This is a genomic window from Pedobacter miscanthi (assembly GCF_003315595.1).
GTDB classification, from domain to species: domain Bacteria; phylum Bacteroidota; class Bacteroidia; order Sphingobacteriales; family Sphingobacteriaceae; genus Pedobacter; species Pedobacter miscanthi.
Map to the genome: position 1 here is coordinate 114,550 of NZ_QNQU01000016.1, position 41,535 is coordinate 156,084.

Genomic DNA, 41,535 nt, shown 5'->3' on the forward strand with positions numbered 1-41,535 from the left:
TTTCTGCCGGTACAAAAGCCTGTACAATTAAGTTCCAGCTGGCATCTGCTGCTTTTTCGTAAACGAAAACATAGTTAAAGCTTTCGCGTAAATCGGCTTTATAATCAATAGTGGCTACACCATAAGTATAGGCAAAATCGCTTCCAATCGCCTTATCTACTCCTGTTGTTTTTAAGTTGATCTTGCTGATCATGCCGTTATAAAAAGCAATAATTTTTCCTTTTCCTTCAATGGCTTCATTGCCCGGGAAGAGTAAACGCGCATCATTGGTTAAAAAGCCACCAAAAGCAGCAATTCCATGGGTTTTAAGCAAGGTATTTAATGTTTTCTCGGTAGTTAAGATAATTTCCCTTCCGGCTTTAATTTCTCTTTCATTTAAAAACTTTGGCGCAACATGGTCTTTAGGTTCAACAAATGATTGGTTAACTTTTGCCAAAGGTTTGTTGCTTTCTGTTCCTAAATCGATAGCCAGTTTCCATCTGCCATTTTCTGATTTCCAGATCGAAAGGTACTGACCATATTTTTTCTCTGAAGTTCCGGTTTCGTATGGTCCGGTGGTGAAACCGAAATCGCCGCTGCGCGATACCTTTGCCAGGTTTGGTGTCCAGCTCACATCATTTTGGGCGTCTGCCTTACCAGTATAAAAAGTTTTGGCATTAACCGGGTTTGGTCTGAACACTAAAGTGTTTGCAGATGAATAATCCAGAAATGCTTCTTTATCTCCATTTTTGGCAACTGATTTAGCAAATTCCTTTTCAGCATTTACTAAAGATTTGGTTGTGCCATCACTTTTTTGGGCAAAAGCACCCAGCGCTAAAAGTGACGCTACTGCAGTTGAAAATAGTTGTTTCATTATTGATTAGGATAATATTGTTTGGCGAATATAAAATTTTCTTTGGTGTATGGTCTTAAAAATAATTAACAATTGAACATCTTACCTTTTATTTTTCCCTGTAAATGGTTTCTAAAACGGTTTGGCCTGTTGCTTTTAAGGTGTTTTTGTCAATATTCGCTAAATTATCCAATTGGGTATGCCAGTTGATGTAAAAACCACTGTTATCGTTGTAATGGATAATATCAACCGAGGGAACGCCTGCCTTATTCATCCAGAAATGATCATCAACCAGTTTACCGCTGGGAATTTTGGTAAAATACGAGGAATAACCAATTTCGTTTCCAATATCCCACACCTTGTTTGCCACATCCGGTGCAGCCTGGCGCGAAATTTCATCTTGCGTAAACTGTGCATTACCACCGCCAACCATATCAAGGTTAATACCATAAAGCGCTTTATAACCCGAAGCAATGGCTTTTTTAGCCCAATATTGCGACCCTAAGCACCAGGTGGTTTCATCAGGCGTTTCATCATTTGCCTTGCCATAGTCTTCCAGGTCCCAAAGCACAAAATCTACCCCAACATTAGGTTGCTTTTGTTGTATCTGGCGTGCCATTTCCAAAATTACTGCTACTCCGCTTGCACCATCGTTTGCAGCATCAAAAGTTTTTGTATGGTTTTTGGGGTCCGGATCCTGATCCGAAAACGGGCGGGCATCCCAATGCGCAGTAATTAAAACCCTGTTCTTTTTACCGGGATTAAATGCAGCAACAATGTTTTTTAGCTGAAAGCTTTTACCATCATAAGTCTGTGTTTTTTCGCCCTGAACACTCACTTCTGCTCCAAAGGATTTTAGTTTAGCCACTAAATAATCTGCGCATTTCTGGTGTGCTGTAGTTCCGGGTACCCGTGGACCAAAATCTACCTGTGTTTTGGTATACGCATAAGCGCTATCTGCATTAAAATCAGGCGACGAAAGTTTTGCTGCAGTTTCTTCACCATTTTGATCTGCATCTTGCTTTGTTTTATTCTGGCATGCCTCAAATCCGATTAACGCTAATAAAGGCAGTATTAAAAGTTTTTTATTCATTCTCAAATGAACGGAAAATTGTTAAAAGTAGTGTTCCTTCAAAAGATTTTTCATATTCCTAATCTTTTTTCATCCCCCTGCTTTTTTATTCCCTGCTTTCTTTCATCCCTGCTTTCTATCCTCCCTGCTTTCTTTCATCCCCCTGCCCTCTTAAAAAGGGGGACGGACTTTTCGCTCGGGATGACGCAGTAACTTTTTTTATCTGGTAAGTGGATGCTCCTTTTCCCACTATTCAATATAATGTTTAATTGTCCTGTCTACATTCTCGATATCATGCATTACTTCATCATCTGTAAACCGTAGGATATTAAAGCCCAGCATCCTCAAAACTTTTTCACGTATCTGATCTTTTTCAAACTGACCTTCCAATTGGTGGCTAAGTCCGTCAACTTCAATAACTAGCTTTAGATCTTTCGAAAAAAAATCTGCGATGTAGTCTGCTATTGGTCGTTGCCGCAGAAAGGAATAGCCAAGCATTTTTTTGTTGCGTAGTAACTCACACCACATCCTAATCTCTGCCTTGGTACCATCATTTCGATGAGCCCTGGCAAAAGTTTTCAGTTTACGGTTGTAGTGGTTGTTATCCATGGCATCTTAAACCTCTTCTTAAAAACAGAAGGTTGATTGAAGATAGCAATCAATTTGCGCTTTTGATTAATCTTTTACATTAAATCTGGTCTTTTTTCATCCCTCTTGCCCCCTTAAAAAGGGGACGAACTCTCTCACGGATTAAAATGAGGTGATTTATTTTCACGCAATCAGCTTACCCCTTCAAAGGGGGACAGACTTTTCTCTCGGGACAACTTGTCCCCATTTAAAGGGGGCAGGGGGATGATGCTGCGAGAAATCGTAAACCGCCTAAGCTTTACTCCACGTTGTTCCTTCTTTGCCGTCTTTAAGCTGGATGCCCAATTCCTGTAATCCGATGCGGATACGATCGGAAGTTGCATAATCTTTATTGGCTTTAGCTTCGGTTCTTAGGTTAATTACCATATCTAAAACGCCATTTAAATCGTTTCCTCCGGCATCTTCATCCTTCAACCCTAAAATATCGAATACGAAATCGTTGATCAGTTGTTTTAACTTTTCTAAAGCATCAGCAGAGATTTTTCCTTTACCATCATAAACAGTATTGATTATCCTCACGGCCTCAAAAAGTTCTGCAACTAAAATCGGACTGTTAAAATCATCATTCATGGCTGCAATGCATTTCTCTTTCAATGCATCGATATCAAAATCGTTCTGTTCTGAAACCGATAATTTATCCAACAAACCAATTGCCGACATTAAACGGCGGAATCCTTTTTCAGAGGCATCCAATGCATCATTAGAAAAATCCAAAGTACTGCGGTAGTGTGCCTGTAACATGAAAAACTTCACCGTCATCGGGCTATAACCTTTTTTCAATAACGGATGGGCTCCTGTAAACAACTCTAAAGGAAGAAAACCATTCCCAGCCGATTTAGACATCCGCGTGCCATTTACGGTAAGCATGTTGGTATGCATCCAGTAACGTGCAGGCTGTTTATGGCTGCAGGCCTCAGATTGTGCAATTTCGTTGGTGTGGTGCGTTGCCGCTAAGTCCATTCCACCACCATGAATATCAAATTCGGCACCCAGATATTTTGCACTCATGGCCGAACATTCGATATGCCAGCCCGGAAAACCCATGCCCCATGGCGATTGCCATTGCATTAAAGTTTCGGGTTTTGCCTTTATCCAGAGCGCAAAATCTAACCTTCCGCGTTTCTCATCCTGTCCACCCAATTCGCGGGTATTGTTCAGCATATCCTCGAGGTTGCGGTTGGTTAAAATGGTATAATTATATTCTTTACTGTATTTTTCTACGTCGAAATATACGTTACCATCCACTTCGTAACCATAACCATTGGCAATAATTACCTTAATCATTTCAATCTGTTCGATGATGTGGCCGGTAGCCGTAGGTTCGATGCTTGGTGGCTGCGTATTGAACATGCGCAATACATCATGGAAACCCAAAGTATATTTCTGTACAATTTCCATCGGCTCAAGCTGCTCCAATTTTGCACGTTTTGCAAACTTATCATCCCCCTCATCCCTATCGCCCTCTAAATGGCCTGCATCGGTAATGTTTCGCACATAACGTACCTTGTAACCGGCATATTTAAGGTACCTGAAAATTAAATCGAAGGAGATAAAAGTGCGACAGTTGCCCAAATGCACATCGCTATAAACAGTAGGACCGCAAACATACATCCCAACATTGGGTGCATTTAAGGGTTGAAAAAGTTCTTTTTTGCGTGAAAGCGTATTGTAAAGCTGTAAGCCAGTATCCATACTGCAAATGTAAGATTTAGTTAGAAAGTTAAAACGTTTAAAATTGTATTGTTAAGCTTATGATTTTTAGCTAACATTTACACGCCGGAAAGAATGGTTAACTTAAATAGTTTGATTGCTATATTGTTTTATTGTTAGATTGTTTGATTGCTATACTGTTATTCGGAAAGGCACTGTAGTGCTTATCGGTTACTGCAGTCCCTCTTTCCGCTGTAGTCGCGAATAAAAATCGGGAGCTGCCGCTCCAATAGGGTTTAGGTGGTACGGTTTGGTGCTTTTGGGTGACAAAGCCGTGCTAAACTTACGAAGTCGGCCTTAGCGCTGGCCTGTGCGAATTCGTAAGCTGGCCTCAAATAAATTTAAACTTTAACTTAGTTTTATATTAAATCGTGATTACAAATGGTCGAAATCAGAACAATATCAGAAAAAGATGCCGAAAGTGTAGCCGAGTTATCTACCCAACTTGGTTACGAAAGCAATGCAGAACAAATACTGGCCAGAATCAGGCAGATGAATAACAGTAACGAAAACTGCGCTTATGTTGCCGTACTCGAAAATAAAGTGGTGGGTTGGATCCATGGTTTTTATACACTTCGCCTTGAATCTGATGCTTTTGTCGAAATTGGCGGCCTTGTTGTCGATTCTGCTTACCGCAACCAGAAAATAGGAAAACAGTTAATAGATAGCGTAAACCTCTGGGCAAAAAAACATGGGGTAAAAAAATTAAAAGTGAGGTGTAATACCAAACGTACCGAAAGCCATCAGTTTTATGAACGAACAGGCTTTAAAGAGAATAAACGGCAGGTTGCATTTGAAAAAGACCTTTAGGCCAGCCAGCTTGCGAAGTATGCCATGCGCGATGGCCTGCGCTGACTTCGCAAGTCGCGCCCAACAGTTAACCCCCTGAGCGTAGCCGAAGGGTAAACAATTAACCAGTTAACCTTATTTATTACAACCCTCAAACATTTCGGCATTGCAACAATTCAATCCTATTCATTAACTTTGTAGCATGATTGATTTACCGGTAGTACCTGCTGTAACTGAAGTTAAACGCAAACCAGATTGGTTACGCGTAAAATTGCCCGTTGGTAAAGAATATGCACAAGTTCGTAGCCTGGTGGATACGCATAAGCTGCACACCATCTGCGAAAGCGGAAACTGCCCGAATATGGGCGAATGCTGGGGTGCAGGTACGGCAACTTTCATGATTTTAGGTAACATTTGTACCCGCAGCTGCTCTTTCTGTGCAGTAGCTACAGGCCGCCCACTAGCAGTTGATGTTGATGAGCCCAACCGCATTGCCGATTCGGTAAGGTTAATGGGTGTAAAACACTGCGTAATTACCTCAGTAGACCGCGACGATCTAAAAGATGGCGGGTCGATTATCTGGGCCGAAACTTTACAGGCTATCCGCAGGGAAAGCCCAATCACTACTTTAGAAACCTTAATCCCTGATTTTAAAGGTCAGTGGGATAATTTATACCGCGTTTTAGAAGAACGCCCTGAGGTGGTATCGCATAATATGGAAACTGTTAAGCGTTTAACCCGTCAGGTGCGTATCCAGGCGAAATACGACAGAAGTTTAGAAGCTTTAAAAAGAATTTCGGAATTTGGTTTAAGAACAAAAACAGGTATTATGCTTGGCCTTGGCGAAACCGAAGAAGATATTTTCGAAGCCATGGACGATTTAGTGGCCAATGGTGTTCACATTTTAACATTAGGCCAATACTTACAACCAACCCGCAACCACCATCCGGTTGTAGACTGGATCCACCCAGATACTTTTGCGATGTACAAAGAAGCAGGTTTGGCAAAAGGCCTAAAATATGTAGAAAGCGGTCCGTTGGTACGTTCATCATACCATGCAGAAAAACACCTTTTTCCAATTGAAGGAATAGCCTAAACCGATTATCTATTCATCGGTTTTAGAATGTTTTAGAAATCGTACTCTTTAATGGAATGCATTTCTAAAACATTTTTTTGCTTTTAGTGTTCTGAATTGTATCTTAGTAACCAATAGTGACTGCATTAAAAAAATTAACCCTAACTGAGCCGGAACTTGTTCAAGCACTGCAATCGAAAGATCCAGCGGTACTAAAAACACTGTACAGTATGTATTCGTCGGCGCTATATGGTGTTATTTCACGCATTATTACCCACACCGAACTTGCTGAAGACGTATTACAGGAAACTTTCGTTAAAATATGGCAATCGGCAGCACACTACGATAATACCAAAGGACGTTTGTTTACGTGGATGATGAATATTGCCCGCAATTTATCGATCGACAAACTCCGTTCTAAAGATTTTAAGAATTCACTCAAAAACCAAGATATAGAAAATAACGTAAGTTTCGTTGATGAACAAAACAAGGTTACGTTTAACCCGGATGTTCTTGGTGTTAAGCAACTTGTAGATAACCTTAAACCGGATTTACAAGCAGTTCTTGATTTAGTTTATTACAAGGGTTTCACGCATGTGGAAGCCGCAGAAAAGTTAGATCTGCCATTAGGTACGGTGAAAACCCGGATCCGCCTGGCTATTATTGAATTGAGAAGGAATTTTAATTGAGCGTGGAAAATTTAAAAGCATATATCGAATCTGGAGTACTTGAACTGTACGTTTTAGGTGATTTATCACCTGAAGAAGCGTTGCAGGTTGAGGAAATGGCATCTCAAAACCCAGAGGTTAGAGATGAGATAGCCGCCATTGAGGAGGCTATGGAGCAATATGCTATGCAAAATGCTGTAGAACCATCTGCAGATGTAGAAACAAGATTATTCGAAAAGTTGGGATTAAGTGAAGTTGAAGAGAATGTGAATGTTCAACCCGAACCAATTTATACTGAAGAACCAAGAATTATACGTTTGGATGGAAGTGATGCTAAAGTGAGAACTTTACGTTATGCCTTAGTTGCCTGTGTAGCTTTATTGGTAGTAAGTACGGCCGCATTGTTTATTACTTATAACAAGTTAAACGATGCACACGACCAGATTGCAAGTTTAAGCCTTGATAAGCAAAAATTTGCAGGGATTGTGAGTAAACTGGAATACGAGAACCAGGGTTTGGATAATATCGCTGCAATGGCAGAAAGTAAGGAATGGGCAACCATCCGCATGACTGGTCAGCCGTTTAGCCCAGCCTCTAAAATGAAGGTATTCTGGAACAAAAAAGATAAAAGTGTGCTGATCAACTATGTGGCGATGGATTTGCCGAAAGCTGATGCGGAGCACGAATATCAGTTGTGGGCCCTGGTAAATGGCAAACCAGTAAGTTTAGGTGTATTTGGTAAAACAGATTCAACCAATAATGAAGCACTGGTAAAAATGCAGGCAATACAGGAAGCACAAGCTTTTGCGGTAACTTTAGAACCTATGGGTGGAAGTGTTAATCCAACCATGGAGAAACTTACCGTAATGGGCGGCGTTTAAAATAGGCATTATTAACTAAACATATTAAATCCCGGCATTGATGAAATGCCGGGATTTTTTGTTTCCTTCCCGCTTAAGCGTCATTTCGACTGAAGCGCAGCGAAATGCCCGCCTGCTTCGGGCAGGGAGAAATCTATCGTTGCAGATTTCTCCACTTTTACTCGTCTTAGCGTCTCCAAATGCTATTAAGTTAGGTTTTTTAACCACAGATGCACACAGATAAACACGGATTTTATCTGTGTGCGTCCTTTTTATCTGTGGTTAAATTATATTATCTGGGGTTATTGGCTTAACTTAATAGCATTGTTAGCGTCTCGCTGAGATCCACTTTTTTTAAAAAATTCTACCACCTTGGTTCGTGTCGCCACGAACCAAAAAATAACTTAAGATTTCGCTGCGTATTTCACTTCCTCGTAAGGTTGCACCAACACCCAGCCTTCGCCAAAAAATTCTAACTGGAACGATTCGCCGCTTCCCCTGCCGATGAATGAGCCAAAGGTTAAATTGGTTTTGATATTAGGCGTTAAATTTTCCGACCATGCTACAGTCGCATTTGGATCGGTATAAACAGGCTGGTTGGCTGTAACCCTTAATAAAATCGGTTCGCCATGCGTGGTAATGGCAATGTATCCACTTCCCGATAGTTTTACCTGGAATAAACCACCGCTCATCATCCCGGCTATGCTTTTGAGCATTTTTATTTCATTTTTGATGTTTTCTTCCAGGGCTAAAACGTCGTTCCCGTTAACAAAAACCGATTCATTTTGAAGTTTGATGATTTTTACTTTCTTGCCTTCATCAGCCAGGTACAATTTACCGGTTCCGGTTGCGTGCATCAGCGATGTTCCTTCGCCAGAGATGGCTTTCTTTAACAAACCACCCAATCCTTTACTCAACAAACCTTCTCTTTTAAAATCGATGTTACCGATATAAGCTACCATTGATCCGGCTTTAGCTAAAATCTTTTGATTTTTTAAGTTAACCTCAAGCAGGGCCGGTTTTTCCAGTTCAAAAAAATCGTTTTCTGCCGGGTTTTCTGCCGATTCCTTAATAAGCTCATTCAGCGTATACTCTTTTTGTGCCATAATAATTTTTTTCCGTTTTTAAGATATCTGATAAATATTCCCTTAAACTATAAATTATTAACTAGAAACATAGTAGGATAGCTTCGCTTTTTTTCCACAACCCAATTTTAAAACTATTTGGAGATGAGGATCTTAATCTCCTTTGATATTCTTATTGCCATCTGAGATGCTGTAACTACAAAATGATCGTGCGCCAAACCATCTCCAGCTTTGCCATGGATGTAACAAGCCAGAATAGCAGCATCGGTTGCTGAATATTTCTGCGCTACAAAACCTGCAATAATCCCGGTAAGAATATCACCCATTCCACCCTGGGCCATTGCCGGATTACCGGTTGGGTTAATCAGCACTTTACCTGTTGGCAGGCAGATAAAAGTATATTGGTTTTTAAGGATAATCACGATCTTGAGCTTTTTTGCCTGTTCTTTAGCCTTTTGCACCCTATCCCACCAACTTTCATGCCCGCCAAACAAACGGTCGAATTCTTTTACATGAGGAGTGAGGATACTGTTTGGAGCCAGTTTTTCGATCAGATCAGATCTTTCTCCCAAAATATTCAGCGCATCTGCATCAACTACCAAAGGCTGACCAGTGAAGATCAAACTTTCTAATAGCTTTTCATTTTCAGGATTGGTACCTAAACCAGGTCCAATGGCAACCGCCTGGTATTTTTTGAGGTCTTCAATCCTGGTGTATTCGTCTCTTGGCAACGCCATTACTTCTGGCAAAGTGGTATTAAGTGCTGTTAAACCGCTTTGTGGAATGCAGGCAGTGGTTAAACCTGCACCGCTATGCAAACACGCCATCGACGAAAGTAAGGCAGCACCCATGGTATTGGTATTGCCGGCTATAATCAGCGCATGACCATAAGTTCCTTTATGGCTGAACAATTTCCGCGGAAGGAGGATTTTTTGAATATCGCTTTCCCCGATCAAATAAAAATCTGAATCCTGTTTCTGGATAAAGGCTTCATCAAGATCAATATCTGCTACCTCGAATTTTTCGGTTGCAGCCGTCGATTCGGGAAAGAAAAAATTAATTTTTGGCCGTTGAAAGGAGATGGTTTTATAGGCCTTAATGCCATTATAATCTTCAGGCTGCTTTCCTTCTGCAAAAAAACCTGTAGGTACATCAACTGCGTATACCTTTTTATTAAGTTTATTGATAGCGCGAACCAACTCTTCATAATTACCACTCAAAGGTTTATTTAAACCCGAGCCTAAAATGGCATCGATGATGAGATCTGCCTTTAAATTTTTCAGATCTGATGGCTGGTTGATATCCGTTTTTTTACATCGCGACTCGTTTATCCGTTGCAGGTTAATGGCAAAATCATCGCTTTGTTTATCACTGAAATTAACAATATAAACCTTCACATTATCATAACCGTTGGCTAGCAATAAGTGCGCTATAGCCAATCCATCGCCACCGTTATTGCCTTTTCCGCAAAAAATGGCTACACTTTTAGTGGTATCAAACTCATCCCTCAAAAAACATTGTACAAATGCCCTGGCTGCTTTTTCCATCAGATCGATAGAAGCAATGGGTTTGTTGGCAATGGTAAACTGATCGGCACTGCGCATTTGGGCAGAAGTAAGCAAGGTTCGCATATCACTAAGGTAAGGGTATACAGCTATAATGCAAAAGATCCGGTTTTGTTTGATTTTTAAAGCAATATTCCTGTTTCTAAAAAAAGTTAGCTTAGTGTCTTTTTATTTTTATACCTTTTCCCAATCTTTAACGTTTTGTAAAGAATTAAATTAAATCTCAAAACAATGAATCAAAAACCATCGAATGCATTTGTGGCAGCCGCCTGGATTGCATTAGGTATCGGAATGATCGGCTTTATTGTAGGCCTGTGGCGTTCTGATATGCTTCTTAACGAAAAAGGATATTATTTTACCGTATTGATGTTTGGCCTTTTTGCCGTAATCTCTTTACAAAAAGCTGTTCGCGATAAATTGGAAGGAATCCCTGTTACAGAAATTTACTATGGTCTGAGCTGGTTTTCTACCCTGTTAACCATTACTTTACTGGTAATTGGTTTATGGAATGCCACTTTATTACCTAGCGAAAAGGGATTTTATGCCTTTGCCTTTTTACTATCTCTTTTTGGTGCCATTACGGTACAGAAAAACACGAGAGATAGCCAGATTGTGAATAAAAACCGCGATTCGGAGTAGACAAAAACTATCATTAATGAATTTTAAAAAACCAATGCACTGTCATTGGTTTTTTTATTTTTAATCAAAAATCAATTTTATTAACTCCTCAAACTAAAAAATAATTACTACTTTAAACATCAGATACCGAGGCTAATAGTTTATCATTTTCGAGCAAATTTTATAAACCTATTTAAATCTTATAAATCCATACAATGGAACAAAAAGATGGCTTAAAGAAAACGCTTACCCCGTTTATGTTATGGGGCCTGGGGGTTGGTTATGTAATTTCGGGGATGTATTTTGGCTGGAACCTGGGCCTCGAAAAAGGTGGCACCCTGGGTATGGCCATCGCTACTGTTGCCATTATGGTGATGTATGTAACCTTTAGTTTCAGTTATGCCGAACTGGCCTGCGCCATACCTAAAGCCGGTGGGGTTTTCGATTATGCCAACACTGCGTTGGGTAAAAATATTGGCTTTATTGCCGGTATTGCGCAAATGGTCGAATTTATATTTGCACCACCAGCTATTGCCTTCGCGATTGGGGCTTATTTTAATGCATTTTTCCCACAGGTACCCATCCTTACCAGCGCCATTGCTGTTTATTTTATTTTTACGGCTTTAAATGTTTATGGTGTAAAGGCCGCCGCTTCGTTCGAAGTAATTGTTACCGTTTTGGCGGTTGGCGAACTGCTTTTGTTCTCTGGAATTACTCTGCCTAAATTTCGTACAGAAAGCCTGATCCACAATAATTTCCCTAATGGCTGGAGCGGTGTTTTTGCTGCAATCCCTTTCGCCATCTGGTTTTTTCTGGGTATCGAAGGCGTTGCCAATGTAGCCGAAGAAACCAAAAATCCGCAGCGCGATATAAGCAAAGGTTTTGGCTGGGGAATATTTACTTTGGTTGTTTTATGTGTACTGGTTTTTATCTCCACCATTGGTATTGGCGGTTGGGAAGCCATTGTATATAAAAATGGGAAATCGGGTGAAACTTCCGATTCTCCATTACCTCTCGCACTTTCGATGATTACCGGCGATAACCATTTAATGTACCACTTGCTTATTACCGTAGGTTTGTTCGGTTTGGTGGCATCATTTCACGGATTGGTTTTGGCGGCCGGGCGCTCAACTTATGAAATGGGACGTGTTAAAAGTATTCCGGCAATTTTGGGTAAGATTTCTCCAAAATTTCAGACACCTGCAAATGCATTAATCGGTAATATGATCATTGGGATTATCGCTCTTTTATCCGGTAAAACCTCCGAAATTATTATCATTTCTGTTTTTGGAGCACTTACCTTATACATCATCTCGATGGTAGCCGTAATGGTATTGAGGAAAAACAAGCCTGAAATGGTAAGGCCATTCAAAACTCCGGTTTATCCCCTGTTTCCCATCATTGCGTTAATTATTTCGTGTGTTTCTTTTATCGCAATGCTGATTTATAACCTTAAATTAGGTTTGATCTATTCAGGCATTGTTTTAGGCATATTTCTACTATATAAAATTTTTAAAAAGGCAGATTAATGAGTACGAGCAAAGAAATTCTTGATTACGTAAAAAATCATCCATCCGGGAAAGTAAAATTAGCTGTTGCTGATATCGACGGGATTTTAAGGGGGAAATATGTTGCTGCCGAAAAATTTGCTTCGCTGGTTGAAGGCCGTTTGGGTTTTTGTGATGTTACTTTCGGCTGGGATGCCAACGATGTGGCCTATGATAACGGAAAATACACAGGCTGGCATACCGGCTATCCGGATGCGCAGGTTAAAATCGATTTAAGTACCTTCCGGAAAATTCCCTGGGAATATGATGTCCCTTTTTTTCTCGGCGATTTTATTGATGATCAGGAAAAGGCAAATCATGTTTGTCCTAGGCAATTGTTAAAAAAACTGATCAGCGAATGCGAAAATGAGGGATTTTCTCCCCTCTTTGCACAGGAATTTGAATGGTTTAACTTTTCAGAAACACCAGAAACCGTACATGAAAAAGGCTTCACCAATCTGAAACCTTTAAGTCCGGGTATGTTTGGTTATTCTATTTTAAGGAGTACCTATCAGAACGCATTTATGGGCGATCTGTTCGAATTGCTTAACAAATTTGATATCCCGATTGAAGGTTTACATACCGAAACCGGTCCTGGTGTTTACGAAGCCGCTATTAAATATGCTCCGGCCCTGCAGGCTGCCGATCAGGCCATTCTATTTAAAACCGCTGTAAAGGAAATTGCATATAAACACGGTATCCTGGCCACTTTTATGGCTAAAATAAGCGAAAATTTACCTGGATGCAGCGGTCATGTGCACCAGAGTTTATGGGATAAAAACAACAAAATCAATCTTTTTTATGATGAAAATGAGCCCGATAAAATGAGCGGAATCATGAAAAGTTATATTGCCGGACAGTTGCATTGCCTGCCACATATTTTACCGATGATTGCTCCTACGATTAATAGTTATAAACGCCTGGTAAAAGGTGCATGGGCACCTACCACAGTAACCTGGGGCATTGATAACCGCACAACTGCATTACGGGCATTACCGGGAAGTAAAAAGGCTTCGCGTTTAGAAACACGCATAGTAGGTTCGGATACCAACCCTTACTTAGCCATATCGGCCTGTTTAGCCGCCGGAATGTATGGCATTAAAAACAAACTTAAACTGGAACAACCAGCTACCAAAGGCAACGGATATACCGATTTATCAAACGGTATACTATCGCGTAATTTATTTGAAGCCACCCAAAAAATGAAAAATTCTGATCTGGCCCATGAGCTGCTGGGCGCAGATTTCGTTGATCATTTCACCATGACCCGCGAGTGGGAGTGTAAACAATATGCAAAAGTGGTAACCGATTGGGAACTGAAAAGATATTTAGAAATTATTTAGTGGAGTCGTCATTCTGAACTTGATTCAGAATCTTTTACATGATAGATGCTGAAATAAATTCAGCATGACGCAACTTGAGAAAACAAAAGATAAAATAAGTGTTATGATATTTGATAAAATCCACCAGTTTAACTTCCCTACAACCATCCGTTTTGGAGCAGGTGCTGTAAAAGAATTACCGGCCTATTTAACTAAACACAATTTAATAGCTCCGTTAATTGTTACCGATCCTACCATTGCCCAACTTCCGTTTTTTAAACGGATTGTAGAAGATTTAAAAGCTAAGGGCATTTCAGCAGAAGTTTTTAACGACATCCATAAAAATCCGGTAAAAAGCGATGTTTACAAAGGCACCGATGTTTGGGATGCCACCCATCGCGATAGCATTGTGGGTATTGGTGGTGGCGCTGCGCTTGATGTTGCCCGTGCAATTGTGCTCCGGATCAACCATCGTGAAGATTTATTCAAATACGATGATCTGATTGGTGGCGATATTTACGTAACTAACGATGTTCCACATTTTATTACCATTCCAACAACTTCAGGTACAGGAAGTGAAGTTGGTCGCAGTGCCATCATTGCCGATGATGAAACCCATCAGAAAAAAATCCTGTTCTCGCCCAAATTAATGGCGCAGATTGTTTTTGCTGATCCAGAGTTAACGATGGATTTACCTCCCTTTATCACCGCTGCAACCGGGATGGATGCCCTCACCCACAACATGGAAGCGTACCTTGCTAAAAACTTTCATCCGATGTGCGATGGGATTGCGTTAGAAGGTATTTCGCTGATTAAAGATTCGCTCAAAAGGGCTACCAATAATCCCGATTTAGAAAGCCGCAGTAAAATGTTAATGGCTTCGATGATGGGTGCCATTGCCTTTCAGAAAGGTTTAGGTGTGGTGCACTCGCTGGCACATCCGCTTTCTTCGCTTTTAGATACCCACCATGGCCTGGCCAACGCGGTAAATATTCCTTATGGCATGCAATTTAATATTGCCGGTTTTGAAGACCGTTTTAAAAAAATTGCACGAACTTTAGAACTTAAAGATGAAAGTGGCGAAGCGGTTGTAAAATATCTGTTCGATTTAAACACCAAAGTATATATTCCGCATAAATTGAGTGATATTGGCGTTAAAAATGAACACATAGAAACGCTTGCAGATTTGGCCTTTGCGGATTTTGCACATCCAAATAATCCAAAACCGGTAAGCAGGGAAGATTTTAAACAACTGTATTTAAGTGCACTCTAAAACAAGATTAACCACAGATAAAAAGGATGCACACAGATAATATCAATTAAATCAAAAAATTGCGACTCATATCTGTGTTTATCTGTGAAAATCTGTGGCAAAAATATAAAGGACTATGTCTGATAAAATAATAATTGGGGTTACCGATTGCAGTAAATTCGACATTTACCGCAACTGGGTTTTATCCTACAATGAAAATATAGAAGTAATCCAGCTCGGATACAAGCTTAATAATTTCGATGAGATCAAAAAATGCCAGGGTATTGTTTTAACCGGTGGAGAAGATGTGCACCCGCGTTTTTACAATCAGCCCGAATATTATCCTTACTGTTACGACGATGATATTGACGAAAAACGTGATGAATTTGAATTTGACGTTTTAACCTATACCGAAGCCCACTCCATCCCGGTTTTGGGTATTTGCCGTGGCATACAGGTGGGTAATGTATTTTTTGGCGGTACACTAATCCCTGATATACCTGCGTGGGGGAAATTTGATCATTCTAAAATGCACGATAAATCAGACCGCTATCACGAAATCATTATTAATCCTTCCTCCTGGTTAAACCGGATTGTAAATACCGATAAAGGTTTGGTAAACAGCAATCACCATCAAAGCACCGATAAAACCGGAAAAGGACTGGTGGTAAGCGCAATTTCTCCTGATGGCGTTGCCGAAGCAATGGAAAGGATAGCACCCGAGGGGAAATCTTTTCTGTTATTTGTACAATGGCATCCTGAGCGTTTAAAAGATCAGTACGGGCCATTTAGCAAAAACATACACGAGGCTTTTATTAATGCGATAAAATTAAATATTAACTACAGATAGAAAGGATAAACACAGATACTAACTTATCAAAGTTAATTTATAGTGATAAGTATGCATTTTAATAATCTGTGTTCATCTGTGAAAATCTGTGGTAAAAACAAAAGAACATGCAAATCATCAACCCGGCAACAGAAGAAATTATAACCAGTTTGGAAGAGGATACCATATTTACTCTTGAAACTAAATTAGCTCTTTTAAAAACAGCGCAGCCAGCATGGGCCAATCAAACACTTAGCGAAAGAATATCTGTTATAACTAAATTCAGCAGTTTACTGGAGGCCGAAATAGAAGAACTGGCCGCAGTTTTAACCAGCGAAGTGGGCAAACCCCTGCAACAATCGCGGAATGAAGTTAACGGTGCAAGGGCACGCATTAAATGGATGCTGGCCAATGCCGAAAAATACCTGGCAGATGAGGTGATGGTTGATGAACCTGGTTTAAAAGAAGTAATCAGGTACGAGCCTCTTGGGGTAGTCTGCAATATTTCGGCATGGAATTATCCTTACCTGGTTGGTGTAAATGTTTTTATTCCTGCTTTATTAAGTGGAAACGCAGTAATGTATAAGCCGTCCGAATATGCAACCCTAACAGGTCTACAGATCGAAAAATTATTAAAGCAGGCCGGTATTCCCAACGATGTTTTTCAAATTGCTGTTGGAGCAAAAGAAACCGGAGCAGCTTTGATGGAAATGGATTTTAACGGCTATTTTTTCACCGGATCTTACATAACCGGGAAATTAATCTACGAAAAAGTAGCTGCTAAAATGGTTCCCTGCCAGTTAGAGCTGGGTGGAAAAGATCCGCTATACGTTGCCGAAGATATTGCTGATGTTGTTTCTACAGCTATTAATACTGCAGATGGTGCATTTTATAACAACGGACAGAGCTGCTGTGCGGTAGAACGGATTTACGTTCATGAAAACAATTATGAAGCTTACGTAAATGCATTTGTTGCCGAAGTGAATGGCTGGACCACCGGGTTGCCCACAACCGATGGCGTATACCTGGGGGCATTAACAAGAAAAGATCAAATTGCAGTATTGGAAAACCAGGTGAAAGATGCATTAAATAAAGGTGCCAGGTTACTTACGGGCGGTAAAGCCGTTGATGGTAAAGGTTATTATTTTGAGCCTACCGTTTTAACCAATGTAACCAATGATATGCTCGTGATGCAGGAAGAAAGTTTCGGGCCCATTATCGGCATTATGAAAGTGCAGGATGATACCGAAGCCATAAAAATGATGCAGGATACCAGTTATGGTTTAACCGCTTCGGTTTACACGTCAGATCAAACAAAGGCCGAAAAAATACTGGCCCGGCTGGACGCCGGATCGGGTTATTGGAACTGCTGCGACCGTGTTAGTGCAGCGTTACCCTGGAGCGGAAGAAAACATTCAGGCATTGGCGCAACATTATCACATCAGGGATTAAGGGCTTTCACTAAAACAAAAGGTTACCATTTAAGGGGATAAATTAATGCTTTATTTTAAAAAAATATATCTTCTCAATAACTCAGAGAAGCAGGAACTTGAGAAAAGTTTAAGAAGCAAAAGTTTAAAAAGAAGCCAGATGCTTGATTTTGTTTTCGAGACATCCAACATAGGCACAGATAAATATTTTCTAGGTAATGAGGGTAAAAAGGATTTAAAATTAACAAGGATTAAAACCTCATTCGAAAGTTTTTTGCCTAAAATCATAATAAGTTTCCCTAAAGAGACAGCTATACAGTATTATAAATTTAGGCTATCGGTGCTCTCAACTTTAATTCTGGCTTTACTTTCTTTTTTATTGCTCATCAGTTTTTTAGATGTGGTAATGAATCAGAAAAATGCTGAAGCTTTTTTAATAACCTTAGTATTATCTGTGATTTATTTTTCATTCATTTTACTAGAGCTGAAAATTACAAAGAACAGGATTTTAAAGAGTATAAATCTTGATAAACGAGTTTAAATATCAAGTCAAAAAATCTAGCTACATTATGGTTAATATGGAAGATAAACCGCTCATCGAAGGCGAAATTGCCGATTATTTATTAACAGATAACGGCATACTGATTTCGTACAGTAAAAGTATTTTACGGATTGTTGAAAATATTGCGGCCAATGTTGCCCTGGTGAAGAAAATCACCAATAACAAAAAAGTCCCATTACTCATCTACCTTAAAAACTCCCCGGTGCCAGATAAAGAAACACGAAAATTCTCGACGGAACAACTTCCCAATATTTATACCGCTATGGCCATGGTATCTAAACCCGGTTTGGCACAATTGATAATGAAAATCCTTTTTAAGTTCCAAAATCCGCCAATACCGATCAAATCATTTACGGATGATGAGAAAGCAAAAGAATGGCTGAAGCAGTTTTTATAAGTGAACCTTTATTTGTATCATTAAGTATTACTAATATTTAACGCTCCATGAAAAAAAACATGATTTACGGAATCGTGCTCTGTATGGCATTTTCGTGTAAAGATGCTGAAACACAAACCGATAACAAAGAAACACCTGCGGCACTACAAGACGACAAATCTTACAACATTATTTCGAAAAGAGGCCATGAGGATTTAATAGAAAACTTATATGCCGATGCAGTAAGTAAAGATTCTGCGTTAAAGAAATTGGATGAAATTATCAATGAAATCAGGGATGGAAAAATTGATTCGTTAAAGAAGTTTGATATTTATGAGGAAAAAAATCAAGATTACTTCTTTTCTGCCAATCACCATGTAAAAGAGATCAAAGATTCTTTATTGAGAAAAAGTTTAACCGCACTGATTGCAAAAAATCTCGAAGAATATAACAATAAGGTTTCATCGCACCGAAAACTCGTTAAAACGGTAAATGCCAAAATGGTTTCTTTAAACGATCTGGAACTGGCTTTAAAAATCTCCAGAACATTCCCATTGATAAAAAAATACCAGAAAGAAAACCTGCCAAACCAAAAGTCTATTTTAAATTTAAGACAGAAAATAGATCAAACTATTAAATTGGCAGATACGATGTATAAAAAATAGTTTTCAACTCCCGTAATACAAACATGAGCATTCCGGAAAATAATGTAAATGCCTGGTTAATAAAAAAAGGTTATTTTGACCGACAGCCAAAAAAACTATCATTTAAATCCCAATCAATTGAGTTCGGCAGTCAAAAATTAGCATTACCAACAGCAATCGATCTATTAACAGAAGAGCCACTACAATACAGGTTTGGCATTAAATGGATTAGAGGATTTGAATTTACGGTTGGGAGAAAGTATCAACTATTTATTAAAAATGGAGATGGGGAAACGATTAAAATAAGTTTTGGTTCTTATTATGGCATAAATAAAATTCCTCTTTTTAACCAATATATCGAAATATTAAACCAATTGTGGCGAAGCTATTTCGATGGTTTAGTTGATCAATATCTGGAGCTTTTTAAACAAAAAGTACCCTTTACCCTGGCAAATGCAAAATTTGACGAGTTTGGCATTAAAATTAAATCTGTAAACTTTATTAAGGAAGAAGAAAAGTCGTTGCCCTGGACTGATGTAGGCACCAGAGATTACCAAACCTATTTTGCTATCTTTTCGAAACAAGCCCCATCAATTATCAATAAAGGTTACAGCTACCTTGATGATTGGAATACCAGAGTTTTGTACAGTGTTGTTCAAACTATATTAATGAGAAGAGAAAGGCAATAAGTGGTTAATCAATGTCTAAGCGCTGTAGTTAGTCTTTTACCCAATATATTCATTATACGCTGCTCTCTGCTAATTACTCAAATTAAATCTTTTTTAATAAATTGCGGATTATACTTATCCGGTTAAATCCGCTTTAATTATTTTAATGAAAAAATTATTCCTGATCATCACCAGCTGTTTTCTTGCAGCCAACACTTTTGCTCAAAACATTGTTACGGAAACCGAAGTCGGCGATGCTGAAAGCGCGGTTGCACAAACACCGATTGCCATTATACCCGAGCCGGTATCGTTAATAAAAAAGGCCGGAACCTTTACCCTGCCCGAAAATGTAATTATACAGGCAGTTAAAAGCGCGGAGTTAAAACAATCAATTGCTTACCTTTCTGACCGGATTACGACTGCCACAGGCAAGTTTGTGAGTTCTGTAAGCAATTCAGCCCACCCTACTATTAAGCTGATCCTAAATACGCAGGAAGATGCTCAACTGGGTAAAGAAGGTTACAAACTAAACGTTAACCCCACCCAGGTTGTCATTACTGCTAACCAGCCGGCAGGTATTTTTTACGGTGTTCAATCATTACTTCAGCTTTTCCCTGCCGAAATAGAAAGCAAAGAACTGGTAAATGATGTAAAATGGAAAGCACCCTGCGTTGATGTAGTAGATTACCCAAAACTGGGCTGGAGAGGTCTGATGTTTGATGTTGCCCGCCACTTTTTCACCAAACAGGAAGTGAAACAGTTTATTGATGATATGGTGCGTTATAAATTCAACCTGTTGCACCTGCATCTTGCAGACGATGAAGGCTGGAGGATAGAAATTAAAGGTTTACCAAAATTAACCGAAATTGGCGCCTGGAGCGTTAAAAAAACAGGAACATTTGGCGATTTTATCCCTCCAACCCCTGATGAGCCCCGTACTTATGGCGGTTTTTACACTCAGGAAGATATTAAGGAACTTGTTCAGTATGCACAGGAGCGTTTTGTAAATATACTTCCCGAAATTGATGTTCCCGGACACAGTTTGGCCATTATTGCTTCATACCCCGAATTATCATGCACGCCTGATGCCGTCAATTATAAAGTACGTTCGGGTGAAAAAATTATGGACTGGAGCCGTGGTGCACCGCCAATTGCTTTGGTTGATAACACCCTTTGTCCGGCAAACGAGAAGGTTTATGGCTTTTTAGATACTGTAATTACTCAGATTGCACAGCTTTTTCCTTTCGAATACATCCACATGGGCGGAGATGAGGCTTCGCATAATTTCTGGGAGAAAAACGATCAGATAAAGGCATTAATGCAACGCGAAGGACTAAAAACCATTCCTCAGGTTCAGGCTTATTTCGAAAAACGTGTGGAGCAGATTGTAGTGGCCAAAGGCAAAAAATTTATGGGCTGGGACGAAATTTTAGACGGTGGTGTATCGCCAACCGCATCTGTAATGAGCTGGAGGGGCATGAAATATGGCATCCAGGCCGCTAACGAGAAACATAATGTAGTAATGAGCCCGACCGAATTTGCCTATCTGGATTATATGCAGGCCGATGTAATTACCGAGCCAAAGGTTTACGCCTCATTAAGGTTAAACAAAGCTTATCAGTTTAATCCTGTTCCGGCAGGTGTAAATGCACAATATGTAATCGGCGGACAAGCTAACCTTTGGACAGAGCAGATTTTTACTTTCCGTCAGGTAGAATATATGGTTTATCCCCGTGCTTTTGCCATTGCCGAATCGATCTGGAGTCCCATTGAAAAGAAAAACTGGATTAATTTCGTAGATCGTACGCAACAACACTTTAAACGTTTGGATTTAGCAGAAATCAAATATTCGCCAGCCATTTACGACCCTATTTTTACCGTAAAACGCAGTGCCGACAAACAATTGATGATAGAGCTTACCACAGAAATTGATGGCTTGGACGTTTACTACAGCTTTGATAACTCTACGCCAGACCGTTTTTACCCGAAATACACAGCCGCCTTGCAGGTACCTAAAGATGCCAGTATGTTACGTGTAATTACCTATCGTGGTAAACAACCGATTGGAAGATTAATCAGCATGCCTGTTGCAGATTTACAGAAAAGGGCAAGATAAAATGGGAAAAGAAATAGAGCGCAAGTTTTTAATCGATCAGCAAAAGTGGGATAACCTGAATAAACCGGAAGGAAAACTATTCAGGCAGGGTTACCTGTTAACCGATAAAGATAAAACCATACGGGTAAGGGCAACTGAAACCAAGGGCTTTTTAACCATAAAAGGCCTAACTGTTGGTGCCAGCCGGTTAGAATATGAATATGAAATTCCGGTTGCCGAAGCCAATGAATTATTGGATAATTTCTCGGTTTCCGAACTTTCGAAAACCCGTTATGAAATTCAGTTCCACGGCAAACTTTGGGAAGTAGATGTATTTGCAGGCGACAATGAAGGTTTAGTTATAGCAGAAATCGAACTGGAAAGCGAAGATGAAACCTTCGATCTGCCTGATTGGGTAACTAAAGAAGTAACCGAAGAAGCAAAATACTATAATGCTAACCTAACGGTTAGGCCTTTTAAAGATTGGGTTTAAATTAAAGACCTCGCATTGTTAGTCGGGATTTGTAATCCCGTCTGAAGAACTAAGGATTTTAAATCCTTTATGAGTAAAGTCAAGATTGCAAATCTCTACCAACAACCAAGATTGGGTTTAAACCGCTATAGTCCTCGTTTGTAACGAGGATTATTGAGAAGTGCATTTTTAATGCACATAGGGAAAAATTCATAGCGATAAAATCGCTTTTCTCATGCATCCTCGTTAAAAACGAGGACGATATTACTCGAATAGACCTCGCAGGTTTTCGAAACCTGCGAGGTCTAATAATATTCTATTTAGCCAACGGCGCAGCCGCATTCGGCTTGATAATCCCTTTGAGTTCTACATCAAACACCAATGGAGTAAATGGATTGATTGGTCCGCCGCCATTTTCGCCGAAACCCAATCTTGATGGTAAAATCATTTTGATCTTTCCACCAACGCCGATTAACTGTATGCCCTGAATAACTCCCTGAGGCAATTGTCCCAAAGGTAAACTACGCGGCACATATTGTACACTTTCTGAGAAAATCCCGGCTTCTTTAGCAATTTTAGCATCCGAAGTATCGAAAACGTTTAATGCACCGTTCGATTTTTTGTTTGTAAACTGGCCGGTATAATCCATTAGCACCGTATCGGTTAAAGTTGCCCTTTCCGAATTACCGGGTGCAGAAATTACATATTGCAGGCCCGATGGTGCAGTGGTTACCTTTAAACCGTTATCGGCAACATATTTCGCGATTTTAGCAGGCTCTACTGTTTTATTTTTTTCGTTCAACGCTTTGTATTCCGCTTCGAAGAAAAGTCTTTTTTTGGCTTCAAAAATAGAATCAGCGTCTTTCCCTTTGTGTAATACCTTCTCAATTTTAATGGTAAAGGAAGCAATATTCGATTTTAAGCCCTTTGGTTTCGGCTGACCGGAATATTTTTCCATTGAATCGAGGTTTAGTTTAAAAACCGCACTATCGCCTTCTCCAAGTAGTTTAAGGCCCGAAGCCAGATCGCCTTTAAACATCGATTTACTGATGGCAAAAAAAGCAGGACGTTCGTTATCGTAAGTATTTACCATTACCGAATCGGGGTTAGTGTTGGTTTCAACGGTTTGTACGCCATTTAACTTTACATAATCACCATCCTGGATTTTTGGCTTACCTTCACTTTTATAGATCTTGTAAGTCATATCACCATCACCCTTTTCGAATTTGTTGCAGGCAGATAAACCAAGTGCTGCTGCCAAGAGCATAATTATTCCTTTTTTCATTAGTATTTTTATTAAAAACAAATCAATACCCTGAAATGGGATTTTGCTTCATTTTATTAGATTGCTACAAAGATAGATGATAATAAGTTTTTATAAATCTTTGTAAAGTTTTATTTCTTTGTTCAGCGTCAAAAAAAAGGCAAAAAAAAATCCTGCTTAACTGAATAAGCAGGATTTTAAAAAATTATTTAAAAATTATTTTTTAGTTGTTGGAACCGGAACTGCTGAAACTGGAGCAGCAGGAGCTGGCTTGCCTTTAATAATATCTTTAATTTCAAGATCGAAAGCAATCGGGCTGAAAGGCATAATACCAACCTGTGGTGCACCTTGCTCGCCGTAACCTAAGTTAGAAGGGATAATTACTTTGATTTTACCACCTTTACCAATTAACTGTAAAGCTTCGGTAAATCCAGGGATTGTACCACCAACCGGCATTTTTTGTGGACCGTAAGGTTTGCCAGCTTTAAATTCGTTTTCCGCTTTAGCCAGTTTCTCATCGCTGGTATCGAAAATTTTGTATTTACCATCTTTACCTTTTTTAGTAACTCTACCGGTATAATCAATTAATACCGTATCGCCCAAAGCTGGTTTTTCTGCACTGCCCGGTTTTTCGATAATATAGTGTAAGCCGCTTGCAGTAGTTTTGGTTGCCAATTTGGTATCTTCTAAATAAGCTTTCAGTTTAGCAGGTTCTGCAGCTTTCTTTTTCTCTGAAGTAGCTTTGTAATCAGCCTGGAAAAACTCTGTTGCCCTTTTATTAAAGGTAGAATCAGCTTCACCAGCTTTTTTCTTGAATACTTTTTCAACTTTTACAGTGAAAGTAAGGTATTTATCGTTTTTAAACTGCTCTGGTTTTGGTTGTTTGCTATGGAAAGCCATAGTATCCAGGTCGATTTTAAATGTAGCACTGTCGCCTTCTCCGAACAAAGTTAATACATCGTTCATATCACCAGCGTACATTTTCTTCTGTACAGGGAATACTGCAGGGGTTTCGCTATCGAAGGTATTTGATAAAACTGAATCTTTACCATTTTTCTGGATGAAGTTCATTTTAACGATATCACCTTCTTTGATTTTTTCGTTACCTGCTGAGTGGTGGATGGTATATAATAAGCCACCCGCGCCCTTTTTTTCTTGTTTACATGCCGCTAAGCCTAAAGTAGCTGCTGCTAGAATAATAATTCCCTTTTTCATTTATTAATTTGACTTTTTTAAGTTTTATTGTTTTTTTATTGCCCTTAGGCGATCAATTGCTCTTTATATTCTGCTAATATCGATTTAAATTCGTTAACCACATCATTTAATGGTTTTTCTGATGCGCCACCTGCTGCATTTCTATGTCCGCCACCGTTAAAATATTTCTTGCAAATCTCGTTTGCAGGGAAATCACCTGTTGATCTTACCGATAATTTAACTTTATCTGTACGCTCAATAATTAAAGCGGCCAAACGGATTCCGTTAATTGATAAAGCATAATTTACCACGCCTTCAGTATCGCCCGTTGCACTGTGGTATTCGGCAAGTTCTTCTTTGGTAACCGAAATGATTGCGGTATTGTATTCTCTTAAAACCTCCAGCTTGTTTGACAAGCAATAACCTAAAAAACGCAAACGGTTTTCGCTGGCATTATCGTATACCAGTTGGTGTATTTTCCAATGTTCGGCTCCTAAATCAATCAGGTTTGCGGCAATGCGGTAAACTTCAGATGTTGCAGATTCGAAACGGAAAGATCCTGAATCGGTCATAATCCCGGTATAAAGGCACGAAGCTACATCTTTATTAATTCCGGCCTGATCTTCCAGCTGGTTCACAATAAAATCGTAAACCAATTGTGCCGCTGCACAGGCATTAATATCCCAGTGGCGGTAATCGTCAAAATCCTCAGGTTCGAGGTGATGATCGATCATAACCTTTTTTGCACCTGCTGCCCTCACCAGTTCGCCCAGTTCGTTAATCCGGCTTAAGGTATTAAAATCAAGACAAAAAATAATCGATGCTTCATCTACCAGTTTGGCGGCCTGCTCCTGCTGCTCTGTAAAAATAACTACATCGCCATTGTTGGGCATCCAATGTAAAAAAGTAGGATAATCAGTTGGGGTGATTACCCTTACATGATGGCCTTTCTGAATCAAATATCCATATAATCCCAGCGATGAACCCATTGCATCGCCATCTGGTTTATGATGCGTAGTGATCACAATCCGTTGTGGAGTAGCCAGTAATGTTTTTAATTCAGTTAGTGTAAGCATATATTTTTCGAGTTGCAAAGCTAAGTAAATTTAGAATAGGATTGATTAGGATTTTAAGATTTTAAGGATGAACCGAATCATATAGAACAGGATTAAAGGATTCCGGGATTTGCAGGATTATGGAGCAATGCTATTTAAGTTAGGCGATTAGGTATAATTAACCACAGATAAAAAGCCTGCCCTGCCGTTCGGGCGTGGATGCACACAGATAAAATCCGGTATTTACCTATGTGCATTCGTGACTAAAAACCTGGATTATTGCGTCAAATTAACTGTTTGATGCATTTCACAATCTTAAATTGCAGTATATTGCTTATTCATCAATTAAAACGTATTTTTGCAAAAAATTTGATATCAAAAGCACAATGAGCACTAACAGAACTTTTACCATGATTAAGCCAGATGCAGTAGCAAACGGCCATATCGGATCGATCATTAACGACATTACCAATGCAGGTTTTAAAATCATTGCATTAAAATATACTAAACTTACTTATGAAACTGCTGGTCAGTTTTATGCTGTACACGCTGAGCGTCCTTTCTATAAAGATTTAGTAAGCTTCATGTCATCAGGACCAATTGTTGCAGCTATTTTAGAAAAAGACAACGCAATTGAAGATTTCAGAAAACTGATCGGTGCTACCAACCCTGCTGAAGCTGCAGAAGGTACTATCCGTCAGAAATATGCAAAATCTATCGATGCTAACGCTGTTCACGGTTCAGATTCTGATGAAAATGCAGAAATTGAAGGTAACTTCTTCTTTAAAGCAGACGAGCGTTTCTAATTTTCAAGAACACGATATTTATTTAAAACCCCGAAAATTCGGGGTTTTATTGTTTTATCTATTTTGTATCTTTCGGCCTTAAAAAATACTCAACACTATAAAATAAATAATGAAAAGAATTTTCTTAGCGGTATGTTTATCGGGTATCGCTGCAGCATCTTATGCACAAACCAAAACAGCAGCAAAAAAACCTGTTGCCAAGAAACCGACCGCAGTAAGTAAAACATCAACTTTAAAAATGGGCGGTCTACAATCTACCTTAGATTCGACCAGTTATGCATTTGGTACCTCTATCGGTGCCGGCTTAAAAACAACCGGGTTATCAACCTTAAATTACGATGTATTGTTAAAAGGCCTAAAAGATGCTTTTACTGGCGGCAAAACTGTTTTAACGCAACAACAGGCACAACAGTGCATCAACGAAGCATTATCGAAAGCATCTTTGGTAAAAAACAAAGCAGAAGCTGAAGCAAATAAAATTAAATACGCACCTATTATGAAAGAAGGACAAGAGTTCTTAGAACAGAACAAAAAACGTGCAGGCGTACAAACAACTGCAAGTGGTTTACAATACGAGGTTTTAACCGCCGGAACAGGTGTTAAACCATTGGCTACCGATTCGGTATTGGTACACTATAAAGGCACATTATTAAACGGAAAACAGTTTGACAGCTCTTATGACAGAGGTGAACCGATTTCTTTCCCGCTTAACCGTGTAATTGCAGGTTGGACAGAAGGTGTACAGTTAATGCCTGCTGGCTCTAAATACAAATTCTTTATTCCTTACAACCTGGCTTACGGCGAACGTGGCGCAGGTGCAGATATTCCTCCTTACAGTACTTTGATTTTCGAGGTTGAACTGTTAAAAGTTAACGGGAAATAAATTTTTGCGCAAAGTCGTCATCTCGAGCGAAGTGCAACGTAGCCGAGAGATCTATTTCGAGATAGATCTCTCCGTTCCACTGCGTTCCAGTCGAGATGACGAGTTTTTTTGATGACCATCAGAGAGTCGTCACCTTGAACTTGTTTCAGGGTCTTTCAAATTAGATCCATCCGTTTCGATTGAGATAACGACTTTTCTTTAGATTCGCGCTAAATAAGCCTTTCATTAAAACTTTCTTTAGTATTCGATGTTAGCTATTACAAATTAACATGATATGAAAAAAGTACTTCCTTTAGCATTGATCGCATTTTTATGCACTACCTTAAGCAGTTGTGAACTTGTAGAAGGTATATTTAAAGCCGGCGTTTGGGTAGGCGTAATTGTAGTGGTGGTAGTAGTTGCACTGCTGATCTGGATTTTCGCCAAGATTTTTGGTGGAGGAAAAAGCTAGTCTTGAGTCCTAAGTCGAGAGTCTTAGTCCTTACTAAATACAAGGGGCATGAGTTTAAAACTGATGCCCTTTTATTTTTTATAAAAATATCATTTCGGTAATTACCTCGCTCCCGGCGTGCTCATTCAGTTTTTGGATAATACCCTGGCGTACCATAATCAGTTCATTTTTGATTACCGACGATTCTATCCTTAAAAACAGTTTTTTATCATGGATATAAATCTGCTTGGTACGGTTGGCTATTGCGGTGCCCATAATCTCCGGCCATACCGATAAAATCGAAGTTTCATCAAACTTACGGCGTAAACGGTACACATCCAGCAATTTGCTGATGGCATCTTTCACAGTAACATCATTGGGTTTACGCATTTTGTATCATTCCGTTATCAACTTCAAACAAAGTTACATCAACTTCTATTTTTTCGAAAATTGATTTTACCCTTTCTCTTCCGGTATCAGTAATAAATATCTGTCCAAAATCGTGATGCGAAACCATCTGCATCAGTTTTTGAACACGGTGATCGTCAAGCTTATCAAAAATATCGTCCAATAACAATAAAGGTTTAAAGCCTTTGTTTTTGGCCAGATAAGCATACTGGGCAATTTTTAAGGCAATCAGAAAAGATTTCTGCTGTCCCTGCGAACCGAATTTCTTTAAAGGCATTCCGCTGATCACAAAAGCAAGTTCATCTTTATGGATACCTGTTGTAGTCCGCTCCAGCACACGGTCTTTCTCAACCGATTTTTTTAACAGTTCTTCGAAAGTACTTTCGTTTAACTGCGACTGGTAATTTAGTTCTACTGTTTCCTTGTTTTCGGTAAGGTAGGTATAATATTGGTTAAACAGCGGAATAAACTCATCCATAAAAGTTTTACGGGTAGCAAAGATTTTATTGCCGGCAAAAACCAGCTGCTCATCCAGAATCTCGAGCAAAGTAGGGTCGTACTTCCGGGTGATGGCAATCTGCTTTAATAAGGCGTTGCGGTTTAACAGGATACGGTTGTAAGTAATCAACTGGTCTAAATAATGTGCATCAGTTTGCGAAATCACATTATCAATAAACTTCCGGCGTTCCTCGCTGCCTTCCATAATCAGGTTTACATCATAAGGCGAAACCATCACCACGGGGAAAAGGCCAATATGATCGGCCAGTTTATCGTATTCTTTTTTATTGCGTTTAAACTGTTTTTTCTGGTTCCGTTTTACACCACAGGAGATTTTTTCGTTTTTTTCGTTACGGTCGAAATCACCCTGGATCATAAAAACCTCTTCGCTGGTTTTAATCTGCTGACTATCGATCGGGTTAAAGTAACTTTTACACAGACAGAGGTAGTGGATGGCATCGAGCATATTGGTTTTGCCTGAACCGTTATTACCCGTAAAAACGTTTACAGTTTCCGAGAAATGGAGGTCTGCATCGCTATAGTTTTTAAAATTTAGAAGGGTAATGTTTTTTAACCACATAAATATGTCACAAATTTACCGTTTTTTAGCCTCTAAACATCTATTGTTTAAAATTAACGTTAATAACATTTAAAAAAATTGTACTTTCATAGCAAGGAAAAATATTTAAATGGTTGCACAAAAAATGTTAGAAGGTAATGTGCTGTGGTCATACGATCACGAACTTACCGAGAAAAATTCGAGCTGGTTCAGGAAAATAGCTAATTTCTTTTCTTTCTTAACGCCCCGTCATAATCATGAAGGCAATATCCTGTTGGCATCAAACGGTTTATTTATTACCGGCGATGAGCAATTGGAACTTCCATTATCCCATATAGAAGAGGTTTATATGGGTTTTGATGACCTTTTCCCGGCTTCATCAGTCAAAAACTTCGGTTTATTTTGGCAACCCATCAGGATCCGCTCAACCATTAGCCGCTCCGAAAGTCAAACGGTATATCTGGTAATTAATCATACGGGGATTTTTAACGACAACCAGACATGGTTTAACACCTTAATTAGCCTACTGCGCTAATCGTTGCGGCCATTTTGCAATCTGTACCCCTAAATAACTAATGATTAATTAAATACTTCAAAATAAAGGTTGATACTTTGATTGAAAAATGTATTTTTGCAATCTTAAATTTTTTAAACAAACATGTCTACAACAGATAACCAGACAATTCAATCAACCAAAAAAGGTTCATTTTTACAGGAGAATAATAAGAGCTTACTTTTTATAGCAGGCGCTGTAGTATTATTGGTGTTAATATATATTTGGTATCAAGGCGTGTATTTAAAAGGCCGTGCTGAAGAAGCCGCCAGCAAAATGTACAAAGCCGAACAATATGTTGGGGTAGATTCATTATCGAACAAAGCAGTTAAAGGCGAAGGCGGTTATCCGGGATTAGAGCAAATTGCCAAAGAATACGATAACACAAAATCGGCAAACTTAGCTAACCTTTATTTAGGTGGTATCTATTTACGTAAAGGCGAATACAAACAAGCAATCGAATCGTTAAGCAAATACAGCGCTACTGGCAGTCCGGTTGCAGATCCATTGGCTTTAGGTTTATTGGGCGATGCTTACAGCGAATTGAAAGATTTTAAACAAGCAGCAACCTACTATAAAAAAGCGGCTGATAAAGCAAGCAAATTTACTTCGCCAATGTTTTTGAAAAAATTAGGATTGGTTAACGAAAACCAAAACGATTTTAAAGGTGCAGTTGATGCTTATACCAAAGTTAAAACACAATATCCTGAAAGTGCAGAAGCGCAATTAATTGATGCTTACATTGCAAGGGCTCAGGAAAAAGTTAAATAATCATTAACTAACTATATTTTATTAAAAGATCATCGAAAGATGGTCTTTTTTTTGTTTAAAGGGATTTGTCTGGCAGCCGTTCCCTTTTTTGATAACTCACCAAAAACCAAAAAACTAATTTATTTTTTGGAAATCAAATGCAGATGCTTTTGGGTTGATACAGTCCCGCTCTCCGTTTTTTCCGATGCTAATTATCCTGTAATACAAGTTATTGGTAAAAAGCATCGGAACCACTGCGATCGGGTTTAGGTGGCACAGGCAGTAATGCTATTTCGGGTTGCATGGTGCAGAGAAAAGATCCTTCGCTAAGCTCAGGATGACAGCATAAGCAATTAACCGATTTAAACAGTTAACCGATTAACCCAAAAACCTATTTATTAAAAGCCGTCATGGTATGTGCAGGCCCAACAGTAACAAAACTCTTAATCAGGTCTACACTTTTATCAATTAACGCAGGCAATTCTAATTGTTCGTTTTTATCAAATAAGCCTAAAACAAAATCTACCTGTCGTCCTTTCGGATAATCATTCCCGATACCGAAGCGTAGGCGTGCGTAGTTTTGTCCACCACAAACTTCTTCAATGCTTTTTAAGCCGTTATGACCAGCGCTCGAGCCCTGTAACTTCAATCTTAACTTACCCAATGGCAGTGCAAGATCGTCGACAATTACCAGCACGTTCTCCGGCGCAATTTTCAGCTCTTTCATCCAATAGTTAACAGCCTTACCGCTCAGGTTCATAAAGGTAGTTGGCTTAATTACATGCAGTTTTTTGCCTTTAAAACTCACTTCTGAATAATAGGCCAGACGGATATTCTCGAAACTACCCCCTAAACCTTTAACCAGTTCATCGGCAATATCAAAACCAATATTATGTCGGGTATGTGCATAATCCGGTCCGATATTCCCTAAGCCAACTATAAGATATTTCATGGCGCAAAGATAAATAAAAAGGTTGAGGGCGGGAAGGTTGAAGGGTGGAAGGTGAAAAAGCTGAGGGGTCGGAAGTCCGAAGTCTTAAGTCCCGAGTCGTGAGTCCTAAGTCCTAAGTCAAAATACTATTAAGGTTTTAGCGCTTTGGCGGTCAAATTCTTTATGAAACAAAAAAGCGTTCCGATCTAGATCGAAACGCTTCATCTTAAAATCAGGAAATCTAATAATCCTGATTATTTTTTACCTTTAGCAGCTTCAGTTTCTGCTTGTTTTAATGCTCTAGACATTGCAACAGAAACGATAGTATCTTCAGGAGTGTTAGTGATTACGTATTTATCACCTTTAAGGTCACGAACACGGAATAAACTACCAACTTCTAATTTTTCTAAGCTTACTTCTACGTTTTGTGGCATATCAGCTGGTAATGCTTTAACACGTAGTTTACGTAATTTCTGGATCAATTTACCCCCCATTTTAACACCTGGAGAAGTTCCTGTTAATTTTACAGGGATTTCCATTACGATTTCTTTCTCGTCGAACAACTGAAGAAAATCGATGTGCAATAATACGTCGGTAAGTGGGTGAAACTGAGTATCTTTTACGATAGCTTTAGTTTTAACACCATTAACATCGATTTCAACAAAGTTAACTTCCGGGGTATAAATAACATCTCTTAAATCAGCAATAACCACAGCTAAGTGTTGTTGCTCTTTTCCACCATACAATACCGCCGGAACTTTACCTTCGTAACGAAGTTCCTTGGCATCGCGTTTCCCTACGTTCTCTCTTGGAGAACCGCTAATTGCGATTGTTTTCATTTTTTATTTTATTTAATTATTTATTAGTATCAAGTATTTAGCAGCTAGTATCAAGATGTAAAGCCTTTTACGTACTACTTTCTACTTTATTATTCTCTTTTTTGGTTAGCGCCAGGCGATCGGCGTTTTAAGCGCTCATCGCAATACGCTCAACGCTAAACTCTAAACAGATCGCTAATCGACCCATGCTCATTTACATTGGCAATTGCCCTTGCAAATAAACTTGCGGTGCTTAACACCCTGATTTTCGAACTCTCCTGCTTTAACGGGATGGTATCGGTAACAATCAGTTCGGTTAATACCGAGTTTTCAACAGTTTCTATTGCTTTGCCCGATAATACGGCATGTGTACAAACTGCTCTTACACTTGCAGCACCGTTTTCCATAATCAGGGCAGCAGCTTTAGATAAAGTTCCTGCGGTATCGCAAATATCATCGATCAATACCACGTCCTGTCCGGTTACATCACCAATAATCGACATTGATTCGATTTCGTTGGCACGTTTACGGCGTTTATCGCAAATAATTACCTCCGCATTAAAAAACTTGGCGAAAGTACGTGCCCTGTACGAACCGCCCATATCCGGCGATGCAATGGTTAAGTTTTTTAAACCTAAGCTTTTGATATAAGGAACAAAGATTACCGATCCATCTAAGTGATCAACCGGGATATCGAAGAAACCCTGTATCTGTGCAGCATGTAAATCCATCGTCATGATGCGGTGGATACCTGCCGACTTTAATAAATTGGCCACCAGTTTTGCACCAATTGCTACACGCGGTTTGTCTTTCCTATCCTGACGGGCCAAACCATAATAAGGAACCACTGCTGTAATATAATGTGCCGATGCTCTTTTAGCTGCATCAACCATTAGCAAAAGCTCCATTAAGTTATCGCTGGGCTGATAAGTAGACTGGATCAGGAAAACATCACTACCACGAACTGACTCATCAAAAGAAGGTTGAAATTCGCCATCGCTGAATTTGTGGATGGTTACGCTACCAAGTGGCTTGCCGTAATGTTCGGCAATCTTAAGTGATAATCCCTTAGAACCTGTTCCGGAAAAAAGTTTTACCGGGTTAAACTGCAATGGCATGGTCCGTGTGTAGTTTACGGTTAAAAAAAATCGGATCATGTAGATTTAAACATGATCCGACGTTAAATTTCTGTTGTCCGACCTGGATTCGAACCAAGACAAACGGTACCAAAAACCGTTGTACTACCCTTATACTATCGGACAAAATTTATCAAGGATATTCTCCTCGAAAGGGAATGCAAATGTAGGAACCTTATTTTAATTTTGCAAGAGTGATTTTAAAATATTTTTAATTTCTTTCCTGCTGTTCTTTGTTTGCGATGCAAAGATAAAAAAATGATTATATCCGGTGCAACATTTTATTTTTTTATACGACTTTTTTTATTGCGAACCACATAAATCATTTATTATCAAAGACAAAAAATTAAACTATGAATTACTCTAGGATCAACACCATTGGGGGCTGGCTCTGCTTTGGCATTGCGGCAATTACCTATATTTTAACTTTAGATCAATCCGTAAGTTTCTGGGACTGTGGCGAATTCATCTCCTCGGCCTTTAGAATGGAGGTGGTACACCAGCCCGGTGCCCCAATTGTATCCATGATTCAAAGAATATTTTCTACGCTGGCTTTTGGCGATAAAACCAAGGTAGCCTATTTTGTAAATATCGCTTCGGCGCTAGCCAGTGCAGGTACTATTTTATTTTTATTCTGGACAATTACGGCATTAGCCAAGAAAACCGTGGTTAAAAAAGGCGAAAAAATCACCAAACAGCAAATCATTGGTATTATGGGCGCCGGTTTGGTTGGTGCCCTGGCCTACGCTTTTTCTGATAGTTTCTGGTTTTCGGCGGTAGAGGCCGAAGTTTATGCCATGTCGTCACTCTGCAGCGCAGTGGTATTTTGGGGTATCCTGAAATGGGAATCGCAGGCTGACGAACCCAAAGCAGACCGCTGGTTGCTTTTTGTGGCTTATATTATGGGGCTTTCTATCGGTGTGCACATCTTAAACCTGCTTACCATCCCTGCACTAATATTTGTTTATTATTTTAAAAAGAACGCTTCGCCCAAATGGCAGGGTGTTGTAAAGGTATTTTTTGTTTCTATTGTATCATTAGCCGTAGTGCAGTTTGGCCTCATCCAGTATATAGTATCGCTTGCAGCGAGTTTCGATTACTTTTTCGTCAATACCATGAACCTGGGTTTCGGCACGGGGATATTATTTTTTGCAGTTTTATTAATTGGTGGCTTAGTTTATGGCATCCGTTACTCCATCCGCCAAAATAAAAGAGCCTTAAACCTGATCTTACTGTTTACCGTATTGCTTTTATTCGGTTATTGTTCCTTTGCACTACTGGTAATCAGGGCGCAGGCCAAACCCAACCTCAACAATTACAATGTAGACAATGTATTTTCACTTTCGAGGTATTTAGGCCGCGACCAATATGGCGACAGGCCTTTACTTTATGGAGAGAACTACAATTCAGAAAAAACAGATATTAAAGAAACGGGGAAAATATTCCGCAAAGGCGACAAAAAATACGAGCCTGCGGGAACAAAATCGGCCTACGTTTTTGCCGATAAAACTTTAATGCCACGTATGTACAGCGACAAACCCGAACATGTGCGGTTTTATAAAAGTTATATGGGTTTTGATGACCAGCATAAACCAACCTTTGTAGAAAACTTAAAATACATGTTCTCTTTCCAGGCTGGGCAGATGTACATGCGCTATTTTATGTGGAATTTCGTTGGGCGGAAAAATAACGAAGACGGGCAGTTTGGCGGTACAGATGGCACCTGGCTGAGTGGCATTAAACCTGTGGATGCGATAAGACTGGGCAATCAAAAAAACCTGCCTCCATCTATTACCGAGAACAAAGCGTATAACCGGTTTTTCTTTTTGCCTTTGATTATTGGCCTGATTGGTGCAGTTTGGCATTTTAAGCGCAACCAGAAAGATGCCGGCGTTATCGGTTTATTATTTGTTTTTACGGGAATTGCCATTGTGGTTTACCTTAATTCCGTTCCGATTGAACCACGCGAAAGGGATTACGCTTATGTAGGCTCGTTTTATGCATTCGCCATCTGGATAGGTTTAGGGGTATTCGGCCTGAAAGATTGGGTATTTAAAAAATTAACGCCTGCAAGGGCAGCAGTCTTTGCTTCGGTTATCGCAATGTTCTGCGCGCCAATTATTATGGCGAACCAGGGCTGGGATGACCACGACCGTTCTGATAGTCATGAGGCAAGGGATATGTCGGTAAATTACCTTAAATCATGTGCCCCTAACGCCATCCTGTTTACTTATGGCGATAACGACACTTATCCGGTTTGGTATGCGCAGGAGGTAGAAAATGTACGTCCGGATGTGCGCGTGGTGAACTTAAGTTTATTTACTGCCGACTGGTATATTGATGGAATGCGAAGAAAGCAAAACGAATCGGCTCCCTTGCCCATCACCTTAAAATCCGAACAATATGTAGAAGGTACCAGGGATATTATGTATTACCAGGATTATAAAGTGGCACAACATGTAGAATTACAGCAAATTCTAGACATCCTCCTCTCCGACCATGATGAAGATAAAGTAACCATGAACGATGGAACAAAATATAATGTATTGCCTACCAAAAACCTGAAACTGGCGGTAAGTCCGCAACAGGTTTTAGATACCGGCACCGTACCCAAAGAAGATGCAGGTAAAATTGCAAGCAGCATGGAATGGACCTTTAACCAAAACTATGTAACCAAAGGAACTTTGGCCTTATTCGATATTTTAGCCCACAACAACTGGGAGCGTCCGATTTACTTTACGGGGGCCATGCCTGATGAACAATATCTTGGCTTAAACAAATATCTCTATTCAGAGGGATTGAACAAGAGATTGCTGCCTTTAAAACCGGATACGGCAATTACCGAAGATTATGAACGCATTAACATCAAACCCTTGTACAACAACCTGATGAATGTTTATGCATACGGAAACATCAAAAATGCAAATCACCTGGACAGACAATCAGCTGATGATGTAACCAGGATCTCGAATATGTTTAACAGTGCGTTAAACGACCTGATTAACCAGGGAAAAATTGCAGAAAGCAAAAAAATGGTCAATAAATTCTATGGTGTAATCCCTGCCAAATTTTACAGCATGCGCCAGGTAATGAGCACTTATTATTTTACCGAAAGCCTTTACCGCTTAAACGATCTGAACCGTGCGAATGCGATGATTAAAAAAACGGCCGATTATGTGAACAAAGAGCTGAATTACCTTGCCGATGTTTCGGAAAGTAAAAACCAGCTTACTGCAGAGCAGGATATCAGGTTTTACATGGGCTATTTAGGTCAGATGGTAAAATTAACCAGTGCATTTAAACAGGATGGGCTAAGCAAAAGCCTCGAAAAACAGTACAACGATCTGATTAGCCGTTTTACGCCTTATGCAACCGGTTAGTGTAAAAGCATTCTAAATTTTAACCCCATAGGCTGCTGCTTATGGGGTTTTCTTTTCCTGATGACAACCTGAATTCGATTAATATTTATGCATTTTGATCTGTTTCAACCCCTCTTTCCTCGCGTGATCGTCATGCTGAATTTATTTCAGCATCTTTTTAGCATGAAAGACCCTGAAATAAATTCAGGGTGACGACCATGAGTTATAAACATCTTAAAGGAGGCTCTTTATAGGTTTATAATCTAAAATCCCTGATGTTAACAGGCTTAGGCCGTTAAAAATTGTTAAATCAATCCAAAAATTTACCTGTTTTATCGGTTAGAATAGTTAATTTCGGCAGCATTTTTATGTGAAAACAATTTTTAATATCATTAAACAAACCAATGAATTATTCAAAAGTTAATAATATAGTAGGCTGGATCTGCTTTTTAATTGCTACAATAACTTACGTTTTAACCCTCGAGCCTTCTGCAAGCTTTTGGGACTGCGGCGAATTTATCGCATCGGCATTCAGGATGCAGGTTGTTCACCAGCCGGGTGCACCTTTATTCTTAATGATCCAGCGTTTCTTCTCTATTTTTGCTGCCGGAGATTTAACCAGAATAGCTTACTGGATGAACGTAGGTTCGGCTGTTTCAAGTGGGGCAACTATCTTATTTTTATTTTGGACAATCACCGCGTTGGCTAAAAAAACGGTATTAAAAGCCGGTGAAGAACTTACCACAGGTAAACTGATCAGCATTATGGGTGCTGGTGCCGTTGGTGCATTGGCCTATACTTTTTCAGATAGTTTCTGGTTCTCGGCAGTAGAATCGGAAGTTTATGCACAATCATCATTATTTACAGCAATTGTATTCTGGGCGATCCTTAAATGGGAAGCGCATGCCGATGAGCCACGTGCAGATCGTTGGTTACTATTTATTGCCTATATAATGGGTTTATCAATCGGTATCCACCTGTTAAACTTATTAACCATACCAGCACTGGCGTTTATCTATTATTTTAAAAGAACAGATAAAGCCACACCATCAGGCATTTTCAAAACACTTATTGTTGGTATCTTAATCTTAGCGGTAATCCAGTATGGTATTATCCAATATCTGGTTTCGTTCGGTGCTTATTTCGATCTTTTCTTTGTCAACACTTTAGGTTTAGGTTTCGGAACCGGCGTTTTATTTTTTGCTATTTTATTAATCGGAGCATTGGTTTGGGGAATCCGTTATTCTATCAAACACCAAAAGAAATTGTTAAACTTAGGTCTACTTTCTGTAGTGCTGATCATTTTTGGTTACGGATCTTTCTCAATGATCATCATCAGGGCAAAAGCTGATCCGAATTTAAATAACAGTGCACCAAAAGATGCCTTCTCTTTTTTAAGCTACCTAAACCGTGAGCAATATGGCGATAGACCATTGTTGTACGGACCAAACTATAATTCTGAAAGAACAGGTGTAACGGAAGGTGGAAAAACCATCTGGAGAAAAGGTAAAGACAAATATGAAGTAGCCGGTAAAAAAACAGATTACGAATACAGCAACAATACCTTATTGCCACGTATGTATAGCGATGATGCGCGACATGCAGGTTTTTATAAAGAATGGATGCACTTAGATGATTCGAAGAATCCAAACCTGGTTGATAACGTTGGCTTTTTAGCGAGTTACCAAATCGGTTACATGTATATGCGTTATTTCTTCTGGAATTTTGTTGGCCGTCAGAACGATGAGCAAGGTCAGGGAAGTGGTTTTGAAGGCGAATGGATTAGCGGTATCAAACCAATTGATTCGTGGCTGCGTGGTGATCAGAGCCATTTGCCACCATCAACAGTTGATAACAAAGCTTATAACCGGTTCTTCTTTTTACCGTTGATTATGGGAATTATCGGTGCGCTTTGGCACTTTAAACGCAACCAGAAAGATGCAGGCGTAGTAGCATTGCTGTTTTTCTTTACCGGTATAGCGATTGTATTATACTTAAATCAAAAGCCTTTAGAGCCACGAGAAAGGGATTACGCTTATGTAGGATCTTTCTATGCCTTTGCAATATGGATCGGTCTTGGGGCGCTCGCAATAAAGGAATGGTTATTTAAAAAATTAACGCCAGCCACAGGTGCCATTGCCGCAACGGTTATCGGTTTACTTGCTGCTCCGGTAATTATGGCACAACAGGGATGGGATGACCACGATCGTTCTACCAAACTGGTTCCACATGATATTGCTTTAGATTACCTGCAATCTTGTGCGCCAAATGCCATCTTATTTACCTATGGTGATAACGACACTTATCCGCTTTGGTATATACAGGAAGTAGAAAATGTACGTCCGGACGTACGTATTGTAAACTTAAGTTTGTTTGATACCGATTGGTACATTAATGGTTTAAGACAAAAACAAAACGAATCGGCTCCATTGCCAATCACTATGAAACCTGAGCAATATGTACAGGGCGAAAGGGACGTAATGCCATACGATGATTATAAAATTGCAGGCAGTATCGAACTTAAAAACGTGGTTGATTTATTGTTATCAAACGATGATAGTGATAAGGTACCGATGCAGGATGGTTCGAAATCGAACTTCCTACCTACCAAAAACCTTAAAATTACGGTTGATCCGCAACAAGTAATAAGTACAGGAACGGTTTCGGCAGCTGATGCTTCGAAAATTGCCACTGAAGTAGACTGGAAATTTAACAAAGGTTATGTAACCAAAGGTACATTGGCCATGTTCGATATCCTTGCACACAACAACTGGAAACGCCCTATTTATTTCGCATCTACAGTTCCTTCTGAGCAATATAATGGTTTAGACAAATATTTATACAGCGAAGGTTTAGCCTTACGTTTATTACCGTTAAAAGCTGATACAACAGCAACTGAAGATAAACCAGAACAGTTAAACACGCCTGCGATGTACAATAACGTGATGACTAAATTTAAGTGGGGTAATATGAAAACTGCTAAATATTTAGATCCACAATCATCGGATGACACCTTTATTTTCACTAATATCTTCAGCAGCTTAACCAGCAGTTTGATTAAAGATGGTAAAATTGATGAAGCGAAAAAAGTTGTAGACAAATATTTCGCAGTAATGCCAACTGATAAATTCTTCGGTATCCGCACCGTTGTAGTGAAATTCTACATGGCCGAAAACCTATATAAATTGGGAGAAACGGCGAGGGCGAATGATATTATGGATAAATCGGGAGAATACATCAATAAAGAATTAAACTACTTAGCTGATATTTCACAATCGAAAGGTTTAACCGGATCGCAGAATATCCAAACAGGCTTATATTATCTGGATAGGATGATTAAAACCACCAAAGCCGCTGGTCAGGATAAGTTGAGCGACAAACTTCAGAAAACATTTAATGCTTTAGAAAGCCGTTTATCAGCGTTCTTCCCCCAACAACAGGGTCCGCAGCAATAAGCGGATTTTGAAAATAGATTTTAAAGCAGCTGCATTAATTTGTAGCTGCTTTTTTGTTGGGCTTGCGCTCGTTTCCAACGAGTGCATCATTAGCCTTACGATTTTATCGTAAAAACATAATAGCTCATTAATTAAACCGTAAAATATGGTATACTATTTACACGATTGTTGAAACGAGCTTGGGCTACTCGAGAATGCTTGCGCTCGTTTCCAACGAGTGCAGCAATAGCCTTACGATTTTATCGTAAAAACATAATAGCTCATTAATTAAACTGTAAAATACGATATACTATGTACATGCTCGTTAGAAACTAGCGTGAGCTACTCGAGAATGCTTGCGCTCGTTTCCAACGAGTGCAGCAATAGCCTTACGATTTTATCGTAAAAACATAATAGCTCATTAATTAAACTGTAAAATACGATATACTATGTACATGCTCGTTAGAAACTAGCGTGAGCTACTCGAGAATGCTTGCGCTCGTTTCCAACGAGTGCAGCAATAGCCTTACGATTTTATCGTAAAAACATAATAGCTCATTAATTAAACCATAAAATACAGTATACTATTTAAACGCTCGTTAGAAACTAGCGTGAGCAATTATGATCTTTCTGAATAAATATATAAATTTAATATATGTCAGATCAATATCAAGCCAGGGATCCGGAAGGAATTTATTTTCTAACCTTTACAATTGTGGATTGGGTTGATATATTCACAAGAGTTTCCTTTAAAGAAATCATTATCAATTCGCTAAAATATTGTCAATTAAAAAAGGGATTAACGCTTTATGCCTATTGCCTAATGACCAATCACATACACCTTATTGCCTCTGCCAGTGGAAACACAAAGCTTTTTGAAATTGTTAGAGATTTTAAAAAATATACAAACAGAGCGATTATTGAAGAGATTAATTCAGGAAATGAAAGCCGCAAAAAGTGGCTGTTAAATAAATTCGAATTTGCCGCGAAATATACAACCCGCATCGAAAACTATAAAGTTTGGCAAGATGGTTATCATGCTGTTGAATTAATTAGTTCAGAGTTTACATATCAAAAACTAAATTATATACATCAAAATCCGGTTCGCGCTGGAATTGTAGCTGATCCCGAGCATTATACATATAGTTCTGCATCTAATTATCACGAGCTTGGTGGACTATTAGAAGTTGAGTTGCTTGATGTTAATTGATAAAGATCTTTGTCGCGTATTTTTTATGGCTAGAATAATTTTATTGTTTAAGAATATTCGACATCGTAAAATACGATAGGCTACTTAGGGGCTGACCAAAAAGGTAGATTACTAATTTGGTCAGCCTC

Annotated in this window: 38 protein-coding genes (1 of these 38 only partly in view); 24 read left to right on the forward strand and 14 right to left on the reverse strand. The window is 39.3% G+C overall.

Features of this window, described 5'->3' with window-relative positions:
- The 4 genes from DRW42_RS18475 to cysS all read right to left on the reverse strand — a co-directional run.
- Positions 1 to 853: the 5' portion of a nuclear transport factor 2 family protein gene (locus tag DRW42_RS18475; protein ID WP_113950306.1), read on the reverse strand. Its footprint begins 5 nt before the window's first position; the window shows 853 of its 858 coding nt (coding positions 1-853); it begins with the start codon at positions 851 to 853; its stop codon lies beyond the left edge, outside the window.
- Between the two features lie 88 nt (positions 854 to 941).
- Positions 942 to 1,925 carry a M28 family peptidase gene (locus tag DRW42_RS18480; RefSeq protein ID WP_113950307.1) on the reverse strand — a complete coding sequence of 328 codons (984 nt, stop codon included), beginning with the start codon at positions 1,923 to 1,925 and terminating at the stop codon, positions 942 to 944.
- Between the two features lie 228 nt (positions 1,926 to 2,153).
- Entirely contained in the window at positions 2,154 to 2,513 is a 360-nt protein-coding gene (locus DRW42_RS18485) for an endonuclease domain-containing protein (RefSeq protein ID WP_113950308.1), read from the reverse strand.
- A gap of 270 nt (positions 2,514 to 2,783) precedes the next feature.
- Positions 2,784 to 4,244 (reverse strand): cysteine--tRNA ligase, encoded by a 1,461-nt coding sequence (cysS, locus tag DRW42_RS18490; RefSeq protein ID WP_113950309.1) that lies wholly within the window; start codon positions 4,242 to 4,244, stop codon positions 2,784 to 2,786.
- Positions 4,245 to 4,643: 399 nt separating this feature from the next.
- Between cysS and DRW42_RS18495 the strand changes: the two genes are divergently transcribed.
- The 4 genes from DRW42_RS18495 to DRW42_RS18510 all read left to right on the forward strand — a co-directional run bounded on the left by DRW42_RS18495 (position 4,644) and on the right by DRW42_RS18510 (position 7,675).
- Complete coding sequence (locus DRW42_RS18495; RefSeq protein WP_113950310.1) at positions 4,644 to 5,072, forward strand: GNAT family N-acetyltransferase; 429 nt, start codon at positions 4,644 to 4,646, stop codon at positions 5,070 to 5,072.
- A gap of 181 nt (positions 5,073 to 5,253) precedes the next feature.
- The gene (lipA, locus tag DRW42_RS18500; RefSeq protein WP_025144173.1) at positions 5,254 to 6,147 is read left to right on the forward strand and encodes a lipoyl synthase; all 894 of its coding nucleotides are present in this window, start codon (positions 5,254 to 5,256) and stop codon (positions 6,145 to 6,147) included.
- Between the two features lie 116 nt (positions 6,148 to 6,263).
- A complete protein-coding gene (locus DRW42_RS18505; RefSeq protein WP_113950311.1) occupies positions 6,264 to 6,815 on the forward strand; it encodes an RNA polymerase sigma factor in 552 nt (183 codons plus the stop codon).
- A 2-nt stretch (positions 6,816 to 6,817) separates the two neighbouring features.
- Complete coding sequence (locus tag DRW42_RS18510) at positions 6,818 to 7,675, forward strand: anti-sigma factor (RefSeq protein WP_113950312.1); 858 nt, start codon at positions 6,818 to 6,820, stop codon at positions 7,673 to 7,675.
- A gap of 383 nt (positions 7,676 to 8,058) precedes the next feature.
- Here the strand turns inward: DRW42_RS18510 and DRW42_RS18515 are convergent, their stop codons facing one another.
- Together DRW42_RS18515 and DRW42_RS18520 are read right to left on the reverse strand one after the other, a co-directional pair.
- A complete protein-coding gene (locus DRW42_RS18515) occupies positions 8,059 to 8,760 on the reverse strand; it encodes an AIM24 family protein (protein WP_113950313.1) in 702 nt (233 codons plus the stop codon).
- A gap of 113 nt (positions 8,761 to 8,873) precedes the next feature.
- On the reverse strand, positions 8,874 to 10,370 hold the full coding sequence (locus DRW42_RS18520) for an NAD(P)H-hydrate dehydratase (protein WP_244215315.1): 1,497 nt from the start codon (positions 10,368 to 10,370) through the stop codon (positions 8,874 to 8,876).
- Between the two features lie 165 nt (positions 10,371 to 10,535).
- Between DRW42_RS18520 and yiaA the strand changes: the two genes are divergently transcribed.
- The 12 genes from yiaA (at position 10,536) to DRW42_RS18580 (ending at position 22,140) form a co-directional block, all read left to right on the forward strand.
- Entirely contained in the window at positions 10,536 to 10,943 is a 408-nt protein-coding gene (gene yiaA, locus DRW42_RS18525) for an inner membrane protein YiaA (protein ID WP_113950314.1), read from the forward strand.
- Positions 10,944 to 11,137: 194 nt separating this feature from the next.
- The gene (gene eat, locus DRW42_RS18530) at positions 11,138 to 12,451 is read left to right on the forward strand and encodes an ethanolamine permease (protein ID WP_113950315.1); all 1,314 of its coding nucleotides are present in this window, start codon (positions 11,138 to 11,140) and stop codon (positions 12,449 to 12,451) included.
- Complete coding sequence (locus DRW42_RS18535) at positions 12,451 to 13,812, forward strand: glutamine synthetase family protein (protein ID WP_113950316.1); 1,362 nt, start codon at positions 12,451 to 12,453, stop codon at positions 13,810 to 13,812. Before eat ends, DRW42_RS18535 begins: the two co-directional genes overlap by 1 nt.
- A 103-nt stretch (positions 13,813 to 13,915) precedes the next feature.
- Positions 13,916 to 15,064 (forward strand): iron-containing alcohol dehydrogenase, encoded by a 1,149-nt coding sequence (locus tag DRW42_RS18540; protein WP_113950347.1) that lies wholly within the window; start codon positions 13,916 to 13,918, stop codon positions 15,062 to 15,064.
- A 115-nt stretch (positions 15,065 to 15,179) separates the two neighbouring features.
- Positions 15,180 to 15,893 (forward strand): gamma-glutamyl-gamma-aminobutyrate hydrolase family protein, encoded by a 714-nt coding sequence (locus tag DRW42_RS18545; protein WP_113950317.1) that lies wholly within the window; start codon positions 15,180 to 15,182, stop codon positions 15,891 to 15,893.
- 107 nt (positions 15,894 to 16,000) lie between these two features.
- Positions 16,001 to 17,365 (forward strand): aldehyde dehydrogenase family protein, encoded by a 1,365-nt coding sequence (locus DRW42_RS18550; RefSeq protein WP_113950318.1) that lies wholly within the window; start codon positions 16,001 to 16,003, stop codon positions 17,363 to 17,365.
- Between the two features lie 4 nt (positions 17,366 to 17,369).
- Positions 17,370 to 17,843 carry a hypothetical protein gene (locus DRW42_RS18555; protein ID WP_113950319.1) on the forward strand — a complete coding sequence of 158 codons (474 nt, stop codon included), beginning with the start codon at positions 17,370 to 17,372 and terminating at the stop codon, positions 17,841 to 17,843.
- 28 nt (positions 17,844 to 17,871) lie between these two features.
- Positions 17,872 to 18,261 carry a DUF7793 family protein gene (locus DRW42_RS18560; RefSeq protein ID WP_208643589.1) on the forward strand — a complete coding sequence of 130 codons (390 nt, stop codon included), beginning with the start codon at positions 17,872 to 17,874 and terminating at the stop codon, positions 18,259 to 18,261.
- 47 nt (positions 18,262 to 18,308) lie between these two features.
- Entirely contained in the window at positions 18,309 to 18,905 is a 597-nt protein-coding gene (locus DRW42_RS18565; protein WP_113950320.1) for a hypothetical protein, read from the forward strand.
- A gap of 23 nt (positions 18,906 to 18,928) precedes the next feature.
- A complete protein-coding gene (locus DRW42_RS18570; RefSeq protein ID WP_113950321.1) occupies positions 18,929 to 19,573 on the forward strand; it encodes a hypothetical protein in 645 nt (214 codons plus the stop codon).
- A gap of 145 nt (positions 19,574 to 19,718) precedes the next feature.
- Entirely contained in the window at positions 19,719 to 21,668 is a 1,950-nt protein-coding gene (locus DRW42_RS18575; protein ID WP_113950322.1) for a beta-N-acetylhexosaminidase, read from the forward strand.
- 1 nt (position 21,669) lies between these two features.
- Positions 21,670 to 22,140 carry a CYTH domain-containing protein gene (locus DRW42_RS18580; RefSeq protein ID WP_113950323.1) on the forward strand — a complete coding sequence of 157 codons (471 nt, stop codon included), beginning with the start codon at positions 21,670 to 21,672 and terminating at the stop codon, positions 22,138 to 22,140.
- Between the two features lie 295 nt (positions 22,141 to 22,435).
- On the opposite strand, the gene DRW42_RS18585 is transcribed toward DRW42_RS18580, so the two are convergent.
- The 3 genes from DRW42_RS18585 to DRW42_RS18595 form a co-directional block, all read right to left on the reverse strand.
- Positions 22,436 to 23,404 (reverse strand): FKBP-type peptidyl-prolyl cis-trans isomerase, encoded by a 969-nt coding sequence (locus tag DRW42_RS18585; protein WP_113950324.1) that lies wholly within the window; start codon positions 23,402 to 23,404, stop codon positions 22,436 to 22,438.
- 195 nt (positions 23,405 to 23,599) lie between these two features.
- Positions 23,600 to 24,598 (reverse strand): FKBP-type peptidyl-prolyl cis-trans isomerase, encoded by a 999-nt coding sequence (locus tag DRW42_RS18590; protein ID WP_113950325.1) that lies wholly within the window; start codon positions 24,596 to 24,598, stop codon positions 23,600 to 23,602.
- Positions 24,599 to 24,642: 44 nt separating this feature from the next.
- A complete protein-coding gene (locus DRW42_RS18595; protein WP_113950326.1) occupies positions 24,643 to 25,653 on the reverse strand; it encodes a DHH family phosphoesterase in 1,011 nt (336 codons plus the stop codon).
- Between the two features lie 365 nt (positions 25,654 to 26,018).
- Here DRW42_RS18595 and DRW42_RS18600 point away from each other — a divergent pair, with 365 nt between their 5' ends.
- The 3 genes from DRW42_RS18600 to DRW42_RS29015 all read left to right on the forward strand — a co-directional run bounded on the left by DRW42_RS18600 (position 26,019) and on the right by DRW42_RS29015 (position 27,772).
- Positions 26,019 to 26,438, forward strand: coding sequence for a nucleoside-diphosphate kinase (locus tag DRW42_RS18600; protein ID WP_113950327.1), 420 nt, complete (start codon positions 26,019 to 26,021; stop codon positions 26,436 to 26,438).
- A 109-nt stretch (positions 26,439 to 26,547) separates the two neighbouring features.
- Positions 26,548 to 27,321: a BamJ family beta-barrel-assembly machinery protein gene (bamJ, locus tag DRW42_RS18605; protein ID WP_113950328.1), complete on the forward strand. Its 774-nt coding sequence runs from the start codon at positions 26,548 to 26,550 to the stop codon at positions 27,319 to 27,321.
- A gap of 274 nt (positions 27,322 to 27,595) precedes the next feature.
- Complete coding sequence (locus tag DRW42_RS29015) at positions 27,596 to 27,772, forward strand: hypothetical protein (protein ID WP_167437814.1); 177 nt, start codon at positions 27,596 to 27,598, stop codon at positions 27,770 to 27,772.
- 78 nt (positions 27,773 to 27,850) lie between these two features.
- Here DRW42_RS29015 and DRW42_RS18610 read toward each other — a convergent pair whose 3' ends face one another.
- On the reverse strand, positions 27,851 to 28,141 hold the full coding sequence (locus tag DRW42_RS18610) for a DciA family protein (RefSeq protein ID WP_113950329.1): 291 nt from the start codon (positions 28,139 to 28,141) through the stop codon (positions 27,851 to 27,853).
- Positions 28,134 to 29,237 (reverse strand): DNA replication/repair protein RecF, encoded by a 1,104-nt coding sequence (recF, locus tag DRW42_RS18615; RefSeq protein WP_113950330.1) that lies wholly within the window; start codon positions 29,235 to 29,237, stop codon positions 28,134 to 28,136. The genes DRW42_RS18610 and recF overlap by 8 nt, the downstream gene beginning before the upstream one ends.
- A 109-nt stretch (positions 29,238 to 29,346) precedes the next feature.
- Here recF and DRW42_RS18620 point away from each other — a divergent pair, with 109 nt between their 5' ends.
- Entirely contained in the window at positions 29,347 to 29,751 is a 405-nt protein-coding gene (locus tag DRW42_RS18620; RefSeq protein ID WP_113950331.1) for a hypothetical protein, read from the forward strand.
- A 123-nt stretch (positions 29,752 to 29,874) separates the two neighbouring features.
- Positions 29,875 to 30,540: a tetratricopeptide repeat protein gene (locus DRW42_RS18625; RefSeq protein WP_113950332.1), complete on the forward strand. Its 666-nt coding sequence runs from the start codon at positions 29,875 to 29,877 to the stop codon at positions 30,538 to 30,540.
- Between the two features lie 370 nt (positions 30,541 to 30,910).
- Here DRW42_RS18625 and pth read toward each other — a convergent pair whose 3' ends face one another.
- From pth to DRW42_RS18640, 3 genes are all read right to left on the reverse strand, one after another.
- Positions 30,911 to 31,471, reverse strand: coding sequence for an aminoacyl-tRNA hydrolase (gene pth, locus DRW42_RS18630; protein ID WP_113950333.1), 561 nt, complete (start codon positions 31,469 to 31,471; stop codon positions 30,911 to 30,913).
- Between the two features lie 233 nt (positions 31,472 to 31,704).
- The gene (locus DRW42_RS18635) at positions 31,705 to 32,289 is read right to left on the reverse strand and encodes a 50S ribosomal protein L25/general stress protein Ctc (RefSeq protein ID WP_113950334.1); all 585 of its coding nucleotides are present in this window, start codon (positions 32,287 to 32,289) and stop codon (positions 31,705 to 31,707) included.
- A gap of 155 nt (positions 32,290 to 32,444) precedes the next feature.
- A complete protein-coding gene (locus DRW42_RS18640) occupies positions 32,445 to 33,386 on the reverse strand; it encodes a ribose-phosphate pyrophosphokinase (RefSeq protein ID WP_113950349.1) in 942 nt (313 codons plus the stop codon).
- A 371-nt stretch (positions 33,387 to 33,757) separates the two neighbouring features.
- Between DRW42_RS18640 and DRW42_RS18650 the strand changes: the two genes are divergently transcribed.
- From DRW42_RS18650 to DRW42_RS18660, 3 genes are all read left to right on the forward strand, one after another.
- Complete coding sequence (locus DRW42_RS18650; protein WP_113950335.1) at positions 33,758 to 36,784, forward strand: glycosyltransferase family 117 protein; 3,027 nt, start codon at positions 33,758 to 33,760, stop codon at positions 36,782 to 36,784.
- Between the two features lie 383 nt (positions 36,785 to 37,167).
- On the forward strand, positions 37,168 to 40,218 hold the full coding sequence (locus DRW42_RS18655) for a glycosyltransferase family 117 protein (protein ID WP_113950336.1): 3,051 nt from the start codon (positions 37,168 to 37,170) through the stop codon (positions 40,216 to 40,218).
- A 634-nt stretch (positions 40,219 to 40,852) separates the two neighbouring features.
- Positions 40,853 to 41,407, forward strand: a complete 555-nt coding sequence (locus tag DRW42_RS18660; protein WP_113950337.1) for an REP-associated tyrosine transposase — start codon at positions 40,853 to 40,855, stop codon at positions 41,405 to 41,407.
- The last annotated feature ends 128 nt before the right edge of the window (positions 41,408 to 41,535 follow it).

Bases quoted from the DNA above. Each gene is read 5' to 3' on its own strand.
- DRW42_RS18520 (WP_244215315.1), bottom strand. From the start codon at position 10,370: ATGCGAACCTTGCTTACTTCTGCCCAAATGCGCAGTGCCGATCAGTTT.
- recF (WP_113950330.1), bottom strand. From the start codon at position 29,237: ATGTGGTTAAAAAACATTACCCTTCTAAATTTTAAAAACTATAGCGAT.
- DRW42_RS18635 (WP_113950334.1), bottom strand. From the start codon at position 32,289: ATGAAAACAATCGCAATTAGCGGTTCTCCAAGAGAGAACGTAGGGAAA.
- DRW42_RS18480 (WP_113950307.1), bottom strand. From the start codon at position 1,925: ATGAATAAAAAACTTTTAATACTGCCTTTATTAGCGTTAATCGGATTT.
- eat (WP_113950315.1), top strand. From the start codon at position 11,138: ATGGAACAAAAAGATGGCTTAAAGAAAACGCTTACCCCGTTTATGTTA.
- DRW42_RS18575 (WP_113950322.1), top strand. From the start codon at position 19,719: ATGAAAAAATTATTCCTGATCATCACCAGCTGTTTTCTTGCAGCCAAC.
- DRW42_RS18540 (WP_113950347.1), top strand. From the start codon at position 13,916: ATGATATTTGATAAAATCCACCAGTTTAACTTCCCTACAACCATCCGT.
- DRW42_RS18495 (WP_113950310.1), top strand. From the start codon at position 4,644: ATGGTCGAAATCAGAACAATATCAGAAAAAGATGCCGAAAGTGTAGCC.
- DRW42_RS18640 (WP_113950349.1), bottom strand. From the start codon at position 33,386: ATGCCATTGCAGTTTAACCCGGTAAAACTTTTTTCCGGAACAGGTTCT.
- DRW42_RS18660 (WP_113950337.1), top strand. From the start codon at position 40,853: ATGTCAGATCAATATCAAGCCAGGGATCCGGAAGGAATTTATTTTCTA.
- pth (WP_113950333.1), bottom strand. From the start codon at position 31,471: ATGAAATATCTTATAGTTGGCTTAGGGAATATCGGACCGGATTATGCA.
- lipA (WP_025144173.1), top strand. From the start codon at position 5,254: ATGATTGATTTACCGGTAGTACCTGCTGTAACTGAAGTTAAACGCAAA.
- cysS (WP_113950309.1), bottom strand. From the start codon at position 4,244: ATGGATACTGGCTTACAGCTTTACAATACGCTTTCACGCAAAAAAGAA.
- DRW42_RS18580 (WP_113950323.1), top strand. From the start codon at position 21,670: ATGGGAAAAGAAATAGAGCGCAAGTTTTTAATCGATCAGCAAAAGTGG.
- DRW42_RS18570 (WP_113950321.1), top strand. From the start codon at position 18,929: ATGAGCATTCCGGAAAATAATGTAAATGCCTGGTTAATAAAAAAAGGT.
- DRW42_RS29015 (WP_167437814.1), top strand. From the start codon at position 27,596: ATGAAAAAAGTACTTCCTTTAGCATTGATCGCATTTTTATGCACTACC.
- DRW42_RS18585 (WP_113950324.1), bottom strand. From the start codon at position 23,404: ATGAAAAAAGGAATAATTATGCTCTTGGCAGCAGCACTTGGTTTATCT.
- DRW42_RS18515 (WP_113950313.1), bottom strand. From the start codon at position 8,760: ATGGCACAAAAAGAGTATACGCTGAATGAGCTTATTAAGGAATCGGCA.
- DRW42_RS18650 (WP_113950335.1), top strand. From the start codon at position 33,758: ATGAATTACTCTAGGATCAACACCATTGGGGGCTGGCTCTGCTTTGGC.
- DRW42_RS18550 (WP_113950318.1), top strand. From the start codon at position 16,001: ATGCAAATCATCAACCCGGCAACAGAAGAAATTATAACCAGTTTGGAA.
- yiaA (WP_113950314.1), top strand. From the start codon at position 10,536: ATGAATCAAAAACCATCGAATGCATTTGTGGCAGCCGCCTGGATTGCA.
- DRW42_RS18595 (WP_113950326.1), bottom strand. From the start codon at position 25,653: ATGCTTACACTAACTGAATTAAAAACATTACTGGCTACTCCACAACGG.
- DRW42_RS18485 (WP_113950308.1), bottom strand. From the start codon at position 2,513: ATGGATAACAACCACTACAACCGTAAACTGAAAACTTTTGCCAGGGCT.
- DRW42_RS18565 (WP_113950320.1), top strand. From the start codon at position 18,309: ATGAAAAAAAACATGATTTACGGAATCGTGCTCTGTATGGCATTTTCG.
- DRW42_RS18620 (WP_113950331.1), top strand. From the start codon at position 29,347: ATGGTTGCACAAAAAATGTTAGAAGGTAATGTGCTGTGGTCATACGAT.
- DRW42_RS18590 (WP_113950325.1), bottom strand. From the start codon at position 24,598: ATGAAAAAGGGAATTATTATTCTAGCAGCAGCTACTTTAGGCTTAGCG.
- DRW42_RS18560 (WP_208643589.1), top strand. From the start codon at position 17,872: ATGGTTAATATGGAAGATAAACCGCTCATCGAAGGCGAAATTGCCGAT.
- DRW42_RS18600 (WP_113950327.1), top strand. From the start codon at position 26,019: ATGAGCACTAACAGAACTTTTACCATGATTAAGCCAGATGCAGTAGCA.
- DRW42_RS18625 (WP_113950332.1), top strand. From the start codon at position 29,875: ATGTCTACAACAGATAACCAGACAATTCAATCAACCAAAAAAGGTTCA.
- DRW42_RS18555 (WP_113950319.1), top strand. From the start codon at position 17,370: ATGCTTTATTTTAAAAAAATATATCTTCTCAATAACTCAGAGAAGCAG.
- DRW42_RS18535 (WP_113950316.1), top strand. From the start codon at position 12,451: ATGAGTACGAGCAAAGAAATTCTTGATTACGTAAAAAATCATCCATCC.
- DRW42_RS18655 (WP_113950336.1), top strand. From the start codon at position 37,168: ATGAATTATTCAAAAGTTAATAATATAGTAGGCTGGATCTGCTTTTTA.
- DRW42_RS18610 (WP_113950329.1), bottom strand. From the start codon at position 28,141: ATGCGTAAACCCAATGATGTTACTGTGAAAGATGCCATCAGCAAATTG.
- DRW42_RS18545 (WP_113950317.1), top strand. From the start codon at position 15,180: ATGTCTGATAAAATAATAATTGGGGTTACCGATTGCAGTAAATTCGAC.
- bamJ (WP_113950328.1), top strand. From the start codon at position 26,548: ATGAAAAGAATTTTCTTAGCGGTATGTTTATCGGGTATCGCTGCAGCA.